At 71.8% G+C, this 56614-nt stretch carries 51 protein-coding genes and 3 pseudogenes (2 of these 54 running past the window's edge); 42 read left to right on the top strand and 12 right to left on the bottom strand.

Annotation, left to right across the window (positions count from 1 at the left end; translation table 11 throughout):
* The 3 genes from ACIQAK_RS15900 to ACIQAK_RS15890 all read left to right on the top strand — a co-directional run.
* Positions 1-409, top strand: partial view of a site-2 protease family protein gene (locus ACIQAK_RS15900; protein ID WP_366389758.1) — the 3' end only. It extends 842 nt beyond the left edge of the window; only the last 409 of its 1251 coding nucleotides appear in the window; its start codon lies off the left edge, out of view; it ends in the stop codon at positions 407-409.
* 64 nt (positions 410-473) lie between these two features.
* Positions 474-1385: a tRNA (adenine-N1)-methyltransferase gene (locus ACIQAK_RS15895; protein WP_366389759.1), complete on the top strand. Its 912-nt coding sequence runs from the start codon at positions 474-476 to the stop codon at positions 1383-1385.
* A gap of 216 nt (positions 1386-1601) precedes the next feature.
* Positions 1602-2171 carry a hypothetical protein gene (locus tag ACIQAK_RS15890; protein ID WP_366389893.1) on the top strand — a complete coding sequence of 190 codons (570 nt, stop codon included), beginning with the start codon at positions 1602-1604 and terminating at the stop codon, positions 2169-2171.
* 9 nt (positions 2172-2180) lie between these two features.
* On the opposite strand, the gene ACIQAK_RS15885 is transcribed toward ACIQAK_RS15890, so the two are convergent.
* Entirely contained in the window at positions 2181-2492 is a 312-nt protein-coding gene (locus ACIQAK_RS15885) for a ferredoxin (RefSeq protein WP_366389760.1), read from the bottom strand.
* A gap of 241 nt (positions 2493-2733) precedes the next feature.
* On the opposite strand from ACIQAK_RS15885, the gene arc reads away from it, so the two are divergent.
* The 6 genes and pseudogenes from arc (at position 2734) to prcA (ending at position 8616) form a co-directional block, all read left to right on the top strand.
* Positions 2734-4500, top strand: a complete 1767-nt coding sequence (gene arc, locus ACIQAK_RS15880) for a proteasome ATPase (protein ID WP_366389761.1) — start codon at positions 2734-2736, stop codon at positions 4498-4500.
* 234 nt (positions 4501-4734) lie between these two features.
* Positions 4735-6246, top strand: coding sequence for a depupylase/deamidase Dop (gene dop / locus ACIQAK_RS15875; RefSeq protein ID WP_366389762.1), 1512 nt, complete (start codon positions 4735-4737; stop codon positions 6244-6246).
* Positions 6247-6375: 129 nt separating this feature from the next.
* Positions 6376-6594, top strand: a complete 219-nt coding sequence (locus ACIQAK_RS15870) for a ubiquitin-like protein Pup (protein ID WP_366389763.1) — start codon at positions 6376-6378, stop codon at positions 6592-6594.
* Between the two features lie 152 nt (positions 6595-6746).
* Positions 6747-6933, top strand: a pseudogene (locus tag ACIQAK_RS15865) (endonuclease domain-containing protein); the annotation flags it as partial.
* Positions 6885-7730: a proteasome subunit beta gene (prcB, locus tag ACIQAK_RS15860; RefSeq protein WP_366389764.1), complete on the top strand. Its 846-nt coding sequence runs from the start codon at positions 6885-6887 to the stop codon at positions 7728-7730. The pseudogene ACIQAK_RS15865 and the gene prcB, both read left to right, overlap by 49 nt.
* Before the next feature lie 58 nt (positions 7731-7788).
* Positions 7789-8616, top strand: a complete 828-nt coding sequence (gene prcA / locus ACIQAK_RS15855; RefSeq protein WP_366389765.1) for a proteasome subunit alpha — start codon at positions 7789-7791, stop codon at positions 8614-8616.
* A 46-nt stretch (positions 8617-8662) separates the two neighbouring features.
* Here the strand turns inward: prcA and ACIQAK_RS15850 are convergent, their stop codons facing one another.
* Positions 8663-9697: a LacI family DNA-binding transcriptional regulator gene (locus ACIQAK_RS15850; protein WP_366389766.1), complete on the bottom strand. Its 1035-nt coding sequence runs from the start codon at positions 9695-9697 to the stop codon at positions 8663-8665.
* A gap of 132 nt (positions 9698-9829) precedes the next feature.
* Between ACIQAK_RS15850 and ACIQAK_RS15845 the strand changes: the two genes are divergently transcribed.
* From ACIQAK_RS15845 to ACIQAK_RS15795, 11 genes are all read left to right on the top strand, one after another.
* Positions 9830-11101 (top strand): MFS transporter, encoded by a 1272-nt coding sequence (locus tag ACIQAK_RS15845; protein WP_366389767.1) that lies wholly within the window; start codon positions 9830-9832, stop codon positions 11099-11101.
* Between the two features lie 9 nt (positions 11102-11110).
* On the top strand, positions 11111-12472 hold the full coding sequence (gene pafA / locus ACIQAK_RS15840) for a Pup--protein ligase (protein WP_366389768.1): 1362 nt from the start codon (positions 11111-11113) through the stop codon (positions 12470-12472).
* A 132-nt stretch (positions 12473-12604) separates the two neighbouring features.
* Positions 12605-13546, top strand: coding sequence for an FKBP-type peptidyl-prolyl cis-trans isomerase (locus tag ACIQAK_RS15835; protein WP_366389769.1), 942 nt, complete (start codon positions 12605-12607; stop codon positions 13544-13546).
* Positions 13547-13589: 43 nt separating this feature from the next.
* Positions 13590-13961, top strand: coding sequence for an FKBP-type peptidyl-prolyl cis-trans isomerase (locus ACIQAK_RS15830; protein ID WP_366389770.1), 372 nt, complete (start codon positions 13590-13592; stop codon positions 13959-13961).
* Positions 13962-14151: 190 nt separating this feature from the next.
* Positions 14152-15105: a WYL domain-containing protein gene (locus ACIQAK_RS15825; RefSeq protein ID WP_366389771.1), complete on the top strand. Its 954-nt coding sequence runs from the start codon at positions 14152-14154 to the stop codon at positions 15103-15105.
* A gap of 12 nt (positions 15106-15117) precedes the next feature.
* On the top strand, positions 15118-16071 hold the full coding sequence (locus ACIQAK_RS15820; RefSeq protein ID WP_366389772.1) for a WYL domain-containing protein: 954 nt from the start codon (positions 15118-15120) through the stop codon (positions 16069-16071).
* A 22-nt stretch (positions 16072-16093) separates the two neighbouring features.
* On the top strand, positions 16094-16432 hold the full coding sequence (locus ACIQAK_RS15815) for a hypothetical protein (RefSeq protein WP_366389773.1): 339 nt from the start codon (positions 16094-16096) through the stop codon (positions 16430-16432).
* 26 nt (positions 16433-16458) lie between these two features.
* Complete coding sequence (locus ACIQAK_RS15810; protein WP_366389774.1) at positions 16459-16656, top strand: hypothetical protein; 198 nt, start codon at positions 16459-16461, stop codon at positions 16654-16656.
* A gap of 217 nt (positions 16657-16873) precedes the next feature.
* Complete coding sequence (gene tatA, locus ACIQAK_RS15805; protein WP_366389775.1) at positions 16874-17170, top strand: Sec-independent protein translocase subunit TatA; 297 nt, start codon at positions 16874-16876, stop codon at positions 17168-17170.
* A 49-nt stretch (positions 17171-17219) separates the two neighbouring features.
* Positions 17220-18185 (top strand): twin-arginine translocase subunit TatC, encoded by a 966-nt coding sequence (gene tatC / locus ACIQAK_RS15800; protein WP_366389776.1) that lies wholly within the window; start codon positions 17220-17222, stop codon positions 18183-18185.
* Between the two features lie 119 nt (positions 18186-18304).
* Positions 18305-21145, top strand: coding sequence for a DEAD/DEAH box helicase (locus ACIQAK_RS15795; RefSeq protein WP_366389777.1), 2841 nt, complete (start codon positions 18305-18307; stop codon positions 21143-21145).
* A gap of 137 nt (positions 21146-21282) precedes the next feature.
* On the opposite strand, the gene ACIQAK_RS15790 is transcribed toward ACIQAK_RS15795, so the two are convergent.
* Together ACIQAK_RS15790 and ACIQAK_RS15785 are read right to left on the bottom strand one after the other, a co-directional pair.
* On the bottom strand, positions 21283-21732 hold the full coding sequence (locus ACIQAK_RS15790; protein WP_366389778.1) for an SPW repeat protein: 450 nt from the start codon (positions 21730-21732) through the stop codon (positions 21283-21285).
* A 185-nt stretch (positions 21733-21917) separates the two neighbouring features.
* A complete protein-coding gene (locus ACIQAK_RS15785; protein WP_366389779.1) occupies positions 21918-22565 on the bottom strand; it encodes a fasciclin domain-containing protein in 648 nt (215 codons plus the stop codon).
* Positions 22566-23225: 660 nt separating this feature from the next.
* Between ACIQAK_RS15785 and ACIQAK_RS15780 the strand changes: the two genes are divergently transcribed.
* The 5 genes and pseudogenes from ACIQAK_RS15780 (at position 23226) to ACIQAK_RS15760 (ending at position 28769) form a co-directional block, all read left to right on the top strand.
* Complete coding sequence (locus ACIQAK_RS15780) at positions 23226-24500, top strand: FAD-dependent oxidoreductase (RefSeq protein ID WP_366389780.1); 1275 nt, start codon at positions 23226-23228, stop codon at positions 24498-24500.
* On the top strand, positions 24494-25219 hold the full coding sequence (locus tag ACIQAK_RS15775; RefSeq protein WP_366389781.1) for a DUF1365 domain-containing protein: 726 nt from the start codon (positions 24494-24496) through the stop codon (positions 25217-25219). Before ACIQAK_RS15780 ends, ACIQAK_RS15775 begins: the two co-directional genes overlap by 7 nt.
* 194 nt (positions 25220-25413) lie before the next feature.
* The gene (locus ACIQAK_RS15770) at positions 25414-26634 is read left to right on the top strand and encodes a cyclopropane-fatty-acyl-phospholipid synthase family protein (RefSeq protein ID WP_366389894.1); all 1221 of its coding nucleotides are present in this window, start codon (positions 25414-25416) and stop codon (positions 26632-26634) included.
* Positions 26631-27969, top strand: a pseudogene (locus ACIQAK_RS15765) (class I SAM-dependent methyltransferase). The gene ACIQAK_RS15770 and the pseudogene ACIQAK_RS15765 overlap by 4 nt, the downstream one beginning before the upstream one ends.
* Positions 27966-28769: pseudogene (locus ACIQAK_RS15760) on the top strand (DUF1295 domain-containing protein). Before ACIQAK_RS15765 ends, ACIQAK_RS15760 begins: the two co-directional pseudogenes overlap by 4 nt.
* A gap of 100 nt (positions 28770-28869) precedes the next feature.
* Here the strand turns inward: ACIQAK_RS15760 and ACIQAK_RS15755 are convergent.
* The 5 genes from ACIQAK_RS15755 to ACIQAK_RS15735 form a co-directional block, all read right to left on the bottom strand.
* A complete protein-coding gene (locus tag ACIQAK_RS15755) occupies positions 28870-30222 on the bottom strand; it encodes a deoxyribodipyrimidine photo-lyase (protein WP_366389782.1) in 1353 nt (450 codons plus the stop codon).
* Between the two features lie 38 nt (positions 30223-30260).
* A complete protein-coding gene (locus ACIQAK_RS15750; RefSeq protein WP_366389783.1) occupies positions 30261-31013 on the bottom strand; it encodes an anti-sigma factor in 753 nt (250 codons plus the stop codon).
* Positions 31010-31618, bottom strand: a complete 609-nt coding sequence (locus ACIQAK_RS15745) for a sigma-70 family RNA polymerase sigma factor (RefSeq protein ID WP_366389784.1) — start codon at positions 31616-31618, stop codon at positions 31010-31012. The genes ACIQAK_RS15750 and ACIQAK_RS15745 overlap by 4 nt, the downstream gene beginning before the upstream one ends.
* Before the next feature lie 186 nt (positions 31619-31804).
* Complete coding sequence (locus ACIQAK_RS15740) at positions 31805-32650, bottom strand: siderophore-interacting protein (protein WP_366389785.1); 846 nt, start codon at positions 32648-32650, stop codon at positions 31805-31807.
* Positions 32651-32775: 125 nt separating this feature from the next.
* Positions 32776-33684, bottom strand: coding sequence for a 5'-3' exonuclease (locus ACIQAK_RS15735; RefSeq protein WP_366389895.1), 909 nt, complete (start codon positions 33682-33684; stop codon positions 32776-32778).
* Between the two features lie 329 nt (positions 33685-34013).
* On the opposite strand from ACIQAK_RS15735, the gene ACIQAK_RS15730 reads away from it, so the two are divergent.
* From ACIQAK_RS15730 to ACIQAK_RS15715, 4 genes are all read left to right on the top strand, one after another.
* Positions 34014-35039, top strand: coding sequence for a glycine betaine/L-proline ABC transporter ATP-binding protein (locus ACIQAK_RS15730; protein WP_401848132.1), 1026 nt, complete (start codon positions 34014-34016; stop codon positions 35037-35039).
* The gene (locus ACIQAK_RS15725) at positions 35032-37656 is read left to right on the top strand and encodes an ABC transporter permease/substrate binding protein (RefSeq protein WP_366389786.1); all 2625 of its coding nucleotides are present in this window, start codon (positions 35032-35034) and stop codon (positions 37654-37656) included. Before ACIQAK_RS15730 ends, ACIQAK_RS15725 begins: the two co-directional genes overlap by 8 nt.
* A gap of 162 nt (positions 37657-37818) precedes the next feature.
* Positions 37819-38364 (top strand): XRE family transcriptional regulator, encoded by a 546-nt coding sequence (locus tag ACIQAK_RS15720; protein ID WP_366389787.1) that lies wholly within the window; start codon positions 37819-37821, stop codon positions 38362-38364.
* 13 nt (positions 38365-38377) lie between these two features.
* Positions 38378-39088 carry a helical backbone metal receptor gene (locus tag ACIQAK_RS15715; RefSeq protein WP_366389788.1) on the top strand — a complete coding sequence of 237 codons (711 nt, stop codon included), beginning with the start codon at positions 38378-38380 and terminating at the stop codon, positions 39086-39088.
* Here the strand turns inward: ACIQAK_RS15715 and ACIQAK_RS15710 are convergent.
* Positions 39027-40310: a TDT family transporter gene (locus ACIQAK_RS15710; RefSeq protein WP_366389789.1), complete on the bottom strand. Its 1284-nt coding sequence runs from the start codon at positions 40308-40310 to the stop codon at positions 39027-39029. The genes ACIQAK_RS15715 and ACIQAK_RS15710 overlap by 62 nt on opposite strands.
* Positions 40311-40380: 70 nt before the next feature.
* On the opposite strand from ACIQAK_RS15710, the gene ACIQAK_RS15705 reads away from it, so the two are divergent.
* Positions 40381-41328, top strand: coding sequence for a LysR family transcriptional regulator (locus tag ACIQAK_RS15705; protein ID WP_366389790.1), 948 nt, complete (start codon positions 40381-40383; stop codon positions 41326-41328).
* 129 nt (positions 41329-41457) lie between these two features.
* Here the strand turns inward: ACIQAK_RS15705 and ACIQAK_RS15700 are convergent, their stop codons facing one another.
* Positions 41458-42660 carry an amino acid deaminase/aldolase gene (locus ACIQAK_RS15700; protein ID WP_366389791.1) on the bottom strand — a complete coding sequence of 401 codons (1203 nt, stop codon included), beginning with the start codon at positions 42658-42660 and terminating at the stop codon, positions 41458-41460.
* A gap of 512 nt (positions 42661-43172) precedes the next feature.
* Between ACIQAK_RS15700 and ACIQAK_RS15695 the strand changes: the two genes are divergently transcribed.
* The 3 genes from ACIQAK_RS15695 (at position 43173) to ACIQAK_RS15685 (ending at position 46040) form a co-directional block, all read left to right on the top strand.
* Positions 43173-44057 carry a hypothetical protein gene (locus ACIQAK_RS15695; RefSeq protein ID WP_366389792.1) on the top strand — a complete coding sequence of 295 codons (885 nt, stop codon included), beginning with the start codon at positions 43173-43175 and terminating at the stop codon, positions 44055-44057.
* The gene (gene mycP, locus ACIQAK_RS15690) at positions 44054-45238 is read left to right on the top strand and encodes a type VII secretion-associated serine protease mycosin (RefSeq protein ID WP_366389793.1); all 1185 of its coding nucleotides are present in this window, start codon (positions 44054-44056) and stop codon (positions 45236-45238) included. Before ACIQAK_RS15695 ends, mycP begins: the two co-directional genes overlap by 4 nt.
* Before the next feature lie 73 nt (positions 45239-45311).
* The gene (locus ACIQAK_RS15685) at positions 45312-46040 is read left to right on the top strand and encodes an SseB family protein (RefSeq protein WP_366389794.1); all 729 of its coding nucleotides are present in this window, start codon (positions 45312-45314) and stop codon (positions 46038-46040) included.
* A 99-nt stretch (positions 46041-46139) separates the two neighbouring features.
* Here the strand turns inward: ACIQAK_RS15685 and ACIQAK_RS15680 are convergent, their stop codons facing one another.
* On the bottom strand, positions 46140-46505 hold the full coding sequence (locus ACIQAK_RS15680) for a DUF1844 domain-containing protein (protein ID WP_366389795.1): 366 nt from the start codon (positions 46503-46505) through the stop codon (positions 46140-46142).
* Between the two features lie 388 nt (positions 46506-46893).
* Between ACIQAK_RS15680 and infC the strand changes: the two genes are divergently transcribed.
* The 9 genes from infC to ACIQAK_RS15635 form a co-directional block, all read left to right on the top strand.
* A complete protein-coding gene (gene infC, locus ACIQAK_RS15675) occupies positions 46894-47553 on the top strand; it encodes a translation initiation factor IF-3 (protein WP_366389896.1) in 660 nt (219 codons plus the stop codon).
* Positions 47554-47674: 121 nt separating this feature from the next.
* The gene (gene rpmI, locus ACIQAK_RS15670; protein WP_003970213.1) at positions 47675-47869 is read left to right on the top strand and encodes a 50S ribosomal protein L35; all 195 of its coding nucleotides are present in this window, start codon (positions 47675-47677) and stop codon (positions 47867-47869) included.
* Positions 47870-47977: 108 nt separating this feature from the next.
* The gene (gene rplT, locus ACIQAK_RS15665) at positions 47978-48361 is read left to right on the top strand and encodes a 50S ribosomal protein L20 (protein ID WP_030114092.1); all 384 of its coding nucleotides are present in this window, start codon (positions 47978-47980) and stop codon (positions 48359-48361) included.
* Positions 48362-48475: 114 nt separating this feature from the next.
* Positions 48476-49321, top strand: coding sequence for an RNA methyltransferase (locus ACIQAK_RS15660; protein WP_366389796.1), 846 nt, complete (start codon positions 48476-48478; stop codon positions 49319-49321).
* Positions 49322-49494: 173 nt separating this feature from the next.
* Positions 49495-50610 (top strand): ATP-binding protein, encoded by a 1116-nt coding sequence (locus tag ACIQAK_RS15655; RefSeq protein ID WP_366389797.1) that lies wholly within the window; start codon positions 49495-49497, stop codon positions 50608-50610.
* A 168-nt stretch (positions 50611-50778) separates the two neighbouring features.
* A complete protein-coding gene (gene pheS, locus ACIQAK_RS15650) occupies positions 50779-51918 on the top strand; it encodes a phenylalanine--tRNA ligase subunit alpha (protein ID WP_366389798.1) in 1140 nt (379 codons plus the stop codon).
* Positions 51918-54431 carry a phenylalanine--tRNA ligase subunit beta gene (pheT, locus tag ACIQAK_RS15645; protein ID WP_366389799.1) on the top strand — a complete coding sequence of 838 codons (2514 nt, stop codon included), beginning with the start codon at positions 51918-51920 and terminating at the stop codon, positions 54429-54431. The genes pheS and pheT overlap by 1 nt, the downstream gene beginning before the upstream one ends.
* Positions 54432-54850: 419 nt before the next feature.
* The gene (locus ACIQAK_RS15640; protein WP_366389800.1) at positions 54851-56200 is read left to right on the top strand and encodes a transcriptional regulator; all 1350 of its coding nucleotides are present in this window, start codon (positions 54851-54853) and stop codon (positions 56198-56200) included.
* A gap of 86 nt (positions 56201-56286) precedes the next feature.
* Positions 56287-56614, top strand: the 5' portion of a protein-coding gene (locus tag ACIQAK_RS15635) for an NUDIX domain-containing protein (protein WP_366389801.1). It continues 203 nt past the right edge of the window; the window shows 328 of its 531 coding nt (coding positions 1-328); it begins with the start codon at positions 56287-56289; the stop codon falls past the right edge of the window.

Here is a 56614-nt window from a genome sequence, read left to right as displayed (position 1 = left end):
TGAGCACCTGCCCGACCTGCGGGCCCGCACCCTGACCCGGCGCGCCGTCCCCGTCGAGTCCGCGACCCCCCTCTCCGAGGCCCTGCGCCGCGCCAACGAGGCAGGGGCCCGCGCGCTGGTCGTCGTCGACGGGCAGGGCAACCCCAAGGGCGTCGTCCGCGAGGCCGCCATCGTCGGTGTCCCGGAACACCGCCGCCCCTGGGTCGCCGTCAGCGGCCTCGCCCAGGACCTCACCGAGGGCATGAAGGTCCCCGCCGAACTCGCCGGAGAAGCCCTCCTGGACCGGCTCAAGGCCACCCCGGCCACCGAGTACCTGGTCGTCGAGGAGACCGGCGAGATCTACGGAGTCCTCTCCACCGCCGACGTGGAGCGCGCCTTCGTCAAGGCCATGGCCCGCCCCAGCACCTGAGGGCCCCTTCTCCCGCCCAGGACCGGGCGGTCGGCGGCCGGGGAAACACCGGTACGCTGGTCACATGTCTGAACCGACCGGTGCCGCCCGCCGACGTGGGCCCTTCAAGGTCGGGGACCAGGTCCAGCTCACCGACCCCAAGGGACGCCACTACACCTTCACGCTCGAAGCCGGAAAGAACTTCCACACCCACAAGGGTTCTTTCCCGCACGACGAGCTGATCGGTGCTCCCGAGGGCAGTGTTGTCCGAACCACGGGAAACGTCGCCTACCTCGCGCTGCGCCCCCTGCTCCCCGACTACGTCCTGTCCATGCCCCGCGGCGCCGCCGTGGTCTACCCCAAGGACGCGGGGCAGATCCTGGCCTTCGCCGACATCTTCCCCGGCGCCCGCGTCGTGGAAGCAGGGGTCGGGTCCGGCTCGCTCTCCACCTTCCTGCTGCGGGCCATCGGTGAGCAGGGCATGCTGCACTCCTACGAGCGCCGCGAGGACTTCGCCGAGATCGCCCAGCAGAATGTCGAGCGCTACTTCGGTTCACCGCACCCCGCCTGGCAGCTGACCGTCGGGGACCTCCAGGACAACCTCTCCGACACCGACGTCGACCGCGTCGTGCTGGACATGCTCGCCCCCTGGGAGTGCCTGGAGGCGGTCTCCAAGGCCCTGGTGCCCGGCGGCATCCTCTGCGCCTACGTCGCCACCACCACCCAGCTCTCGCGCACCGTGGAGTCCATCCGAGAGATCGGCTGCTTCGCCGAACCGCAGCCCTGGGAGTCGATGATCCGCAACTGGCACGTCGAAGGACTGGCCGTGCGCCCCGACCACCGGATGATCGGCCACACCGGCTTCCTGGTCACCGCCCGGCGCCTCGCGGACGGCGTCGAGCCGCCGCTGCGCCGCCGCCGCCCCTCCAAGGGCGCCTACGGCGAGGACTACGACGGACCGGGCAGCCAGAGCGGCTCCGCCGCCTCCCGCGGCTGATCCGCCCAACGTACCGGCGCCGCAGCGGAGTTCCCCGACCGACCGGGGAACCCCGCTGCGGCGCCTCCTCGTTGCCGCCGGACGCGCCCCGGCGGTGAAACCGCCGCACACCCCGCCGTTCCCCCGGCCGTGTGAGGTGTGGCACGATGCTGGCCACCCCCAGGGGTGCCCCCGCCCTCTTCCCGGGCTTCCAGGAACCACATGGAGACACACCGCGTGCAGACCTCCGCGCTCCCGGACCTCGCGCACACCGCCACCAAGCCGGTGCACTGGCTCGCCACCGCGGCGGCCATGGCCGGCGTGGTGGCGCTCGCCGGGCTGCTTCAGCCCCGTACGGCCACCGCCACGGCCCCCGAGGAGCGGGCCCGGACCCAGCAGAACGCGCCCGCCCCGGACCCGGCCGGGGTGGAGTTTCCCCTGGAGTGCGGCGGGGCCGGGACCAAGGTGGCCGAGCACGCCCCCGGCGACCTCGACGGCGACGGGCGGCCGGAAACCGTCGCCGTGGTGCACTGCGACGCGGGCTCGGGGACGCCGCCGAGCGGCATCTACGTCCTGACCCGGGGAAGCGGGGCCGCACCCCGGATCGTGGCGACCCTGGTGGACCCCGCCGACGGGAAGACGGTCGAGGACTTCGCCGTACGCGAGGCAACCGTCTCGGCGAACCTGCTCGGCTACTCCTCGACCGAGGTGCCCCGCTGCTGCCCCGACCAGGAGGAACAGGCCTCCTGGCGGTGGCAGGGCAACGCCTTCGTCCGCGCCTCAGGAGACCTCGCCCGCGCCGTGTGACCGCACCGGTCAGGCCGCGTCCGGCCCGTACACCTCGACGCTGTCCTTGACGCGCCGTACGTGGATGCAGTCCCCGGGGCACTCCTTGGCCGAATCGACCACGTCCTGGAGCAGCGGAAGCGGCACCAGAGTGGTGGCGCCCGGGTCCTGCAGGAGTTCGTCGTCGCCGCTCTTCACGTAGGCGAGACCGTCGATGTCGAGCTCGAAGACCTCCGGCGCGTACTGCACGCAGATGCCGTCGCCCGTACAGAGGTCCTGGTCGATCCAGACCTCCAGGTCCTGCGTGCCACTGTCGCCCGGTGCGTCCTGCTGCACGGTCATGTGTCCTGCCGTTCCCTGCGTATCCGAACCCATTGGAGCCAGCCCTGACGGGTGTTGAACGCTTCGACGATACAACCGGCGGCTTTCCGGTGCCGAAGGGTGGGTATTCCCTTGACGTGAGGGAGAGCGCAAGGGTGAAGATCGGACACACCCCGCAGTCTTTGTGATCTAGGGGTTTCAATCACCACCCACCCAGGTAGGGTCAGGAAGCGTCCAGCTCCCCATGGAGGAGGTGAGGACCGTGGCAGCCCACGACGACGACATCAACCGCGGCATCCGGCCCGCGCGGGGGTCAGAAGACCCAGCCGGCCAGGTTGCCTATCTCGAGCAGGAAATCGCCGTCCTGCGACGTAAGCTCGCCGACTCTCCGCGGCATACGAGGATTCTCGAAGAGCGGATCGTCGAGTTGCAGACGAATCTGGCAGGCGTGTCCGCACAGAACGAGCGGCTCGCCAACACGCTCCGTGAGGCGCGTGACCAGATCGTGGCCCTCAAGGAGGAGGTCGACCGGCTCGCGCAGCCGCCGGCCGGCTTCGGTGTCTTCCTGCAAGCCAACGAGGACGGCACCTGCGACATCTTCACCGGGGGCCGCAAGCTCCGGGTGAACGTCTCTCCGAGCGTCGAGATCGAGGACCTCCGGCGCGGCCAGGAGGTCATGCTCAACGAAGCGCTCAACGTGGTCGAGGCCATGGAGTTCGAGCGGGCCGGGGACATCGTCACCCTCAAGGAGATCCTCGAGGACGGCGAGCGCGCCCTGGTGGTCGGGCACACCGACGAGGAGAGGGTGGTACGGCTCGCCGAGCCGCTGCTGGACATCACCATCCGCTCCGGTGACGCCCTGCTGCTGGACTCCAGGTCCGGATACGTCTACGAGGTGGTCCCCAAGAGCGAGGTCGAGGAGCTCGTCCTCGAAGAGGTTCCGGACATCGACTACGACAAGATCGGCGGCCTGGGCGACCAGATCGAGCTGATCCGCGACGCGGTCGAGCTGCCCTACCTCCACCCCGACCTCTTCAAGGAACACGAACTGCGACCGCCGAAGGGCATCCTGCTCTACGGCCCGCCCGGCTGCGGCAAGACGCTCATCGCCAAGGCCGTCGCCAATTCGCTCGCCAAGAAGGTCGCCGAGGTGACCGGGCAGCCCGCGGGGAAGAGCTACTTCCTCAATATCAAGGGCCCCGAGCTCCTCAACAAGTACGTCGGCGAGACCGAGCGGCACATCCGCCTGGTCTTCCAGCGTGCCCGGGAGAAGGCGAGCGAGGGCACCCCCGTCATCGTCTTCTTCGACGAGATGGAATCCCTCTTCCGCACCCGTGGCAGCGGCGTCAGCTCGGACGTGGAGAACACCATCGTCCCGCAGCTGCTCGCCGAGATCGACGGTGTGGAGGGTCTGGAGAACGTCATCGTCATCGGCGCCTCCAACCGCGAGGACATGATCGACCCCGCCATCCTGCGACCCGGCCGACTCGACGTGAAGATCAAGATCGAGCGTCCGGACGCCGAGGCCGCGAAGGACATCTTCGCGAAGTACCTGACCCCGTCGCTCCCGCTGCACGCGGACGATCTGGCCGAGCACACCGGCTCCCGGCCGGCCGCCGCCCACGCCATGATCCAGTCCGTCGTGGAGCGGATGTACACGGAGTCCGAGGAGAACCGCTTCCTCGAGGTCACGTACGCCAACGGCGACAAGGAAGTCCTGTACTTCAAGGACTTCAACTCCGGCGCGATGATTCAGAACATCGTCGACCGGGCAAAGAAAATGGCCATCAAGGCATTCCTCGAACACCAGCAGAAGGGTCTGCGCGTCTCCCATCTCCTCCAGGCCTGCGTGGATGAGTTCAAGGAGAACGAGGACCTGCCCAACACGACGAACCCGGACGACTGGGCCAGGATTTCCGGTAAGAAGGGTGAGCGGATCGTCTTCATCCGCACACTCGTCACCGGAAAGCAAGGCGCTGACACCGGGCGCTCCATCGACACCGTGGCCAATACGGGTCAGTACCTGTAATACGCCGACCGGCTGCGGATGCCCGGAGGGGCCTCCGCAGCCGGTCGTTTTCCCCCGTTTCGGCCACACCGGAACAATGTCGTAATTGATCTCCCCACCGGCGCAGAGGCGCTCTAGGCTCTGCGGTACCGCCGAGTCGCGCAGTGCGGTGACGGGCACCGCATACGCACCGGACAAGCAGCGGTACTTGAGCGTCGCTCCCGGACGGGACCGACGCCGGGCAAGGAGGGCCGCATGACCGTACGGCGAGTAATGGGCATCGAGACGGAGTACGGGATCTCCGTCCCCGGTCACCCCAACGCCAATGCCATGCTCACCTCGTCCCAGATCGTCAACGCCTACGCGGCGGCGATGCACCGGGCGCGACGCGCCCGCTGGGACTTCGAGGAGGAGAATCCGCTGCGTGACGCGCGAGGCTTCGACCTCGCCCGCGAGACCGCCGACTCCAGTCAGCTCACCGACGAGGACATCGGCCTGGCCAATGTGATCCTCACCAACGGTGCCCGGCTCTACGTCGACCACGCGCACCCCGAATACAGCTCACCGGAGATCACCAACCCGCTCGACGCGGTGCTCTGGGACAAGGCCGGCGAACGGATCATGGCGGAGGCCGCCGAGCGGGCGGCCGCCATTCCCGGCGCCCAGCCGATCCATCTCTACAAGAACAACACCGACAACAAGGGCGCCTCCTACGGCACGCACGAGAACTACCTGATGCAGCGGGAGACCCCGTTCTCGGACATCGTGCGCCATCTGACGCCGTTCTTCGTCTCCCGCCAGGTCGTCACCGGCGCGGGGCGGGTCGGCATCGGTCAGGACGGCCATGAGCACGGCTTCCAGATCAGCCAGCGCGCCGACTACTTCGAGGTCGAGGTCGGCCTGGAGACGACGCTCAAGCGCCCCATCATCAACACCCGGGACGAGCCCCACTCCGACGCGGAGAAGTACCGCCGGCTCCATGTGATCATCGGCGACGCCAACCTCTCGGAGATCTCGACCTACCTGAAGCTCGGCACCACGTCCCTGGTGCTGGCCATGATCGAGGACGCCTTCATCAACGTCGACCTCGCCGTCGACCAGCCCGTGCGCACGCTGCACCAGGTCTCGCACGACCCGGACCTCGGGCAGCTGATCACGCTCCGCAGCGGTCGGACACTCACCGCTGTCCAGCTCCAGATGGAATACTTCGAGCTGGCCCGAAAATACGTGGACGAGCGGTACGGCGCCGACGCCGACGAGCAGACGAAGGACATCCTGACCCGCTGGGAGGACACGCTCAACCGGCTGGAGACCGATCCGATGAGCCTGGCGGGGGAGCTGGACTGGATCGCCAAGCGTGAGCTAATGGAGGGCTACCGCCGCCGGGACTCGCTGGACTGGGACGCCCCCCGCCTGCACCTGGTCGACCTCCAGTACGCGGACGTGCGGCCCGACAAGGGGCTCTACAACCGTCTGGCGGCCCGCGGGCGGATGAAGCGGCTGCTGGATGAGGACGACGTCACCAGGGCCCGTACGAAGCCTCCGGAGGACACCCGGGCCTACTTCCGCGGCCGCTGTCTGGAGCAGTACGCCGACGACGTGGCGGCCGCCTCCTGGGATTCGGTCATCTTCGACCTGCCGGACCGCGACTCGCTCCAGCGGGTCCCCACCCTGGAGCCGTTGCGGGGCACCAAGGAGCATGTGAAGGACCTGCTCGACCGCTGTCGTACGGCGCAGGAGCTGGTCCAGGTGCTGTCGGGTGGCTGAAAGGTGTCCGGGCTGGGAATCAATCACCTGAGGCCCGGACGTTGAACCAACTACCGGGCCGATGTCGGACCTCGTGGGTAGGGTCTGATCAAGAGCTTCGATGGTTTCGAACCGAGCGGGGTGAGCTACATGGCGACCAAGGACACCGGCGGCGGACAGCAGAAGGCGACGCGTTCCTCCGAGGAGGTCGAGGAGCGGGCGCAGGACGCGCAGGCGTCCGAGGACCTCGCGGAGCGCCAGGAGAAGCTGAGCGACGATGTCGACTCGGTGCTGGACGAGATCGACGACGTCCTCGAAGAGAACGCCGAGGATTTCGTGCGGTCATTCGTCCAAAAGGGCGGGCAGTAATTCACGAGTGTGAACGCCGGTGATGTTTCCGGCGTCTGCGGTGCCCGGGGGAGATGGGGTGACGGCGACCGCCACGGCGTGCGCCGTCACCCCGCTCGCCGACCGGCGGAGCCCCTCCGGTCCGCGAGCGCGGGATCGGCGCAGATCCCTCCGCCGAACATGTGGATCACCCGCCCGGGACGGGTAGGGTCCGTGGCGTACGTTGCTTCAACTGCAATCCGGCCATCGGCAAGTTGGGGGATGATCCTGACTCTCTTGCGCAGGGCCATCGCATATCTGGAGGGAAACGCGTGGAAGCCAACACTCGTAGCACCGGGCGTCTACCAGCTGCCTTCCTGACGCCGGGTTCGTCCTCGTTCATGGACTTCCTGTCCGACCAGTCGCCCGAGATGCTCCCGGGCAACCGGAGCCTGCCGCCGCTGCAGGGGGCCATCGAGGCACCGCACGGCACGACCATCGTCGCGGCGTCCTTCCCCGGTGGCGTGGTCCTGGCCGGTGACCGGCGAGCCACCATGGGCAACATGATCGCGCAGCGCGACATCGAGAAGGTCTTCCCGGCCGACGAGTACTCGGCGGTGGGCATCGCCGGCACCGCGGGACTGGCCGTGGAGATGGTCAAGCTCTTCCAGTTGGAGCTGGAGCACTTCGAGAAGGTCGAGGGCGCCCAGCTCTCCCTGGAGGGCAAGGCCAACCGGCTCTCCACCATGATCCGCTCCAACCTGGCCATGGCCATGCAGGGCCTCGCCGTGGTGCCCCTCTTCGCCGGGTACGACGTCGACCGCGACAAGGGCCGCATCTTCTCCTACGACGTCACCGGCGGCCGCTCCGAGGAGAACGGCTACGCCGCCACCGGCTCCGGGTCGATCTTCGCCCGGGGCTCCATGAAGAAGCTCTACCGCCAGGACCTGACGGAGGAGCAGGCCCTCACCCTGGTCGTGCAGGCGCTGTACGACGCCGCTGACGACGACTCGGCGACCGGCGGCCCGGACGTGGCCCGCCGGATCTACCCGATCGTCACCGTCATCACCGAAGAAGGCTTCCGGAGGCTGGGCGACCAGGAGTCCGCCGACATCGCGCGCTCCGTCCTGGAACGCCGCCTAGAGCAGCCCGACGGCCCGCGCGCCGCGCTGCTCTGACCCGGACTCCGAGCCTTCCGAGATGCACTCGTCACTGACAGAAAGGGACGGATAGCCGGTGTCGACGCCGTTCTATGTCTCACCCCAGCAGGCCATGGCCGACCGGGCGGAGTACGCCCGCAAGGGCATCGCCCGTGGTCGCAGCCTCGTTGTGCTGCAATATGCCGACGGCATCGTGTTCGTCGGCGAGAACCCGTCCCGTGCGCTGCACAAGTTCAGCGAGATCTATGACCGGATCGGCTTCGCGGCCGCCGGCAAGTACAACGAGTACGAGAACCTCCGCATCGGCGGTGTGCGCTACGCCGACCTGCGCGGATACACCTACGACCGGGACGACGTGACGGCCCGTGGGCTGGCCAACGTCTATGCCCAGACGCTCGGCACCATCTTCTCCAGCGCCGCCGAGAAGCCGTACGAGGTGGAGCTGGTCGTCGCCGAGGTCGGCACCGCCCCCGAGGGTGACCAGATCTACCGGCTGCCGCACGACGGTTCGATCGTGGACGAGCACGGCTCGGTCGCGGTCGGCGGCAACGCCGAGCAGATCAGCAGCTTCCTGGACCAGCGCCACCGCGACGGCATGACACTCGCCGAGGCGCTCAAGCTGGCCGTCCAGGCGCTCTCCAGGGAGCCGGGCGGCGGGGAGCGCGAGATCCCCGCCGAGCGTCTCGAAGTCGCGGTGCTGGACCGTACGCGGCCCCAGCAGCGCAAGTTTAAGCGGATCGTGGGCCGTCAGCTGGCCCGGCTGCTCGACGCCGAGGCGGCGAGCGCCACCCCGACGGACGCCCCGTCCGACACCGAGGAGACCGACACCCCGGGGACCGCCACCCCGGAGAACCGCACCCCCGGGACCGGCACCGGGGACTCGCCCGACTCAACCGAGGAGTAGGCGGCGGACCGCACAGATGCCCCCTGGCCCGGCCCGGGGGCATCTGTCATGCCCCGGATGCGGGCGCTGGCGCCGTGGAGCCGCGTACGACCAGCCGTACCGGCAGGCTGCCCGGCTCGGCGGGGCGGCCCTCCAGCACGGCGAGCAGCGCCGCCATGCCCCGCTCCCCGACCTGCTCGGCGGGCAGCCGCACGGTGGTGAGCTCCGGTTCGACGGCGGTGGCCAGGGCGAGGTCGTCGAAGCCGGTGACCGAGAGGTCGTCCGGCACCCGCAGCCCGAGCCTGCGGGCCGCCTTGCAGGCGCCGGCCGCCAGGATGTCGTCGTCGCAGACGATCGCGGTGGGCCGCTCCCCGGCGACGGCCAGCGCCTGCTCGGCGGCCTCCCGCCCGGACCGGACGTCGAGCGGGGCCCGTACCGTACGCACCGTGGCGCCCGGCACCTCGCCCATCGCCTCCCGCAGCGCCTGCGCGCGGACCGCGAACGTCCAGGTGTCCACGGCGGACGCCAGATGCACGAACCGGCGGTGGCCGAGACCCAGCAGATGGTCCGTCACCTGACGCATGCCGTCGGCGATGTCCAGGTTCACGTGGGCCGCCGCGTCCGTCCCGGCCGGGTCGCTGTCCAGCATCACCAGCGGCAGCTCCGCCCCGTGCAGGGCGCTCAGCGCGTCCGAGGCCATGGAGGATGCGATCACCCCGTCCAGGGCGGCACGGGCCGAGGCGAAGGGGTCCCGGGCCGGTCCGGTGCCGTCCGGCGAGGGGTAGAGCACCACGCCGAAGTCGTGCTCGGCGGCGACGGCGGCGGCCCCGGTGTAGACCCGGGCGAAGAACTCGTTGGTCAGGGCGGGGACCACGAGCAGCGCGGTCCTGGTGCGGCCGAGGCGCAGATTGCGGGCGGCCAGATTGGGCCGGTAGCCGAGCTCCGCGGCTCGGTCCCGGACCCGCTGGGCCGTGGCCTCGGACACCCGGCCCGGCCACTTCCCGCCCAGCACGAGGGAGACCGTCGCCTGCGAGACGCCCGCCGCACGGGCCACGTCCCGGCTGGTGGGCCGAGGCGGGGCGGGCTGGTGCGACTCGGTCACTCGGGCCTCCGTGCGGAATGGTTCCGTGACACCGCGAGGTGGACCCGCGGACTGCGCACATGGTACGTATGAACCTCGAAGTTATACGTAAAACCTCGGGTGGCGGCAGTCGCCCGGCGGAAAGGGGCGGACATGGCCGCGGGATATCTGGACATCCTCCGGGCGCGGCACGCCGCCCGGCTGCTGGCGGGCACCCTGGTGGGGCGGCTGCCCAACGGCACCGCCCACATCGCGATCGTGCTGTTCACCCGGGCCGAGGGCGGCAGCTACACGCTGGCCGGCGCGCTGGCCGCCGCGTACGGGCTGGCCACCGCCGTCGGGCAGCCACTGCTCGGACGGGCGGTGGACCTGTACGGACAACCGCGCGTCCAGCTCCCCGCCGCCGTGCTCTCCGCGCTCGGCATGGCCCTGCTGGCGACAGCCGGCCTCGGCTCGCTCCCGCTGGCCTACGCGGCCGTCATCGTCGCCGGGGTCGCCACACCGCCCCTGGAGGGCGGCCTGCGGGCCCTGTGGCCCAGCGTGCTGAAGCGCGAGGACCAGGTGCACCGCACCTACGCCATGGACGCCGTGGCGCAGGAGATCATGTTCACCGTCGGGCCGCTCCTGGTGACGCTCCTCGTCTCGCTCTGGTCCCCGGCCGCCGCACTGCTCGTCATCAACGCCATCGGGGTACTCGGCGCCCTCTCCGTCGTCCTCTCCGAGCCCTCGCGCACCTGGCGCTCCGCACCCCGTGAGGCGCACTGGCTCGGTGCCCTGCGCTCGCCCGGACTCCTCGCCCTGCTCGGGGCGTTCTTCTTCGTCGGACTCGCGCTCGGCTCCATCACCGTGGCCGGCGTCGCCTACGCGGACGACCACGGCCGGGAGTCGGTGTACGGCTGGCTGATGGCCGCGCTCGGCCTCGGCGCCCTGATCGGGGGCCTGGGCTACGGGGCGCGGCAGTGGGCCGGTGCGCCCGAGCGCCGGCTGCGCGTCATCGTCGGCCTCCTGGCCCTCGGCTACCTGCCGTTGGCGCTCACCCCTTCGGTCCCCGTCATGGCCGCCCTCGCCGCCCTGGCCGGCGTCTTCCTCGCCCCGGCCATCGCGTGCTCCTTCATCGTGGTGGACCGGCACGCCCCACGCGGCACGGTGACCGAGGCGTTCTCGTGGCTGGTCACCACCTTCGGTGTCGGCGCGGCCGCCGGAACGGCCCTCGCGGGACCGGCCGTCGAGCTCGGCTCCACCGCCTGGAGCTTCGGCGTGGCGGGGGTCGGCGGGGTGCTCGCCCTGGTGGTCCTGCTGGCCACCGGAAAGGTCCTCGGGGACGTCCCAGCAGCTCCCGTACATGACCCCGCCGTCGTGACGGGATCGGAAAATGATCGAAACGGTGCTGTCGAACCCGGTTTCAGCACCGGCCGTGAGGCGTAATGTTCAGTCATGGACCGCCGCATTTTCGGGCTGGAGAACGAGTACGGCGTCACGTGCACGTTCAGGGGACAGCGCCGACTGTCACCTGACGAAGTGGCGCGCTACCTCTTCCGCCGTGTTGTGTCATGGGGCCGCAGCAGCAATGTCTTCCTGCGGAACGGCGCCCGCCTCTACCTCGACGTGGGATCGCATCCGGAATATGCAACCCCCGAGTGCGACAACGTGACCGAGCTGGTCACGCATGACAAAGCGGGCGAGCGCATTCTCGAAGGCCTGCTCGTCGACGCCGAACGCCGCCTGCACGAGGAGGGAATCGCGGGCGACGTCTATCTCTTCAAGAACAACACCGACTCGGCGGGAAACTCCTACGGGTGCCACGAGAACTACCTCGTCGCCCGGCACGGGGAATTCTCCCGGCTCGCGGACATCCTCATCCCCTTCCTCGTCACCCGTCAGCTCATCTGCGGCGCGGGCAAGGTGCTCCAGACGCCGCGCGGAGCCGTCTACTGCGTCAGCCAGCGCGCCGAGCACATCTGGGAGGGCGTCAGCTCCGCGACCACCCGCTCCCGGCCGATCATCAACACCCGCGACGAACCCCACGCCGACGCGGAGCGGTACCGCCGCCTCCACGTCATCGTCGGTGACTCGAACATGTCCGAGACGACCATGCTGCTCAAGGTCGGCGCCACCGACCTGGTGCTCCGCATGATCGAGGCGGGTACGGTGATGCGCGACCTGACCCTGGAGAACCCGATCCGGGCCATCCGCGAGGTCAGCCACGACCTCACCGGCCGGCGCAAGGTGCGCCTGGCCAGCGGCCGCGAGGCCTCGGCCATCGAGGTCCAGCGGGAGTACTACGAGAAGGCTCTGGACTTCGTCGAGCGCCGGGGCATCCGCACCGGCACCGTCGACCAGGTCCTGGAGCTCTGGGGCCGCACGCTCGACGCCGTCGAGGCCGAGGACCTCGACCGGATCGACACCGAGATCGACTGGGTCATGAAGTACAAGCTCATCGAGCGGTACCGGGCCAAGCACAACATGACCATGTCGAACCCACGGGTCGCCCAGATAGACCTCGCCTACCACGACATCCACCGTCGCCGCGGACTCTTCTACCTCCTGGAGAGGAAGGGCCAGACCGCCCGCATCTGCAACGACCTGAAGATCTTCGAGGGCAAGTCGGTGCCCCCGCAGACCACCAGGGCGAGGCTGCGCGGCGACTTCATCCGCCGCGCCCAGGAGCAGCGGCGGGACTTCACCGTCGACTGGGTCCACCTCAAGCTCAACGACCAGGCGCAGCGCACGGTGCTCTGCAAGGACCCGTTCCGCTCCGTCGACGAGCGCGTGGAGAAGCTGATCGCGGGCATGTGACCGGCGCCGAGGAGCACCCCTCGGCCGGCGGTAGCGTGACAGGGCCCCGTACGTTCCTCGTACGGGGCCCTGTCCACGGCCTAGAGTGGTTCACCATCCACACCACAGTGCCCCCTGAGATCTGAGGAACCAGTGCGCCGAATTGCCGGCCTTCTCGTCGCCCCCCTCCTGCTGCTGTCGGCAGTGGCCTGCGGCAGCGACGACAAGGCCTCCGACTCCGCCTCGTCCAAGAACGGCGTGCCCGCCATCACCGCGGGTGCCAAGTTCGGCGAGAAGCCCACCCTCTCCAAGGGGAAGGGGGACCCGCCCAAAGAGCTGAAGACCGACGTCATCAGCGAGGGTGACGGTGCGAAGCTCAAGAACGGCGACGCGATCCAGGTCAACTATCTCGGTCAGTCGTGGGACTCCGACAAGCCGTTCGACAACAGCTTCGACCGCAAGCAGCCCTTCGACCTGACGCTCGGTGCCGGCATGGTCATCCAGGGCTGGGACAAGGGCCTGGTCGGCCAGAAGGTCGGCAGCCGCGTCCAGCTGGTCATCCCGCCGGAGCTCGGCTACGGCGAGCAGGGCCAAGGAAAGGACATCAAGCCGAACGCCACGCTCGTGTTCGTCGTCGACATCCTGAAGGCCACCCAGATCCCTGCCTCCGCCAAGGGCACCGAGGTCGCCCAGGACAACACCGACCTGCCCAAGGTCGGGGTCAAGACCGACGGCAAGGCCCCGACGGTCACCATCCCCAAGGGTGACCCGCCGAAGAAGCTGGTCTCCAACTACGTCCTGGAGTCCGACGGCGAGGTCGTCAAGGAGTCCGACAGCGTCGTCGTGAACTACGTCGGCATGATCTGGAAGGGCGGCAAGGAGTTCGACAACACCTACTCCACCGGCAAGACCCAGACCTTCCCGCTGTCGCAGGTCACCCTCAAGGGACTCAAGACCGGTCTGATCGACAAGAAGGTCGGCAGCCGGGTGCTCCTCGTCATCCCGCCGGACCAGGCCTTCGGTGACCAGCAGCAGCAGGCCATCCCGAAGAACTCCACGCTGGTCTTCGCCGTGGACATCCTCGCCAAGGTGTAAGACTGTCCCGGTTGCCCAGTTCATCATTTTGAGGAGCAGTTCAGTGAGCATCGAGAAGCCCGAGATCGACTTCCCGGGTGGCGAGCCGCCGGCCGACCTGGAGATCAAGGACATCTGGGAGGGCGACGGCCCCGTCGCCAAGGCCGGCGACCAGGTCAAGGTCCACTACGTGGGCGTGGCCTTCTCCACCGGCGAGGAGTTCGACGCCTCCTGGAACCGCGGTACGCCGCTGGCCTTCAACCTCGGTGCCGGCCAGGTCATCGCCGGCTGGGACCAGGGCGTGCAGGGCATGAAGGTCGGCGGTCGCCGCCAGCTGACCGTCCCCGCGCACCTCGCGTACGGCGACCGCGGCGCCGGCAGCGCGATCGCCCCGGGCGAGACGCTGATCTTCGTCTGCGACCTGATCTCGGTCTGATCCGTTCCGGTCACGTGAACCGCGCGATCTGATCCGTTCCGGTCGGTCGCGTTCCGTTCCGGTCAGGTGAGTGAGGGCCCCCACCGCTCGGTGGGGGCCCTCACCGCTGTCCGGTCCACGGGCCCGCTTTGGTCCCCTCACCCCGGGGCGGTACGGTCGACGGTCGTAGAGCACAAGAGAAAGGGCGTCGATGGCGATTGCCAAGGCCGAGCGGTTGATGAACCTCGCGCTGTGCCTGCTGGGGACCCGGCGCCCGCTCAGCAAGCGCGAGCTCCGCAGCTCCATCGAGGCCTACCTCGAAGCGGGCTCCGACGACTCCTTCAACCGGATGTTCGAGCGGGACAAGGACGACCTGCGCGAGCTCGGCCTCGTCATCGAGACCGTCGAGAACCTCGACGGCGACACCGGATACCTGGCCCGCCGCGACAGCAACCGGCTGCCCCCCATCACCCTGGACGCCGAGGAGGCCGCCGCCCTCGGCCTCGCCGCCAAGGTATGGCAGCAGGCCCGGCTCGCCGGGGCCGCCAGCGGCGCCCTGCAGAAGCTGCGCGCGGCGGGCATGCCCGAGGCCGAGGACGCCTACGAGGTGCACAGCGCCCTCGAACCGCGCATCCCCGTGCACGAGGCCGCGTTCGAACCCCTCATGCTCGCCTGCCGCGACCGCCGCCCGGTGACCTTCGACTACCGCAAGGCCAACTCCGCCGCCCCCGTACAGCGCCAGGTCGAGCCCTGGACCCTGGAATGCTGGCGCGGCCATTGGTACCTCGCGGGCTGGGACCGGGGCCGCGGCGCCGAACGCGTCTTCCGGCTCTCCCGCATCACCGGCAAGGTCCGCTCCCGCTCCGGAGCCTTCACCGCCGAGGTGCCCGACGTCGTGACGGTCCGCGAGACCGTCGAGAGCTGGGCCGGTGAGATCGCCACCCGGACCGCCCGGATCAGGCTCCGCGCCGGATCCGGCTACCCGCTGCGATCGCGGGCGATATCCGTCCATGAGCGCGGCGACGGCTGGGACGAGCTGGAGATCCCGTACGGACACGGGCTCGACGCCTGGCTCGTCGAGTTCGGGCCGGACGTCGTCGTGGAGGAACCCGCGGACCTGCGGGCCGATGTGGTGGACCGGCTGCGCGCCGTGGCCAAGGACTAGGGGACCGCGACTGTGGCCACGAACGCGATCGACCAGACCCGCCGGATGCTCTCCCTGGTGACGTACCTGCGCGAGCGCCCCGGCGCCCACGTCCAGGACGTGGCGCGGGCCTTCGGGATCACCGAGGACGAGCTGATCTCGGACCTCGACGTGCTGCCCATGTGCGGGACCAGCTTCCGCGGCGGCGACCTCCTCGACATCGACACCGACGGCGACCGGATCTGGTGGCACAACCCGGACGACGTCGCCGAGCCGCTGCGGCTCGCCGCCGACGAGGCCACCGCCCTGCTGGTGGCCGCCCGCGCCGTGGCGACCCTGCCCGGACTGCGGGAGAGCGACCGGCTCGCCCTGGTCCGCGCGACCGCCAAGCTGGAGACGGCCGCGGGGGAGTCCGGCGCGGCGAGCTCCCGGCTCTCGGTGACCTTCGAGGCGGAGGGCGGCGTCTTCGCCGACGTCGACCGGGCCATCTCCGAGCGCCGCCGCCTCTGGCTGCGCTACTACTCGCCGGCCCGCGACGAGCTCACCGAGCGCGAGGTCGACCCGATCCGGCTCTTCGCCGTCGGCCACACCTACATGGAGGGCTGGTGCCGGTTCTCCGAGGCCCGCCGGACCTTCCGGCTGGACCGGGTCGCCGAGATCCGCCTCCTGGACGCCCCCGCCGCACCGCCGGAGCTGGAGCTGCGGGACCTCTCCGAAGGACTGGTCCACCCCGCTGTGGAGGACCCCGAGGTCGTTATCGAGGTCGGTACCGGCGGCCGCTGGGTCGCCGAGTACTACCCGCACGACTCCGCCGAGGAACTGCCCGACGGCGGACTGCGGATCACGCTGCGCACCCCCGACCCGGCCTCGCTGCGCCGCCTCGCCCTGCGCCTAGGCGGCGAGGGCCGCATCGTCGACCCGCCGGAGCTCGCCGAGAGCGCCCGGGCGGCGGCCCGCGAGGCGCTCGCCGCCTACGACACGGTCTGAGCGGGCCGGGAGCGGAGAGAAGATGAACCCGACGTACCTCGTGCCGGGCACCGCCACCGGCCCGGCCGTCCGCACCGGGCCGCCCGACGGCACCGGACCGGCGGCCGTCCGCACCGGACCGCCCCCGGTGCCGGTACCCGCCGCCGTACGGTTCCGGGCCGGTTGCCCCGACTGCCGCGGGCGCTTCGAGCTCGCGGCGGGGGCGCTGCGCCTGGCGATCGGCGCCAGCAGCCGTACCACCTTCTACACCTTCACCTGCCCGCAGTGCTCCGCCCCGGTCCGCAAGCCCGCCGGGGAGCGCATCATCGAACTGCTCACCGGCGGCGGCGTACGCACCCTGCGCCTGCACGCCACCCCGTAGCGCCCCGTAGGAAGAGGTCCCGCCGCATGTTCTGGCCCATGCTCGCCATCGCCCTGGGATTCCTGGGAGTCGCCGTGCTCGGCGTCCTCGCCATCAAGGTCTTCGTCGAGGTGCAGCGCCTCGGACGTCAGGTCACTACCACCACCGAGCGCATCGGCCAGGCGTCGGAAGACCTCGAACGGGCCGCCACGCGCCTCGCGGCCACCGGTGACAGCCTGCGCTGACGGGCCGGTGGCCTGATGTTCCCCAGCGCCGGGAGGTACGCTGCAAGGGTCGGCCCAGGCAGACAGGTGCGGGCCGCAAGCCGCAGTACGCACGGGCATTGCCTCGCGTTCACCCCCGCGGGTTACGATCGCTGCCAAGCGCGACGATCGGACGTATGCCCGGTCGAACGGGTAGCGAGCCCGCCCTCCAGCCGCCCCAGTGAGAAGGAAGTCGCACATGATCGGCAATCTGAAGCCCCTCGAGATCGTTCTGATCATCGCTGTCATCCTGCTGCTCTTCGGTGCCAAGAAGCTTCCCGACATGGCGCGTTCGCTCGGCAAGTCGGCCCGCATCCTCAAGAGCGAGGCCAAGGCGATGAAGAAGGACGACGCGGCGGCCGCCACGCCCACGACGGAGACCGTCGCGGACCCGACCCCTCCGCAGGCCGCCACCGCACGCACGATCCAGGCCGCTCCGGGCGACATCACCAGCTCCCGCCCGGTCAACGAGGCCAAGCCCACCACCCAGAGCTGACCGCTGACGCGCTCCGCCGACAGCCGCCGCACGAGACGAGGGAAGTGGGTTGCTCAAGTCCGCCCGCAAGCAGGAGAAGGACGAAGAGGGGCGGATGCCTCTCCTCGATCACCTGCGTGAGCTGCGTAACCGGCTGCTGAAGGCCGTGCTGGCGATCGTCGTGGTGATGATCGTGGCGGCGTTCTACCAGAAGGAGATCTACGAGTTCCTCCTGGCCCCCATCCAGGACTCGGTCGGCTGCCGGAACGGCGTGGTCTCCACCGTCGACGGCAGGTCCTGCGCGCTGCTGAAGACGGACACCCTGATCGGTCCGTTCACCAACGCGCTGAAGGTCGCGCTGATGTCCGGTGTGCTGCTGGCCACCCCGGTCTGGCTGTACCAGGTGTGGGCCTTCGTCGCCCCGGGCCTGCACAAGGGCGAGAAGCGCTACGCCTACGCCTTCGCTGTCGTCGGCGCTCCGCTCTTCCTGGCCGGCGCCTACCTGGCCTACGCGATCCTGCCGCAGACCGCCGAGATCATGCTCGGGTTCAGCCCCGACGACGTGCAGAACCAGATCGGGCTGGACAGTTATCTGGACCTGCTCGTCCGCATGGTGATCGTCTTCGGCCTCGCCTTCGAACTGCCCCTGTTGCTGATCGCCCTGAACATGACAGGCGTCGTCACCGGGAAGCGGATGCTCGGCTGGTGGCGCGGAATGATCGTCGGCCTCACCGCCTTCGCGGCTCTCGCCACCCCCGGCGGCGAGCCCATCTCCATGCTGCTGCTCGCCGGTCCGCTCGCGGTGCTCTACTTCGTCGCCGTCGGCTTCTCCCTGGTGAACGACAAGCGCCGCAACCGCAACAACCCGGACGCCGAGCTCAGCGACGACGAGGCCTCGCACCTCGACCTGACCCCCGAGCCGGTCGGCCTGATCGAGCCCGTGGCCGCACCGCGTCGAGCCCTGCCGGGGCAGGCCTCCGGTGAGCTGGACGGTTCGCAATCGCACCGGCTCAACAGGTACGACGACGTCACCTGACCCTGTCGGGGCGTGCCGGGTGCCGTAAGGGTGCTCACCGGGGGCGGATCAGGCCGGCGGTCACGGCCGTTCAAAGATCGCGCTCAGTGTCAGAGGTGACGGGTAGGCTCGTATGCAAGATGACAGAGGACCTCTCACCAGCTGAGCGATACCAGGCATCCCGCGCCCGTGCGGCGGAGATGGCGACCGCCCTCGGGCCCTTCCGGGAGATGTACGAGTTCGGACTGGACCCGTTCCAGATCGAGGCCTGCCAGGCCCTTGAGGCGGGCAAGGGCGTGCTCGTCGCGGCCCCGACGGGGTCGGGCAAGACGATCGTCGGCGAGTTCGCCGTGCATCTGGCCCTGGAGCAGGGCCGCAAGTGCTTCTACACCACACCGATCAAGGCGTTGTCCAACCAGAAGTTCGCCGACCTGGTCAAGCGGTACGGCGCGGACAAGGTCGGCCTGCTGACCGGCGACAACAGCGTCAACTCCGAGGCGCCGGTGGTCGTGATGACCACCGAGGTCCTGCGGAACATGCTGTACGCGGGATCCCAGTCGCTCTCCGGGCTCGGCTATGTGGTCATGGACGAGGTGCACTACCTCTCCGACCGGTTCCGGGGCGCGGTGTGGGAGGAAGTGATCATCCACCTCCCGGAGTCGGTGACCCTGGTATCCCTGTCGGCCACCGTCTCCAACGCCGAGGAGTTCGGCGACTGGTTGGACACCGTGCGCGGCGACACCGAGGTGATCGTCTCCGAGCACCGGCCGGTGCCGCTCTGGCAGCACGTCATGGCCGGGCGCAAGATGTACGACCTCTTCGAGGAGGCGACCGACCACGGGGGGCGCGGCGCCGGACGCCGCGAGGTCAACCCGGATCTGGTCCGTCTCGCCCGGCAGGAGAACCAGCAGGGGTACAACCCGCGTGACCGCCGCCGCGGCAAGATGGTGCGCGAGGCCGACCGCGAGCGCGAGCGGCGCCAGCGCAGCCGGATCTGGACGCCCGGGCGGCCCGAGGTCATCGAGCGGCTGGACAACGAGGGTCTGCTGCCGGCCATCACCTTCATCTTCAGCCGGGCCGGCTGCGAAGCGGCCGTACAGCAGTGTCTGTACGCCGGGCTCCGGCTCAACGACGACGACAAGCGCCGGCTGGTCCGGGAGATCGTCGAGGAGCGGACCGCGTCCATCCCCGGCGAGGATCTGCACGTGCTGGGCTACTACGAGTGGCTGGAAGGCCTGGAGCGAGGCATCGCCGCGCACCACGCGGGCATGCTGCCGACCTTCAAGGAGGTCGTCGAGGAGCTGTTCGTACGGGGCCTGGTCAAAGCGGTCTTCGCCACCGAGACCCTGGCGCTCGGCATCAACATGCCCGCGCGCTCCGTGGTGCTGGAGAAGCTCGTCAAGTGGAACGGCGAGCAGCACGCCGACATCACCCCCGGCGAGTACACCCAGCTCACCGGCCGGGCCGGCCGCCGCGGTATCGACGTCGAGGGCCACGCGGTGGTCCTGTGGCAGCGCGGCATGGACCCGACGGCGCTGGCCGGCCTCGCGGGGACGCGTACGTATCCGCTGCGCTCCAGCTTCCGCCCCTCGTACAACATGGCGGTCAACCTGGTGCAGCAGTTCGGGCGGCACAGGTCGCGGGAGCTGCTGGAGACCTCGTTCGCCCAGTTCCAGGCGGACAAGTCCGTCGTAGGGATCTCCCGGCAGGTGCAGCGCAACGAGGAGGGCCTGGAGGGCTACAAGGAGGGCATGACGTGCCACCTCGGTGACTTCGAGGAGTACGCGCGGCTGCGCCGCGATCTCAAGGACCGGGAGACGGAGCTCGCCAAGCAGGGCGCGGCGCAGCGGCGGGCGGCGGCGGCCTCCTCGCTGGAGAAGCTGAAGCCGGGCGATGTCATCCATGTGCCGACGGGGAAGTTCGCGGGGCTCGCCCTGGTGCTCGACCCCGGTCTGCCCGCCGGGCGGGCCAACGGTCACCGGGGGTTCGACCATCACGACGGGCCGCGTCCGCTGGTGCTCACCGCCGAGCGGCAGGTCAAGCGGCTGGCCTCGATGGACTTCCCGGTGCCGGTGGAGGCGCTGGAGCGGATGCGCGTCCCGAAGTCGTTCAACCCGCGCTCGCCGCAGTCCCGGCGCGATCTGGCCTCCGCGCTGCGGACGAAGGCCGGGCACATCGTGCCCGACCGGCACCGCAAGGGGCGGGCGCCGGCCGCCGACGACCGCGAGATCAGCCGGCTGCGCACCGAGTTGCGCGCCCACCCCTGTCACGGGTGCGACGAGCGCGAGGACCACGCGCGGTGGGCCGAGCGCTACCACCGGCTGCAGCGGGACACGCGGCAGCTGGAGAGCCGGATCGAGGGGCGGACGAACACGATCGCCCGGACCTTCGACCGGATCGTCGCGCTCCTGACCGAGCTGGACTACCTCCGGGGCAACGAGGTCACGGCGAACGGGCGGCGGCTGGCCCGGCTCTACGGGGAGCTGGACCTGCTCGCCAGTGAATGTCTGCGGGAGGGTGTGTGGGAGGGGCTCAACCCCGCTGAACTCGCGGCGTGCGTCTCCGCGTTGGTGTACGAGGCGCGGCAGTCCGACGACGCGGTCGCGCCCAAGCTGCCGTCCGGGCCGGCCAAGGCCGCCATGGGCGAGATGGTGCGGATCTGGGGGCGGCTGGACGCGCTGGAGGAGGACTTCAAGATCAACCAGACGGAGGGGGTCGGGCAGCGCGAGCCCGACCTCGGCTTCGCCTGGGCGGTCTACATGTGGGCCTCCGGACGCACGCTGGACAAGGTGCTGCGCGAGGCGGAGATGCCGGCGGGGGACTTCGTGCGGTGGTGCAAGCAGGTGATCGACGTGCTGGGGCAGGTGGCCGCGGCGGCTCCTCGGGAGGGGAGTGCGGGAACGAGTTCTGTGGCTCGGAACGCGCGGAAGGCGGTTGACGGGGTGTTGCGGGGGGTTGTGGCGTACAGCTCTGTCGGCTGACGCCGGTGGGGCGGGGTGCGGATGGGGCGGGTGGGGCGCCTGCGGCAGGCTCGTTCCCCTACCGCCCCTTCCCGGAACCAGGGCTCCGCCCCGTACCCCGCTCATCGAGCGCCGGAGGGACTGTAGGCAGGCGCCGGTCAGGTATCGCGGCGCTTCATCGCCGCTCCTGCGCAGACCATGCCCAGCAGCACCGTCAGTCCGCCGACGATGATGTTGTTCAGCACGATTCCGGCGTCCGGGCTGCTCCCGACCACCCAGGTCGACACGATGATCCACGCACCGATGGCGCACATCGCCCAGCTCAGGCCGTACATGCGCTCAGGCATCGCGGTGAAGCCCAGGGCCAGTACCGCGATGGCGATACCCATCACGAGGTTGTGCGTCGCCAGGGCGGATTGGTTGGCCGTGAAGTGGAGCACCCAGGGGGAGACGGCACAGTAGAGGCCGACGAGGAACACCGGTGCGTCCACCAGCGCCACATCGCGGCCGCCCATCATCCGGTCGTACCGTGCGCGCATTTCCGGGGCGTCGGGGTGACCCGACAGGTCACCCCTGATGTCACCCCTGGCGTCTGAGACGTTGCTCATGAGATTTCGTCTCCTTCGGTCCTGCGGGCCCTGACGCCGTACGGAGTGTGCGCCAGGCACCCTTATGTCTATTCTGCTCTATCCGCCCCTTATGTGTACCCTCAGGGTTCAGCTGGCGCGGCAAAGGGCGGTGTGCCGCCGTCGATCGCGGCACACCGCCCTCCAAACCCCTCAGGCCCCGACGACTACTTCGGGGGCATCAGGACCGAGTCGACGATGTACACCGTCGCGTTGGCGGTCGGGACGTTGCCGCAGACGACCTTCGAGGAGTCGTTCACGGTGTACTCCGTGCCCGAGCCGGCCGTGGTCAGCTTGCTCTTCTCCAGGGTGTCGAAGGAGCCCTTCTCCAGCTGCTGAGGCGTGAGCTTCTGGCCCACCACGTGGTAGGTGAGGACCTTGGTGAGCTCCGCCTTGTTGGCGAGCAGCGCGTCCAGGTCGGCCTTCGGGATCTTGGCGAAGGCGTCGTTGGACGGCGCGAACACCGTGATGTTCTGGGCGTTGTTCAGCGTGTCGACCAGGCCGGCCTGCTTCACGGCGGCCACCAGCGTCGACAGCTCCGGGTTGTTCGAGGCAGCCGTCGCGACCGGGTCCTTCGCCATGCCGTCGAACGAGCCCGCGCCTTCCTGCGGTACCGAAGCACACCCCGGGCCGAACGGCTTGTCCATGTTCATGGAGTCGTCGGCCGAGGCGCTCGTCGACGCGGCCGCGCTGGGGGTGGAGCCCGCCGCCGAGTCCTTGGAGGAGTCGTCCGAGGAGCAGGCCGTCAGGGCCAGCGGCAGCACGGCTGCGGCGGCAACGGCGACGGCGGTGCGGCGGAAGTGGAGGGTGTTCATGGTGTTTCTCCTGGATCGAAGGTGTGAGCGGAGGAAATGAGCGGTGCTCAGGGGTGGGGGAGAGGGGGAGGGGGCGGTGGTGCGGGGGCGGTTTCCGGCGTTCCGCGGTCCGTCTCCCAGCCGCGGGAGACGGACCCGGTGTCGGAGCCGGCCGTCCGACCGGGAGCCGCCTCGCTCCCGCGGCCGGCCCGGCGCCCCCGACCGGCGGCGGCGCACCGCACGGACGGCTCCCCGGCCGTCCGGGCGGCGCGGCCGCCTCCGACCGCACCGCAGACCGGATCCGCCGACGCGGCGGACCGCCGGCCCGCCTCGCCCACCGCGGTGACCGGCGCCGGCCGGTGCACGTGGGGCGCGGAGAGCGAGGGGGCGGCGCACCGGGCGCGAGGCCCGGTGGCCCGGCCGCCGGGCGCGGCGAACACGGCACGCGCCGGGCGGGACCGTCGGGACCCGAAGGCCCCGTCCGTCCGCGAAGTGGTCCGATCTGCTGTCACACAAGAGATTCGGTGCGGGGTGCCTGGCGGATTGGTCCGCCGGGATCATTCACTCGATCGAGGTAGTTCTGATCATCGACCAATCCTTCCGGTCAGCTGCGACAAATGGAGTGCCGAGGATCGTCTCCGTACTGCTTCGAACGGTGCAGAGGAACCGGAGGGAGCCGGGATGGCGAAGGAGCGGCGGCGGACAGCCGTGGTGGGCAGCGGAGTGGCGGGACTGACCGCCGCTCACGTTCTGCGCAAGGCACACGACGTCACGCTGTACGAGGCGGACGACCGTGTCGGCGGCCACGCCCACACGCACGAGCTGGGCGCGTCCGACGGCCGGGTGCACCGCGTCGACTCGGGCTTCATCGTGCACAACCGACGGACCTACCCCCACCTGCTGCGGCTCTTGGACGAACTGGGCGTCGCCACCCAGGAGTCGGAGATGTCCATGTCCGTACGGTGTGAGGGGTGCGGCCTGGAGTACGCCGGCGCACGCGGCCCCGCCGGACTCCTCGCCCAGCCGCGCTCGGCCCTGCGGGGCCCGTATCTGCGGATGCTGGCCGAGGTGCCGCGCTTCCACCGCGCCGCCCGCGCGCTGCTGGAGCTGCCGGAGAGCGCGGCGACCGGCATGACCCTGGGGGAGTTCGCCCGGCGTGGCCGCTTCTCCCCGTACTTCCACGCCCACTTCCTCACCCCCGTGGTCTCCGCCGTCTGGTCCTGCGACCCGGTCACCGCCCTGCGCTACCCGGCGCGCTACCTCTTCGCGTTCCTGGCCCACCACGGCATGCTCGCCGTCGGCGGCTCCCCGGTCTGGCGGACCGTCACCGGCGGCTCCGGCGCGTACGTCGAGCGCGTCGTCAAGCAGCTCACCGCCGTCCACACCGCGACCCCGGTCCGGGCCGTCACCCGCCACGCGGACGGCGTCGAGCTCACCACCGAGGACGGCACGACCACGCCGTACGACGCCGTCGTCATCGCCACCCACCCCGACCAGGCACTCCGGCTGCTGGCCGACCCGACCGACGCCGAACGCGCCACGCTGGGTGCCTTCACGTACTCCCGCAACCCCACGCTCCTGCACACCGACACCACGCTGCTGCCCCGCAGCCGGGGCGCCAGGGCCTCCTGGAACTATCTGATGCCCTCCTGCGCCGCCGACGCCGACCGGGTCACCGTCAGCTACGACATGAACCGGCTCCAGCGGCTGGACGCCCCCGAGAGCTTCGTCGTCACCCTGAACGGCTCCGACCGCGTCGACCCCGCTTCTGTACGCGCCCGCATGGTCTACGAACACCCCGTCTACACCCCGGAATCCGTCTCCGCCCAGGCCCGCCTGCCCGCCCTCTCCGGGCCCGTCACCGCCTATGCCGGGGCCTACCACGGCTGGGGATTCCACGAGGACGGCTGCCGTTCGGGGGTCGACGCCGCCCGGGCCCTGGGGGTGGAGTGGTGAGCTCCCTCTACCCGTGCGCCATCACGCACGTACGGACCCGGCCCAGCAGGTACGCGCTGCGGCACCGGACCTATCTGTGGCTCATCGACCCGGACGACCCACCCCGGCTGCCCCGCGCCCTGCGGCCGCTGGCCCGGTTCGACGCCCGGGACCACTTCGGCGGCACCGCACCCACCATCCGGGCCGCGCTGACACGCTTCCTGAGCGCCCATGGGGTGGACCTCGCCGACGGCACCGTCACCATGCTCACGCAGGCCCGGGTCCTCGGCCACGTCTTCAACCCGCTCACCGTCTACTGGTGCCGCCGCGCCGACGGCTCCCCGCTCTGTGTCGTGGCCGAGGTGCACAACACGTACGGCGAACGGCACGGCTATCTGCTCCACCCGGACGGCGAGCACCAGGCCACGACGGGCAAGGAGTTCTACGTCTCGCCGTTCTTCCCCGTCGACGGCGGGTACCGGATGCGGCTGCCCGAACCAGGGGAACGGCTCGACCTGAGCGTCCATCTGGAGCGCGCGGGCGGCCGCCCGTTCACCGCGACCGTACGGGGCACCCGCCGCCGGGCCACCCCCCGGGCACTGGCCCGCCTCGCCCTGCGCCACCCCTTCTCCACCCTCGCCGTCTCCCTCGCCATCCGGCTGCACGGCATCCGGCTCTACCTGCGCGGCCTCCCCGTGCAGCCCCGTCCCCAGCACCGCCCACAGGAAGGCATGCAGTGACCGCGCCCACCCACCAGCTGCCGGCAGACCGGACCCCCGACCCGGGCGAGCAGGCCCCTGATCCGGCGGCGCGGGCCGCCGAAGCCGCTGTGCGGAGCCCGGGCACGGCCGGGTCCCTCCCCGCGCCGAGGCGCAACGCCTCCGGGCGGGCCGGGCGGCCGGCTCCCGCAGCCGACCCGGAGCGCTGGCCCGACATCGTCTCCCGGCCCCGCGCCTCCCGCGCCCGTACGGCACTGGCCGCCCGCATCGTCCGCCACGCGCTCGCCGAACTCCCCCTGCGCGCCCGGCTCGCGGGCGTGCAGGACATCGGCCTCGGCGGGCCGCTCATGGACATCCGCGACCCCGACGCCTTCTTCCGGCGGATCGGCGCGAGCGGGCTGATCGGCTTCGGCGAGTCCTACATGGCCGGTGAATGGGACGCCCCCGACCTGGTCGCCGTCCTCACCGTCCTCGCCGACAACGCCGCCGAACTCGTCCCCGCCCCCCTGCAACGGCTGCGCTCCCTCTGGGCGCTGCGCAAGCCCGAGGCGCAGCTCAACACCCCCCAGGGCTCCCGGGACAACATCAGCCACCACTACGACCTCTCCAACGAGCTCTTCGCCCTCTTCCTGGACGAGACGCTCTCCTACTCCTCCGCCGTCTTCCGGGGCTTCCCCGCCGAGCGGGCCCTGCTGCCCGCCGCGCAGCACCGCAAGATCGACCGGCTGCTGGACGCCGCCGGGGTGGAGGAAGGCACCCGGCTCCTGGAGATCGGCACCGGCTGGGGCGAGCTCGCCGTCCGCGCGGCGGCCCGCGGCGCCCGGGTCACCACCGTCACCCTCTCCGCCGAACAGCGCGAGCTGGCCCGTACGCGCATCCGCGAAGCAGGGTTCGAGGACCGGGTCGAGGTCCGGCTCTGCGACTACCGGCAGGTCACCGGCGACTACGACGCCATCGTCAGCGTCGAGATGGTCGAGGCGGTCGGCGAGGAGTTCTGGCCGGTCTACTTCCAGGCCCTGGACCGGCTGCTCGCCCCCGGCGGCCGGGTCGCCCTCCAGGCCATCACCATGCCGGACGACCGACTGCGCGCCAGCCGCTCCACGTACACCTGGATCCACAAGTACATCTTCCCCGGCGGGCTGCTGCCCTCCACCGAGGCGATCGAGCGGGTCACCACCGAGCACACCCGGCTGCGGACCGTCTGGCGCACCGGCTTCGGCGCCCACTACGCCGAGACCCTGCGCCTGTGGCGCGAACGGTTCACCGAACGCGAAGCCGAGGTCGACGCCCTCGGCTTCGACGCCGTCTTCCGCCGCATGTGGACCTTCTACCTGGCCTCCTCCGAAGCGGGCTTCCGCTCCGGCTACCTCGATGTGCAGCAACTGCTGCTGACCCGTGAGCCGAGCGGCGAAACGACCCCTGAGGAGACCGCGTGACCAGCACCGCCACCAGGCCCCCCGCCCGGCGCACCCCCACCGGCGCCGCCCAGCGGCTGGAACCCCTGGCCGAGCGGCTGCTCGGCGGCGGGCTGCCGGTCCGGGTCCGGATGTGGGACGGCAGCGAGGCCGGGCCCGAGGACGCTCCCACGGTCCATGTACGGTCCCGGCGGGCGCTGCGCCGACTGCTCTGGGAGCCGGGCGAACTGGGCCTGGCCGAGGCGTACATCACCGGTGAGATCGACCTCGACGAGGACCTCGGCGACGGACTGCGTGCCATGCGCCGCGCGGTGAGCGAACGCGGCCTCACCCCGCCCGCACCCTCGCTCGCCGACCGCCTGAGCGCGGCGGGCACCGCCCTGCGCCTCGGTGCCGTGGGCCCCCGCCCACCGGTCCCCGCGGCCCGGGCCGGACTGCGCGGGGCGCTGCACAGCAAGGCCCGGGACCGGGCGGCGATCAGCCACCACTACGACCTCTCCAACGCCTTCTACGCCCTGCTGCTCGACGAGACGATGGCGTACTCCTGCGGCTACTGGACCGGTGACGCCCCCGACTACGGGCCAAGCCGACGCGCAGCGCGACAAGCTGGAGCTGATCTGCCGCAAGCTCGGGCTGCGGCCCGGCGCACGACTGCTGGACATCGGCTGCGGCTGGGGCTCGCTGACCCTGCACGCGGCCCAGCACCACGGAGTCCGGGTCACCGCCGTCACGCTCGCCGCCGAACAGGCCGCCTACGTACGGGAACAGGTCGGCGAACGCGGTCTGGAGGAGCTGGTCGAGGTCCTCAACATCGACTACCGCGACATCGCGGAGCGGCCCGAGACCCGGGGCACGTACGACGCCGTCTCGACCATCGAGATGGGCGAGCACGTCGGGGACGCCGAATATTCCGCCTTCACCCGCATCCTGCACGACTCCCTGCGGGCGCGGGGCCGGGCGCTGGTCCAGCAGATGTCGCGCGGCGCCACCACCCCGGGCGGCGGGGCCTTCATCGAGTCGTACATCGCCCCGGACATGCACATGCGACCGGTGGGGGAGACCGTCGGACTGCTGGAGGGCTCCGGGCTCGAAGTGCGGGACGTCGAAGCGCTGCGCGAGCACTACGTCCTGACGGTGGACGCCTGGCGGCGGACGCTGGAGGAGCGCTGGACGGAGTTCACGGCCCTGGTGGGGGAGGAGACCGCGCGGGTCTGGCGGCTCCACCTCGTCGGCGGCGCCCTCGCGTTCGAGGAGCGGCGGATGGGCGTCGACCAGATCCTGTGCGTACGCCCCGACCGGGCCGGTGTCGCCGGGATGGAGCCGGCCCGTCGGGACTGGTACGGGACGGGCCGGTGAGCGGCTTCGCCTGGGCCGCGTTCGCGAACGGGCTCGCGGGCGCGGCGGGCGCCGCCCTCGCCGTCATGCTGGTCACCTTCGCCATCGCCCTGAAGAAGGGCGTCCACCGCATCGTCGACGTCGCCTGGGGCGTCGGCTTCGCCGCCGTCGCCCTCGTCTCGTACGGCCTCTCGGCGGGGGAGGGTGAAGCCCTACGGCGCCTGGTGGTGACCGCCCTGACCGTGGTCTGGGGTCTGCGGCTCGCCGTCCACATCGGGTGGCGCGGACGCGGCTACGGGGAGGACCCGCGCTACGAGAAGATGCTCGCCAAGGCTCCCGGCCACCCGCAGCTCTACGCCCTGCGCAAGGTCTACCTGCTCCAGGGGGCGCTGGTGTGGCTGGTCTCGCTGCCGGTGCAGGCCGCGCAGTACCTGACCGGGCCTCTGGCGTGATGGGCGTGGGCAGGGGCGGTCCTGTGGGCGGCCGGGCTCGCCTTCGAGGCGATCGGGGACCACCAGCCCGCCCGGTTCACGGCCGACCCCGCCAACAAGGGGAAGATCATGGACCGGGGGCTGTGGTCATGGACCCGGCACCCGAACTACTTCGGTGACTTCCTCGTCTGGTGGGGGCTTTTCCTCTTTGTCTGCCAGGCGCCCGCCGCTGCCGCCGCGACCGTCGTGGCCCCCTTGGTGATGACCTTCCTGCTGACCAAGGGGGGCGGCGCGGCCCTGCTGGAGCGGCACATGGCGGGCCGCCCGGGGTACGCCGACTATGTGGCCCGGACGAGCGGATTCTTCCCCCGGCCTCCTCGACGCGGGTGAGAACGGCCGGGGCCCGTACCCGCACGCATGCACGAGTACGGGCCCCGGGCGATCCTGGTCGGCCCGGGCCGCGCGCCTTGGGCTGGGCTCCCGCCCGCCCTCAGTCCAGTCCGCGCGCCTTCTCGAACCGCGCCCGTGCCTCACCCAGGTCCACCACCGGCTCCGGGTAGTCCAGCCCCTTCACCTTCCACGGCTCGTGGATCGCGGATCCCGCCACCTCGGCCAGCTCCGGCACCCACCGCCGTACGTAGGCGCCCCGCGGGTCGAAGCGCTTGCCCTGGATCACCGGGTTGAGCACCCGGTTGGGCCGGGTGTCCGTGCCGGTGCCCGCGATCCACTGCCAGTTGAGCTGGTTGTTGACGATGTCCCCGTCGACCAGCAGCTCCAGGAAGTGCCGGGCACCCACCCGCCAGTCCACGTACAGCGTCTTGGTGAGGAAGCTCGCGGTGAGCAGCCGGCCCCGGTTGTGCATCCACCCCTCGTGCGCCAGCTGCCGCATCGCCGCGTCCACCACGGGATAACCGGTCCGCCCGGTCTTCCAGGCGGTGATCTCGTCCTCGTCCGACCGCCAGCGGTCCTGACGCGGCCGGTAGTCGGACCAGGAGGCGTCGTGGCGGGCGGCCAGGACCTGGTGGTGGAAGTCGCGCCAGGCCAGCTGCCGGACGAACGCCTCGCCGCCCGGTCCGCCCTTCTCCCGGGCCCGGTTGGCCAGTTCGGCGGCGGAGAGCGTACCGAAGTGGAGGTGCGGCGAGAGCCGGGAGGTGGCGTCCCCGGCGAGATCGTCGTGGCCGTCCGCGTAGTGGGCCATCTCGCCCTTCAGCCAGGACATCGCCAGCTTGCGGCCCGCCTGCTCACCCCCGTCGGCCAGGGCGGGCGATACGCCCTTGACGTCTGTCCGTGCGGGGAGGGGATCGGAGGCGAGCTCGCCGTCCGGCAGCCGGACCGTGCGGGGCGCGGTCAGTGTGCCCCGCACCCCCGCCGCCTCCCAACGACGGAAGTACGGGGTGAACACCGCGAAGTGGTCCCGGCCCGTCGGGACCACCCGGCCCGGAGCGAGCGCGGTGACCACCGCGTCATGGATGCGCAGCTCGCAGCCGCTGTCCGCCAGGGCGGTACGCAGCTGCTCCTCGCGCCGTGCCGCGTACCCGCTCACGTCGGCGGCCATGTGCACCGCCTGTGCCCCGGTCTCCTCGACCAGCCGGCGCACCTCCTCGGCCGCCGTGCCCGTACGGACGATCAGGCGGCCGCCCCGTCGGCGCAGTCCGGCGTCCAGGTCCGCCAGGCAGTCGGCGAGGAACGCGAGCCGGTTGGGGGCGGCGAACCCGGCCCGGTGGACGCCGTCGTCCTGGACGAAGAGCGGGACGACCCGGTCCGCGTCCCGCAGAGCGGAACGCAGCACCGGGTTGTCGTGCAGACGCAGATCGGAGGTGAACAGCACCACCGCGACGTTCATGGAACGTGTGCTCCTTGCAGGATGGGGTACTCGAGCGGTCAGGCGGTCGGGAAGTCCATCAGGGCCACGGGCGACGAGGTCGGCTGGGCCGACCCGCCCGCCGGTTCGACCGTGATGCCCATGCCCGTCGCCCGGTCCACGGGCCCGTCCAGCAGCACCGCGTCGTCGCTCGCCGAGGGGTCCATCAGGCCGGCCGAGCGCATGGTGCCCTCGTCGTTGAACCAGAGCTGGTACACCTTGCCGCTCGGCGGCCGCTCCAGCCCCGAGGCGAGGAGCACGGCCCGGTTCTCCCGCTCCGAGACGACGACGGTGCCGCGTGCCCCGCTCTTCCACTCGCGCGACGAGGTCTTGGCGTCCGGTGCGGAGAGCACCTGGGCCAGCTGTTCGTTCTGCCGCTGGGCCTGGTTCGCCTCCTGCCGGGCGTCCCGCGCCTCCTGGTTCTGCCACACCGCGACCCCGCCGAGGGCGGCCGCCGCCGCGAGGCAGGCGGCGAGCGCGAACGCCGACCACCGGCCGGTGCGGCCACCGCCGCCCGTACGCACGGGTCTGCCATGCGAAGGCGCCTCCTGGCGTACGGTCGTGATCTCCCTCAGCACCCTCTCGCGCAGCTCGCGCGGCGGGGTCTCGGCGACGGCGAGACCGAGCCGGGCGGCCGTGGCCGACAGCTCCCGCACCTCCTGGGTGCAGGCCTCGCAGTCGCCCAGATGCCGCTCGAACTCGCGGCGCTCGTCCTCCGGCAGCGCATGCAGGGCATAGGCCCCGGTCAGCGTGTGCAGTTCGGCCGTGCTCATGCGCTCACCCCCAGGCAGTCGCGCAGCCGGATGAGGCCGTCGCGCAGTCGTGTCTTGATGGTGCCCAGCGGCACGGTGAGGAGTTCCGCCACCTCACGGTAGGTCAGGCCCCGGTAGTAGGCCAGGGTCACGGACTGCCGCTGGAGTTCGGACAGGGTCCGCAGACAGCGGCGCACCTGCTCTCTCTCCAGCCGCGTCTCGACCTGTTCGGAGACCTCGTCGAAGGCGCGCGTACGGTCCAGGAGCGCCGCCTTGTGCTCCCGTGCCGCCGACGCCTCGACCGAGCGGACCCGGTCGACGGCCCGGTGATGGGCGAGGGTCAGCACCCAGTTCATCGCACTGCCCCGGGAGGCCTGGAAGCGGGGCGCGGTACGCCACACCTCGACCAGTACCTCCTGGGCGACCTCCTCCGACTGGGCCGGGTCGCGCAGGACGCTCCGTACGAGGCCGAGCACCGGCCCGGAGACCGCGTCGTACACCCGGGCGAACGCCCCCTGGTCCCCCCGCGCGACCCGGACCAGGAGTTCCTGGAGGTCAGGCTCCGGCGAGGACACCCCGCTGAGCTGTACGGCTTCGTTCACGCGGGTTTCCTCCCGGGGCGTCATCGGTTCCGGGATTGATTCGGAGCCGATGGCCGTGCGGATTGGTCCAACGCCCGCGATCTTTCCAGATGCGGGCCCCGCTCGACCGCGCGACGCAACGGGGCGGCGCGACCCGTGATTCCGCCGCCCGCTCGGCCCACGATCCCGCAGGCTGTGCACCGCAGGTGGTACGGGCGCGGCTTCGCTGTGCTAGGCCGCCGCCCCCTCCTGCTCGCGCTCCACCTGCTCGTTCCACTCACGCTTGACCGCACGCCACGCGTCGTCGTTCTGGCCGAGGCGCCAGTAGCCCGAGATCGACAGCTGCTGGAGCGGGATCCGACGCTCCACACGCAGGTAGCGGCGGATCTCCTTCACGAAGCCCGCCTCGCCGTGCACGAACGCCTGCACCTCGCCCTCGGGGAAGTCCAGCCCCTTCACGGCCGCGGTCAGCAGCTCACCGACCGGCCGCTCACCTCGGTGCAGCCAGGTCACGGCCACCCCGTCGGGCGTCACGATCTTCTGCTCCTCGGAGGCGTCCGGCACCTCGACGAAGGCGTGCACCAGGGCGCCCGCCGGCATCTGCTCCAGCGACGCGGCGATCGCCGGCAGGGCGCTCTCGTCGCCGGCCAGGAGGTGCCACCCGGCCGAGGCCTGCGGCCCGTAACCGCCACCGGGGCCGAGGAAGGTGACCTGCTCGCCCACCCGGGCCCGCTGCGCCCAGGGGCCCGCGAGGCCCTCGTCACCGTGGACCACGAAGTCGACGGCCATCTCGCGGGCGACCGGGTCCCAGGAACGCACCGTGTACGTACGCGTGGTGGGCCACAGCTCGCGCGGGTGGCTCTCGCGGATGGCGGCGATGTCGAACGGGTGCGCGTAGTCCGCGCCCTCGGGCGCGAAACACAGCTTGATGTAGTGGTCGGTGAAGCCGGAGAGGGAGAAGTCGGCGAGCCCCTCGCCGCCGAGGACCACGCGCACCATGTGCGGGGTGATCTGCTCGGTGCGCACGACCTGCGCCCCCTGGGTCCTGGGTCCTTGCCGGGCGGGTCGCTCTGCCACGAGGTACTCCCTGGGTTCGACGTACGGGCACGCTCGCCGGTGGGCGGGTGCGTGCCGCGTTCGTATCGGCGCACGGGGCCGGACACCTCCGGCCGCCATGACTTAGGTATGCCTAAGTTAACACCTCAGGCCCGGAGCGTGGTGAGGAGTCGCTGAAGCGCCCCGCCCAACCCCCACCGGTCGGCAAGCGCTTCCAGCGCGGCCGGGTCGCGCGGCTCGTGCGGCAGCGCCGGGTCGAAGTCGGGCAGCGGCACGTCCTGCGCCACCCGCACGACCTTCGGCGCGACCGCCACGTAGTCCCGCGCCTCGTCCAGCCGCTTGCGCTGCGAGGGAGTCAGCTTCGCGGCCGGGTCGTCCACCGCGGCCATGATCCCGGCCAGGTCCCCGTAGGCGTCCAGCAGCTTCGCCGCCGTCTTCTCGCCGATGCCGGGCACGCCCGGGAGGCCGTCGCTCGGGTCGCCGCGGAGCAGGGCGAGGTCCACATAGCCCGCGCCGTCCACCCCGTACTTCTCGCGGAGCCACGCCTCGTCGGTCATCTGGAGCGTGCCGACACCCTTGAGCGGATAGAGCACCCGCACCCGCCGGGCGTCGTCGACCAGCTGATAGAGGTCGCGGTCGCCGGTCACGATGTCCACGGGCCCGGTCGCCCGGGCGGTGAGCGTGCCGATCACGTCGTCCGCCTCGTACGCCGTGACGCCGACCCGGGCGATCCCGAGCGCGGCCAGCACGTCCTCGATGACCGGGACCTGCGGGGACAGGGTGTCGGGGATCTCCTCCTCGTCGGTCTGCCCCGAGGGCGTCTCGACGGCCACCCGGTGCGCCTTGTACGTCGGGATCAGGTCCACGCGCCACTGCGGGCGCCAGTCGTTGTCCCAGCAGGCGACCAGATCGTCCGGCCGGTGGTCCTGCACCAGGCGGGCGATGAAGTCGAGGAGTCCGCGCGCGGCGTTGACCGGGGTCCCGTCCGGCGCGCGCACCGAGTCGGGGACGCCGAAATAGGCGCGGAAATAGAGGGAGGCGGTGTCGAGGAGCATCAGGCGTCGCGTCACGGAACCGATGATGCCGCACGCCACTGACAGTGGCCGTCGATGGCTCCCGGTGGCCGTCGATGGGCCCCCGTCGTGAACTGGACCACTGTCCTGTTTGGCCATGGTAAGTACGGGCAGGGGCGCCACCGGAGCGAACCACGTCGCATTTTCAACTGGTGCATGTGCCTGCGGACCGAATCCGCACCGTTCCACGGTCTGCCGACGGGGGTGGCAGACCGTTTTTTCAGTTCGACCCGTGAGGTGTATGTGTCCAGGCTGCAAGCCGAGAACTTGTACACCGCGGCCAACTCCGGGCCGACGGGACGACCGCAGCGGTGATCGACGCCTCCTTCACGGTGGAGCCGGGCCAGATCTTCGTCGTCATGGGACTGTCCGGATCGGGCAAGTCCACGCTGCTGCGGATGCTCAACGGGCTGCTCGAACCCACCGCCGGACGCGTGCTCTTCGACGGTCAGGACCTGACCGCCCTGAGCCCCCGCGAGCTGCGCCATGTGCGCTCCGCCAAGATCAGCATGGTGTTCCAGCACTTCGCGCTCTTCCCCCACCGGAGTGTCCTGGACAACGCCGCCTACGGCCTAGAGGTCCAGGGTGTACCCCGTGCCGAGCGGATCAGGCGTGCCACCGAGGCCCTGGAGCTCACCGGCCTGGCCGGCTGGGAGAACTCCTGGCCCGACGAGCTCTCCGGCGGTATGCAGCAGCGCGTCGGCCTCGCCCGCGCGCTGGCCACCGACGCCGACCTGCTCCTGATGGACGAGTCCTTCAGCGCGCTCGACCCGCTGATCCGGCGCGACATGCAGGACCAGCTCCTGGAGCTCCAGAAGCGGCTGAAGAAGACCATCGTCTTCATCACCCACGACCTCAACGAGGCCATGCGCCTCGGCGACCGGATCGCCGTGATGCGCGACGGGGAGATCGTCCAGCTCGGCACCGCCGAGGACATCCTCGTCACCCCGGCCAGCGACTACGTCGCCTCCTTCACCCAGGACGTCGACCGCTCCCGGGTGCTCACCGCCGGCGCCATCATGGCCGAACCGCACACCGTCATGGGCGCCACCACCGACGACGGCCGGGAGCTGCGCACCCCGCAGGACGTCCTCGCGGCGGCCCCCGCCACGGTCCCGGAGTCCACGCCCATCATCGAGCTGTTCACCCCCTGCTCGCGGAGCGGGAACCCGGTGGCCGTGACCGACGCCAAGGGCAAGCTCGTCGGCGTCGTCCCCGGCGCCCGGCTGCTCGCCGTGCTCGGCGATCCGATGACCCCCACCCGGACGCCTCTTGAGGCCCTGCCCGACAACGATGCCAAGAAGGACGACGCCGCGAAGAAGGTGGCCGGTGTCTAGGCTCCCTCTCGGTGAATGGGTCGACTCCGCCGTCGACTGGTTGCAGGCCCACCTCGCCTGGCTGTTCGAAGCGATCAGCTCCCTCGTCAGCGGCATGTTCGACGGCATGGCCGCCGTCCTCTCCGCCCCCCACCCGCTCCTCTTCGCGGGCATCGTCGCGGTCATCGCCTGGTGGCTGCGCGGTCTGCCGGCCGGTCTGCCGGCCTTCGTCGGATTCGCCCTGATCGACGCCGTCGAGCTGTGGGACGAGGCGATGGACACCCTCACCCTGGTGCTCGTCGCCACCCTCGTCACCCTGGTCATCGCCGTACCGCTGGGCATCTGGGCCTCCCGGTCCAGGACCGTCAGCGCGATCACCCGGCCGGTCCTCGACTTCATGCAGACCATGCCCGCCATGGTCTACCTGATCCCGGGCGTCATCTTCTTCGGCGTCGGCGTGGTCCCCGGCATCATCGCCACCATCATCTTCGCGCTGCCCCCGGGCGTCCGGATGACCGAACTCGGCATCCGCCAGGTCGACGGCGAACTCGTCGAGGCGGCCGAGGCCTTCGGCACCACCTCGCGCAACACGCTGCTCCGCGTCCAGCTGCCGCTCGCACTGCCCACGATCATGGCCGGTATCAACCAGGTCATCATGCTGGGCCTGTCCATGGTCGTCATCGCGGGCATGGTCGGCGGCGGCGGCCTCGGCGGCTCGGTCTACCGCGCCATCGGCAACGTCGACGTCGGCCTCGGCTTCGAGGCGGGCATCTCCATCGTCATCCTCGCCATGTACCTGGACCGGATGACCGGCGCGCTCGGCACCGAGGTCTCCCCGCTGGGCCGCCGCGCCGCCGCCAAGGCCCAGGCGTCGGCCGAGGGCTGGAAGATCTGGACGTACCGCCCGCAGCCCGTCGTCGCCCTCGCCGTCATCGTCGCCCTCGCGCTCTTCGCGGGCGGCATGGGCGTCTTCGGCGGCTCCGCCAAGGACACCGCGTCCGGTGCGGGCGCGCAGGTCGGCGACGGCAAGAAGATCAGCATCGGCTACATCCCGTGGGACGAGGGCATCGCCTCCACCTTCCTCTGGAAGGAGCTGCTGGAGCAGCGCGGCTACGAGGTCGACGTGAAGCAGTACGAGGCCGGCGCGCTCTACACCGGCCTGGCGGGCGGCCAGATCGACTTCCAGACCGACTCCTGGCTCCCGGTCACCCACGCCGCCTACTGGAAGAAGTACCAGGACCGCCTGGAGGACATGGGCTCCTGGTACGGCCCCACCTCGCTGGAACTGGCCGTCCCGTCGTACCTGAAGGACGTCAGGTCCATGGACGACCTCAAGGGCCGCGCCTCCGACTTCAAGGGCCGGATCGTCGGCATCGAGCCGAGCGCCGGTGAGATGGGCCTGCTCAAGGACAAGCTCCTGCCGGGCTACGGCCTCGACCAGGAGTACCAGCTCGTCGACGGCTCCACGCCGTCCATGCTGGCCGAGCTGAAGCGCGCGTACGCCAAGAAGGAACCGATCGTCGTTCCGCTCTGGTCGCCGCACTGGGCGTACAACCAGTACGACCTCACCAAGCTCAAGGATCCCAAGGGTCTCTGGGGCAAGGGCGACGGCATCCACACCCTGGCGCGCAAGGGCTTCTCCGAGGAGAACCCCACGGTCGCCAAGTGGCTGAAGAGCTTCAAGATGACCGAGGAGCAGCTCACCGGCCTCGAAGCCGAGATCCAGCAGGCCGGCTCGGGCAAGGAGCAGGAAGCCGTCCGCACCTGGCTGAAGGACAACCCAGGCGTCGCCGACACGTGGTCCCCGGCCCCGAAGGACGTCCAGGCGGCCGGTGGCGGCGACGAGCGCGAGCGCCCGGTCGAGATCGCCTGGTTCCCCTGGGAGGAGGACATCGCCGCCACGTACCTGTGGAAGGCGGTCCTGGAGGAGCGCGGCTACAAGATCAACCTCAAGCAGTTCGAGATCGGCCCGATGTACGCGGCGATGTCGCGCGGCCAGATCGACGTGCAGTTCGACGGCTGGCTGCCGTACACGCAGAAGAACTACTGGGACAAGTACCGGGACAAGCTGACGGACATCGGCTCTTGGTACGGGCCGACCTCCGTGGAGGTGGCCGTCCCCGACTACGTCAAGGACGTCAGGACCCTGGACGACCTCAAGGGCAAGGGCTCCGACTTCAAGGGCCGGATCGTCGGCATCGAGCCCGGCACCGCGGTCATGGAGAACCTCAAGGAGAACGTGCTGCCCCAGTACGGCCTGGACAAGGAGTACGAGGTCGTCGACTCCTCGACGCCGGGCATGCTCGCCGAGCTGAAGCGCGCGTACGCCAAGAAGGAGCCCATCGCCGTCCTGCTGTGGACCCCGCACTGGTCGTACAACGAGTACGGGCTCACCAAACTGAAGGACCCGCGGAAGGTGTTCGGTGACGGCGACCGGCTGCACACCATCGCCTTCAAGGAGTTCCCGAAGCAGTACCCGCAGCTGAGGAAGTGGTTCAAGGACTTCGCGCTGAGCGAGAAGCAGCTCGGCGGCCTGGAGAACGAGATCCAGCAGCACGGCGCGGGCCACGAGGAGGAAGCCGTGAAGGCCTGGATGGACGACAACCCGGGCATCGCGGACACCATGGCGCCTCAGTAGGGGCTCCGGAGCAGGAAAAGCGCAGGTGAGGGGTGGGCGCCGCCGACGGGCGGGGCCCACCCCTTCCGGCTGTCCGGGGGCCGTTTACCGGACAGCTTGCGTAACCATGTGCGTAAGGTGCTGGCAGCCGGGAGGATGGCGGAGGCGGGAGGGAGCCGGGACATGGACGACAAGGACACACCGCGCGTGGGCGCCGCGGTCCGCCGTCGGCGCCGCACCCTGGGCCTCACCCTGGCCGCGGTCGCCGAACGCAGCGGTCTCTCCGTGCCCTTCCTCAGCCAGATCGAGAACGAGCGCGCCCGCCCCAGCGCCCGCTCCCTCGACCGGGTCGCCGAGGCTCTGGAGACCACCACGGCACGGCTGCGGGCCGCCGCCGACTCGGCCCGCGCGGTCGCCGTCGTCCGGGGTGAGGAGGGCGACGGCGTACGCCGGGTGGTGCGCGGGCGCCACCAGCTCAGCGCCCTGGAGTTCACCGGCGAGCACGACCTCGGGCGCGAGTTCCAGCACCGCAACGACGAACTGATGTACGTGGTCGAGGGCGCGGCCGAGGTCGAGGCCGAGGGCCAGGCGTACCGGCTGGAGCGCGGCGACACCCTGTTCCTCTCCGGCGGCGTACGGCACCGCTGGCGGGCCACCCTCCCCGGCACCCGGCTCCTGCTCGTCGCGGTCGCGGAACACATCGACGCCACGTACGACTCCCGGCGCTGAGGCGGGAGTGCCGATGCGCGTCGTCTCCCTGGTCCCCTCCCTCACCGAGGCCGTCGCCGCCACCGCCCCCGGGCTGCTCGTCGGGGTCACCGACTGGTGTGCCCACCCGGCCGGCCTCACCGCCGCCCGGATCGGCGGCACCAAGAACCCCGACCTGGCCGCCGTCGCCGCCCTCGCCCCGGACCTCGTGATCGCCAACGAGGAGGAGAACCGCGCCCCCGACCTCACCGCCCTCCGGGCCGCCGGGCTCGACGTCCTGGTCACCGGGATCCGCACCCTGGAGCAGGCCTTCACCGAGCTCGACCGGGTCCTCACCACCGGCTGCGGGCTGAGCCGCCCGGGCTGGCTGGACGAGGCCGAGGCCGCCTGGGCGGCGCTGCCCGCCCCCTCCGCGAGCCCGCGCCCCGCGATCGTGCCGATCTGGCGCAAGCCCTGGATGGTGCTCGGCCGCGACACCTTCGCCGGTGACCTGCTGGGCCGGCTCGGAGTGCGCAACGTGTACGCGGACCACGCCGAGCGCTACCCGCGCATCCCGCTCGACGAGCTGAACGCCGCCGGGGCCGAGCTGGTCGTACTGCCGGACGAGCCCTACCGCTTCACCGCCGACGACGGGCCCGAGGCCTTCCCCGGAGTGCCCGCCGCCCTCGTCGACGGCCGCCTGCTCACCTGGTACGGGCCGTCGCTGGCGCAGGCGGCACGGGAGCTGCCGTCAGCGCTCCGCTGACCACCCCTCGCACGGTCCGCGCCCCGACCACCGCCCAGGCCGCCACCAGGAACACGTACAGCGCCACGGCCAGCCAGGTCAGGGCGTCCAGACCGGTGTGCCCGGCCAGTCCGGCCGCCCCCGTCACACACGTGCCGACGGGGAAGGTGAACGCCCACCACGTCATCGCGAAACCCATACCGTCACGCGTCGCCTTGAGGACCATCGCCCCGGCCAGCGCCAGCCACAGCAGCGCGAACCCCATCACCGGCACCCCGTGGAGCACGGCGAACGCGCCGAACGCCGAGGCGTACGGCCCCGCGACCGCCCCCGGAGCCGCGTCGGCCAGCTGGTTGACGGCGGTCGTCGACTGGCCCAGCGGCCCGAGCACCAGAAAGAGCGTCGGGGTCAGCGCGAGCGGGAGCGGGCCATGGTGGACGAGTCGGGCGAAGACGAGGGGCAGCACCACCAGCGTGGCCAGCAGGGACAGCCCGAACATCGCGTAACAGGCCAGCAGCAGCGCCTGCCGCCCCTGCCCGGCCGCCACGTGGGGCACCAGCAGCGCGCCCTGCGAGGCCGAGACCATCGGGGCGACCAGCGGCAGCAGCCAGACCGGCGACGCGGTCCCGGGCGCCGGACGGTGGCGTACGACCATCAGGTACGGGACCGCGACGGCGGCCACCAGGCCGATGCCCGTCCCCGCGGTGAACAGCACCACGTCCGCGGCGAGAGCGGCCTCGGCGCCCAGCACGTCCCGGCCCACCGTCAGCGTGGCCCCGCCGACGGCGAGCAGCGCCATGGAGAGGCACCCGTAGAAGGGGGCGACGGCAGGGTCCAGCAGGTGGGCGCGGGCCTGGTCGCGGTGGTGGAGCCAGTGACCGGCCCGGGCGGCGAGGACGAGGGCGAGCAGGACGGCCGTCAGCGCCCACACCACCGTGCACGCGCCGCGCAGAACCGGCACGTCCACCGGGAGCGCCACCCCGGCGCTCGCCACGATCGCGGTGCCCATGACACTCGCGTACCAGTTGGGGCCGATGTGCCGCAGGGACGGCAGCCGCCGCACGCCCGGCCGCCCGTACGTCGGACCGTCCGCCCGCACGTCCGCCCGCACGTCCGCCCGCACGTCCGCCCGCACGTCCGTTCGCACGTCCGTCCGCCGGGCCGTCAGCGGGGCCGTCCGGTGGGGGAGGACGGCGACGGCCGAGGGCGGTACGACGGTCCGGGTCCGCGGAAAGATGGCCATGCCACGATTCTTCGCGGTCCGGCCTCCGCCCACCAGGGACCCCGTTCCTATGAGGTCATAAGCTGGCTTTATGCCCAGCGACGAGCACGCACCCGCCATCCCCCTCTCCCACCGGGTCCCCGACCTCGGAGCGCTGGAGCTGCTGCTCGCCGTCGCCCGGCACGGCAGCCTCGGACGGGCCGCCAAGGACGTCGGCATCACCCAGCCCGCCGCCTCCAGCCGCATCCGCTCCATGGAACGGCAGCTGGGCGTCGCCCTGCTCGACCGCTCCCCGCGCGGCTCCCGGCTCACCGACGCGGGCGCGCTCGTCACCGACTGGGCGCGCCGGGTGGTGGAGGCCGCCGAGGCGTTCGACGCCGGGGCGCACGCGCTGCGCGACCGGCGGGACTCCCGGCTGCGGGTCGCGGCCAGCATGACGATCGCCGAGTACCTGCTGCCGGGCTGGCTGATCGCCCTGCGCGCCGAGCGGCCCGACACGGCCGTCTTCCTCCTCGTCGGCAACTCGGCGGACGTCGCGCGGCGGCTGGTCACCGGCGAGGCCGATCTGGGCTTCGTCGAGGGCCTGTCGATACCGGAGGGCCTGGACGGCACCGTCATCGCCCACGACCGCCTCGTCGTCGTGGTCGCCCCCAGCCACCCGTGGGCCCGCCGCCGCACCCCGCTGCTCCCCGACGAGCTGGCCGCCACCCCGCTGATCCTGCGCGAGCGCGGCTCCGGCACCCGGCAGGTCCTGGACGCGGCGCTCGCCGTCCACGGCGGCCTCGCCCAGCCCCTGCTGGAGCTCTCCTCCACGACCGCCGTGAAGGGCGCGGCGGAGAGCGGCGCCGGGCCCTGCGTCCTGAGCGAACTGGCCCTCGGCGAGGAGCTGTCGTCCCGCCGCCTGGTCAAGATCCCGGTCGCGGGCGTACGGCTGCGCCGCCAGCTGCGGGCGGTCTGGCCGGCGGGCCACCGCCCCACCGGACCGGCCCGCGATCTGCTCGCCCGCACCGGCCGGGACGCGGCGGCCTCCGCCCCGTAACCCCTTCGAACGCGCTGCGCACGCCGCTGGGAGTGGCGCCATGAGCTTCGTGACGCCGCCCGGCTGCTACCCGGGCGCGGGGACACCCGGCACCGAGCGCTGGTGGGAGGCACGGCCTGGACCAAGGGGTCAGAGGAAGGTCCGCCCCTCGCCCCGGTACGTCGGCACAGTCGCCGAGATCCGGTCGCCCTCGATCAGTTGCAGCGCGTCGAAGCGCTCGCACAGCTCCCCGGCCTTGGCGTGCCGGAACCAGACCTTGTCGCCGATCAGCAGATCGTCGGCGGGGGAGCCCAGCAACGGCGTCTGGACCTCGCCCGCGCCCTCCTGCGGGTCGTAGCGCAGCCCTTCCGGGAGGTAGGGCACCGGGGAGCGGTCCGCCCCGGCCGCGCCGGAGGCCGGGTAGCCGCCGCCGAGCACCGTCACCACGCCCACCCCGGGCCGGCGCACCACGGGCTGCGCGAACAGGGCCGCCGGGCGGCCGGTGAACGAGGTGTAGTTGTCGAAGAGGCGGGGCACGTACAGCCCCGATCCGGCCGCGATCTCGGTCACCGCGTCCTCGGCCGCCGTGTGCTGCACGCTGCCGGTGCCGCCGCCGTTGACGAACTCCAGGTCCGGGGCGACCGCGCGGACCGCCCGCACCACCTCGGCCCGCCGGGCCGCCAGCTCCTTGCGGGCCGTGGCCTGCATCAGCCGGATCGCCCGGGACCGCAGCGGCCGCCCGGCCAGCGAGTCGCCGACCCCGGCGACATGCCCCTCGTACGCCATCAGCCCCACCAGCCGGAAGCCCGGCCGCCGCGCCACCGAGCGGGCCAGATCGGCGAGTTGGGCGGGGGAGCGCAGCGGTGAACGCAGCGCCCCGATCCGGATGCGACCGCCGAGCAGCCGCAGCGAGGTGTCGAGCTCCAGGCAGACCCGGATCTCCTCCCGCCCGCCGGCCCGGGAGGCGTCGATCAGCTCCAGCTGGGAGTGGTCGTCCACCATCACCGTCACGGCCGCGGCCAGCTTCGGATCGGCGGCCAGCTCGGCGAAGGCGGCGCGGTCGGCGGACGGGTAGGCCAGCAGGACGTCGTCGAACCCGGCCCGGGCCAGCCAGAGCGACTCCGCGAGCGTGAAGGACATGATCCCGTCGAACCCGGGGCGCGCGAGCACCCGCTCCAGCAGGGCCCGGCACCGCACGGACTTGCTCGCGACCCGGATCGGCTTCCCGTCCGCCCGGGCCACCAGATCGTCGGCGTTGGCATCGAAGGCGTCCAGATCGACGATCGCGATCGGGGCGTCGAGATGGGCGGTGGCCCGGTTGTACCGGGTCCGGTCAGCGGCGCGGGCAGTCATGGCCGCAGCTTGCCAGAGAGCCGCTACGGCTGGGTAGGGGACGTTCGGTGCAGATCCACCGAGGCCGGGCGTCCCGTTCCCCGTCGTCCGCCCGCAGCCCGTAGAGTGACCGGCACGCGAGCACCGACGCGCCTGGCGGTGGCGGTGATCCGTGGTCGCTACGGGGACGTGAACCAGGGGGACGGATGAGTACCGAAGCGCAGCGCGCTCCTGTGCCGCCCCGCCCGACGACACCACCGGTCCCGGTACCTCCGCCGACGGCGCAGCCGCCTCGCGGTACGGGCGCCCCACGGCCCCCGCACGCCCCGCCGGCCCCACCCGTACCGCCGCCCCCGAGGGCCCCGCACGCCCCGCCGGCCCCACCCGCACCGCTGCCCCCGAGGGCCCCGCAGCCGCCTCAGGCAGCGCCCGCCCCTGCCGTGCCGCCGAACACGGCAACCCCCACGGCCCGAGGGACCTACCCGCACCCCGGCTCTCCGCCGCCCCTCGCCTTCACCACCCGGCCCAGGCCGGTGGGAGCCGTTGCCCCGAACCCGGCGCCGGGGGCCGTCCCGCCGCCCCCGGGCGCGTACCGCGTACCGGCCCGCTACGGCTACCCCGAAACCCCGGTGGAGACCACCACGCGGCTGCGCCCCATCCCGCCCCGGCGGCGGGGGCGGACCGCGACGGCCGCCGCCTGCGTCGTCCTCGGACTCGGGCTGATCGGCGGCGCGGTCACCGGTGCCTGGCTGACCGGTGACTCGTCCGCCGAACCCGCCCGGGCCCCGTACACCACCGGCCGTACCGTCTGGCACAGCGTCCCCGTCGACACCCTCTTCCCGCGCACGCTCAAGGGCACCGGCGCCGGACCCGGCCGTACGGACCGCACCTGGACCCGGCTCTCCGTCGCCCCGGACGGCGACTGCTCCCGGGGGCTCGACCCGCTGCTGCACACCACCCTCCGATCCGTCGGCTGCGAGCGGATGGTGCGGGCCACGTACACCGACGCCACCCGCTCCGCCGTCACCACCGTCGGCATGGTCGTCACCGAGGCCGACGCCGCGGGGATGCGGGCCCTGAGCACCCGGTTCACCGAACAGAGGCTCGCCGCGCGCACGGACCTGATGCCGCGTACGTACGCCCCCGAGGGCACCGTCGCCGCCGGCTTCGGCGACCGGCAGCGCGCCAGCTGGACCGTCCGCCCGCTCACCGAGATCCCGGTCGTCGTCTTCGCCGTCTCCGGCTTCGCCGACGCGCGCACCGTCGACGAGCCGCAGCCCGCCGACGCCGCGATGCAGACGCCCGCCACCACGGACATCGCCCAGGCCGGGCTGGGCCACGAGGCGAAGGGCATCGCCGACCGGGTGGAGCGAGGGCTGCGCCGAGCCGTCACCGATCTCGTGGAGCCGCCCGCATGACCCGACGCCGACCCCACCGCGCCCTCGCCTCGGTCTGCGCCGCCGCCGTCCTCTCGCTCACCTCCGCGGCCCCCGCCCACGCCGACGCCATCCGCGATCAGCAGTGGGCCCTGACGGCGATGCACACCGAGCGCGCCTGGCAGACCACCCAGGGCCGGGGCGTCACCGTCGCGGTCCTGGACACCGGGGTCGACGGCGCTCACCCCGACCTCACGGGCCAGGTGCTCCCCGGCAAGGACCTCATCGGCTTCGGCGCCACGCGGGGCGACTCCTCCTGGGCCCTGCACGGCACCGCGATGGCCGGGATCATCGCCGGACACGGCAGCGGCCCGGGCCGCGCCGACGGCCTCCTCGGCATCGCGCCCGAGGCCCGGATCCTCCCCGTCCGGGTGATCCTGGAGTCCAAGGACCCGGTCCGCGCCAAGGCCCGCAAGACCCGTGGCACCGCGCTCGCCGACGGCATCCGCTGGGCCGCCGACAACGGCGCCGACGTCATCAACCTCTCCCTGGGCGACGACAGCGAGTCCGCCCACCCGGACCCGGGCGAGGACTCCGCCATCCAGTACGCCCTGTCCAAGGGCATCTCCGTGGTCGCCTCGGCGGGCAACGGCGGCGAGAAGGGGGACCGGATCTCCTACCCGGCCGCCTACCCCGGCGTGATCGCGGTCGCCGCCGTCGACGAGTACGGCACGCACGCCTCCTTCTCCACCCGCCGCTGGTACGCCACCGTCAGCGCGCCCGGCGTCGACATCGTCGTCGCCAACCCGGACGGCCACTACTACATCGAGTGGGGTACGTCGGCGGCCGCCGCCTTCGTCTCCGGCGCCGTCGCCCTGGTCCGCGCGGCCCACCCCGGGCTCGACCCCGCCCAGATCAAGAAGCTCCTCGCGGACACCGCCCGCGACGCCCCCGCCGAGGGCCGCGACGACGCCCGCGGCTACGGCATCGTCGACCCGGCGGAGGCCGTCGAGGCGGGCTCCCGGCTGCGCCCCGGCGACATGAGCGCCCGGGCAGCCACGGCGGGCCACCGCACGAAGTACTTCGGTCCCGGCCCCACCCCGCAGCCCACCGGTGACGACCCGGTCAACTGGGCCGCCCCGCTCGCGGGCGGCCTCGGCGCGGCCCTGCTGGCGGCGGCGGTCGTCCTGTGGCGGGGCCGCGACACCCCCGGCCGCCGCTGACACTCCATCCAGCGCATGGCCCTCCACCCACCCGGCGGCCGGGGCCTCGGCGCCCAGGCACTACCCTCGTCCCGTGGCGCTCAAGAACATCCCGGACTCCGGTTTCTCCGACGACGACGGCTCGGCCTCTCCCGCCCTGACCAGCGCGCTCGACGCCTGGTCACGGGACCGGAGCGCCGTCGGCCCGGTCCTGGCGGCGCTCCGCGACGCCCGGCTCCTGGTCCCCGTCGTCGCCGTCCTCGGCGAGGTGGAGGAGGACGAGAGGGGGCTGCGGCGCGAGAAGACCAGCGACATGGCCGTCCCCACCCTCCAGGCGGGCGACCGGCGCGCGCTGCCCGCCTTCACCTCGACCGACTCGCTGACCCGCTGGGACCCCGAGGCACGACCCGTCGCCGTACCGCTGCACCAGGCCCTCCAGGCCGCCGCGCACGAGAAGGCCGACACCGTGGTGCTGGACCTCGCCGGGCCCGTCGCCTTCGAGCTGAGCGGCCGAACCCTCCTGGCCCTGGCCGAGAACCGCACCAGCACCGACCCGCTCCAGGACCCCGCGGTGATCGAGGCCGTACGGGAGGTCGTCGCCGCCGAACCGGCGGTGCTCCGCGCCCACCTCGGCCCCGGCCGGGCGGACGGCACCCTCGCCCTGGTCCTCGCCCCGGACGCGGCCCCGGCCGAGGCGGCCCGCCGGGTGGCCGAGGCGCTCTCCGGCAGCGAGGCGCTGAGGGCCCGGCTGGTCGGCGGACTGGACCTGGCGCTGCTGCCGGCCGGAGCGACCGCGCCGGGTGAGCCCCTGTTCAGCCGCTGAGCGCGCGTATCCGCGAGAGCCGGCCGCCCCGACAGCACGCGAGAGCCCGCCGCCCCGACGGAGGGGGTGGCGGGCTCTCGTACGTCCGGGCGGGCGCGGCTAGCCGTAGACCGGGCCCGTGTACTTCTCGCCGGGGCCCTGGCCGGGCTCGTCCGGCACCAGCGAGGCCTCGCGGAAGGCGAGCTGGAGGGACTTCAGGCCGTCGCGCAGCGGCGAGGCGTGGAAGGTGCTGATCTCCGTGGTGCTCGCGTCCAGCAGTCCGGCCAGGGCGTGGACCAGCTTGCGGGCCTCGTCGAGGTCCTTGTGCTCCTCGCCCTCCTCGGTGAGGCCGAGCTTCACCGCGGCGGCGCTCATCAGATTGACGGCGACCGTCACGATCACCTCGACGGCGGGGACCTCCGCGATGTCGCGGGCCATGTCGTCGAAGGCGGGGTTCTCACTGCTGGTGGGGGTCGCGTCGCTCATGCCCACACGATAAGGCCAGGCGGGGACGGCCCCGCCCCCGGGAGTCCCGCGGACGCGCGATTAGCGCCCCCGCGACCGGGCTGCTAACCTTGTGTAACGACCGGCCGGACACCTATGTGCTCGGCCCACAAGTGGAGGCTCCGATCTCCCACCTGGCCGTCCTCACCGGACGGCGGGTCACCGGTCAGGCGGCCCCCATCGTTCCGTACGGACGATGGAGCCGCCCGATGCGCCCCGCGGTTGACCGCGACGGTGTTCCGGTAGTTCCAGGAGCCCCGCCTGTGTCCCGTCCGGGGCATTTTTGTGCTTCCGGCTCGGTTGGTCTTGACGTTACAGACGTTACGCGGCTGTCCGCCAGGCGGTCGCGTGGTGCTACCGAGGAGGATCCATCAGCGCCGAGCCCCGCATCAACGACCGGATTCGCGTTCCCGAGGTCCGACTTGTCGGTCCCAGTGGCGAGCAGGTCGGGATTGTTCCGCTTGCCAAGGCCCTGGAACTCGCACAGGAGTATGACCTCGACCTGGTCGAGGTGGCGGCGACAGCCCGTCCGCCCGTGTGCAAGCTCATGGACTACGGGAAGTTCAAGTACGAGTCGGCCATGAAGGCCCGTGAGGCGCGCAAGAACCAGGCGCACACGGTCATCAAGGAGATGAAGCTCCGGCCGAAGATCGACCCGCACGACTATGACACCAAGAAGGGTCACGTCGTCCGGTTCCTCAAGCAGGGCGACAAGGTCAAGATCACGATCATGTTCCGTGGTCGTGAGCAGTCCCGCCCGGAGCTGGGCTTCCGACTGCTCCAGCGTCTCGCTTCGGACGTGGAGGACCTGGGCTTCATCGAGTCCAACCCGAAGCAGGACGGCCGGAACATGATCATGGTTCTGGGCCCGCACAAGAAGAAGACCGAAGCCATGGCCGAAGCCCGTGAGGCCCAGGCCGCCCGCAAGGCGGAGCGTCAGGGCACGACCGACGCCCCGTCCGAGGGTGACACCGCTGAGGCCCCGGCCGCAGCGGCCGAGGCTCCGGCCGACACACCTTCCGAGTCGTGACCTTCGGGGGCTGCCATCCAGGCGCCCCCGGGTCCCCCCGGAACCCCATAGAGATCTGACGCCCCTGCAGTCCGGTGCCCCGCACCGTGAGGGGCGCCACTGACGAGGAGAGAACGGCGCGATGCCGAAGAACAAGACGCACAGCGGTGCCAGCAAGCGCTTCAAGATCACCGGCTCCGGCAAGGTGCTCCGAGAGAGGGCCGGCAAGCGCCACCTGCTCGAGCACAAGTCGTCCAAGAAGACCCGCTCGCTGACCGGCACGGTCGTCGTGGCTCCGGCCGACGCCAAGAAGATCAAGAAGCTTCTCGGCAAGTGAGGCTCGGCCCCCGGACCTGCTCCGGGGGCACGACCTCGATCACACCGGGACCAATTCGTTTCCGGGCCGTGTGAAGACACCCACGGCCCCGCTACAAGGAGTTAACAAGTGGCACGCGTCAAGCGGGCAGTCAACGCCCACAAGAAGCGCCGGGCGATCCTCGAGGCCGCCAGCGGCTACCGCGGTCAGCGCTCGCGCCTGTACCGCAAGGCCAAGGAGCAGGTCACCCACTCCCTGGTCTACAACTACAACGACCGCAAGAAGCGCAAGGGCGACTTCCGTCAGCTGTGGATCCAGCGCATCAACGCCGCTGCCCGCCAGAACGGCATGACGTACAACCGCCTCATCCAGGGTCTGAAGGCCGCCAACATCGAGGTGGACCGCAAGATCCTGGCCGAGCTCGCGGTCAACGACGCAGGCGCGTTCGCCGCTCTCGTCGAGGTCGCTCAGAAGGCCCTCCCGAGCGACGTCAACGCCCCGAAGGCCGCCTGAGCCAGGCGCACCTTCCAGGTACGTGAACCGGACCCGCAGGCGCACGCCGTCTGCGGGTCCGGTGCGTTGCCGCTGACATCCCACCGCCGTCACCAGAGAGGCTCGCCGCCGACCATGGGCACCCCCGAACTGATCTCCCCGCGCTCGCCGCGCGTCGCCGCCGCCCGCCGGCTGGCCCGCCGCAACTTCCGCGGCAAGGAGCGCAGGTTCATCGCCGAGGGCCCCCAGGCCGTGCGCGAGGCGGCCGCCCACCGGGGCGGGGACGGCGAGCCGACCCTCCTCGAACTCTTCGCCACCCCCGAGGCCGCCGACCGGTACGCCGACATCATCGACGCCGCGCACGCCGCCGGGGCCCGGGTCCACCTGGCCGGCGACGACGTCCTCGCCGACGTCTCCCAGACCGTCACCCCGCAGGGCCTGATCGGCGTCTGCCGCTTCCTGGACTCCCCGTTCCAGGAGATCCTGGACGCCGAGCCCACCCTGGTGGCCGTTCTGGCCAACGTCCGCGACCCCGGGAACGCCGGTACGGTACTGCGCTGCGCCGACGCGGCCGGCGCCGACGCCGTGGTGCTGACCGACGCCTCGGTGGACCTGTACAACCCCAAGTCCGTACGGGCGTCGGTCGGTTCGCTCTTCCACCTGCCCGTCGCCGTCGGCGTCCCCGTCGAGCAGGCCGTGCGGGGGCTCCGGGACGCCGGGGTGCGCATCCTCGCCGCCGACGGGGCCGGGGCCGACGACCTGGACGACGAGCTGGACGCCGGCACGATGGGCACCCCGACCGCCTGGGTCTTCGGCAACGAGGCCTGGGGGCTTCCCGAGGAGACCCGCGCGCTCGCCGACGCCGTCGTCCGCGTCCCCATCCACGGCAGGGCGGAGAGCCTCAACCTGGCCACCGCCGCCGCCGTCTGCCTCTACGCCTCCGCCCGCGCCCAGCGCCCGCGCCGCACCCCCGACGCGTGACGCGGCGCCGGTGGGGCGGTTCGTCACCGAACGGTCCCGGCCATTTCCGTACGGTGTCCACCGGCGCACTCCCACCGCGCGCCCCCATAGGGTGTCGCCGGTTCGCCGACGGCTAGTAGGGTGACGAACTCGGGGGCCCACTGCACCGGTTCGAGAGGTGGGGATACGGGAATATGGCTGTCGGTATGAGCTCACCGCAACCGGCGCACACCGCTGCCGGGAGCGCTGACGCCCCCGGCATCGACCCCGACGACCTGCCCGACGGGCTCGTCGTCGCCGACGCGAGCGGCCGCGTCGTCTGCTTCAACGCCGCCGCCGCCCGCATCACCGCCACCCCCCGCGCCCTGGCGATCGGCCGCCCCCTGGAGGTGGCCCTCCCGCTGGAGGACCTCAAGGGCAAGCGCTGGTGGGCGCTGACCGACCCCTACGGCGGCCTCGCCACCCGGGGCGGCCAGCCCGAGCGCAACCTGCTGCTGCCCGGTGGCCGCGAGGTGCTGGTCTCCGCCCGGTACGTGCGCGAGCGGCCGACCGGGCCGGTGCGCCGGGTCGTGGTCTCCCTGCGCGGCACCGAGGCCCGTCGGCGTACCGAGCGCAGCCACGCCGAGCTGATCGCCACCGTCGCCCACGAGCTGCGCTCCCCGCTGACCTCCGTCAAAGGGTTCACCGCCACCCTCCTCGCCAAATGGGAGCGGTTCACCGACGACCAGAAGCGGCTGATGCTGGAGACCGTCGACGCCGACGCGGGCCGGGTCACCCGGCTCATCGCCGAGCTGCTCGACATCTCCCGGATCGACTCCGGCCGCCTGGAGCTGCGCCGCCAGCCCGTCGACATCTCCGCCGCCGTCGCCCGCCACATCCAGGCCCTCATCACGGGCGGCCAGGCCCCCGACCGCTTCCGGGTCCGCGCCCGGGGACCGCTGCCCGACCTGTGGGCCGACCCCGACAAGATCGACCAGGTCCTCGGGAACCTCCTGGAAAACGCGGTGCGCCACGGCGAGGGAACCGTCACCATGGACATCGCCCCCGCGCCCGCGCCGGGTGCGTGCGACGAGATGGGAACGGCTGTCACCGTGAGCGACGAAGGCCCTGGCATCCCCGAGGAGTCGATGGGCCGTGTCTTCACCCGCTTCTGGCGGGGGAGCAAGCGCGGCGGCACCGGCCTCGGCCTCTACATCGTCAAGGGCATCGTCGAGGCGCACGGCGGCACCATCACCGTCGACCGGGGGCCCGGCGGCGGGGCCGAGTTCCGATTTATCCTGCCCGTGAGCGCGCCCGCCTATCTGAAGTAGAGGGGTTTGCGCGGCAATCAGGCAGGGTGGTGGTGGGCGACGGGAGGGCTGAGGCGCCCACGGGCGCCCCGACCGTCCTGCGGCCTTTAGACTCGACCTTTGGCACCCTTGCGTCCTCCAGTCGTCGAGCGGGGTCGCGCCACCAGCCAATCGGAAGCACGGGAAGAGATGTCGGCACCGAACAAGTCGTACGACCCAGTCGAGGTCGAGGCACTGAAACCGGAAGAGATCGAGCGCCTGCGGGACGAGGCGTTCGCCGCCTTCGCCGCCGCCGGCGACCTCGACGCGCTCGCCCAGGCGAAGACCGCGCACACCGGAGGTACCTCGCCCCTGTCGCTCGCCAACCGCGAGATCGGCGCCCTGCCCCCGCAGGCCAAGGCCGAGGCGGGCAAGCGCGTGGGCCAGGCCCGCGGCGCCGTCTCCAAGGCACTGGCCGCACGCCAGGCCGAGCTGGAGGCCGAGCGCGACGCCCGGGTGCTCGTCGAGGAGGCCGTGGACGTCACGCTGCCCTACGACCGCGTCCCGGCCGGCGCCCGCCACCCGCTGACGACCATCATGGAGCGCGTCGCGGACGTCTTCGTGGCCATGGGCTACGAGATCGCCGAGGGCCCCGAGGTCGAGGCGGAGTGGTTCAACTTCGACGCCCTGAACTTCGTGCCCGACCATCCGGCCCGCCAGATGCAGGACACCTTCTTCGTCCAGGGCACCACGCCCGACGGCAAGGTCACCCTGGGCGACGAGTCCGGCGTCGTGCTGCGTACGCACACCTCGCCCGTCCAGGCCCGCTCGCTCCTGGAGCGCAAGCCGCCCGTCTACGTGGTCTGCCCCGGCCGGGTCTACCGCACCGACGAGCTGGATGCCACGCACACCCCGGTCTTCCACCAGATCGAGCTGCTCGCCGTCGATGAGGGCCTCACCATGGCCGACCTCAAGGGCACCCTGGACCACATGGTCCAGGCGCTCTTCGGGCCGGACATGAAGACCCGGCTGCGGCCGAACTTCTTCCCGTTCACCGAGCCGTCCGCCGAGATGGACATGGTCTGCTACGTCTGCCGCGGCGAGTCCGTCGGCAACCCGGACCGCCCCTGCCGCACCTGCGGCAGCGAGGGCTGGATCGAGCTCGGCGGCTGCGGCATGGTCAACCCCAAGGTGCTCACCGCCTGCGGTGTCGACCCCCAGAAGTACAGCGGATTCGCCTTCGGGTTCGGCATCGAACGGATGCTGATGTTCCGCCACAACGTCGAAGACATGCGAGACATGGTCGAGGGCGACGTCCGGTTCACCCGGCCGTTCGGGATGGAGATCTGATGCGCGTCCCGCTTTCCTGGCTGCGGGAGTACGTCGACCTGCCGGCGACGGAGACCGGCCGTGACGTACAGGCCAAACTCGTCTCCGTCGGCCTGGAGGTCGAGACCGTCGAGCAGATCGGCGCGGGCCTCAAGGGCCCCCTGGTCGTCGGCAAGGTCCTGACCATCGAGGAGCTGGAGGGGTTCAAGAAGCCCATCCGCTTCTGCACGGTCGACGTCGGCTCCGCCAACGGCACCGGCGAACCGCAGGAGATCGTCTGCGGCGCCCGTAACTTCTCGGTCGGCGACAAGGTCGTCGTGGTCCTCCCGGGCGCGGTCCTGCCCGGCGACTTCGCGATCGCCGCCCGCAAGACGTACGGCAGGACCTCGCACGGCATGATCTGCTCCACCGACGAGCTCGGCATGGGCGACGACGGAACGCACGGCATCATCGTGCTGCCGCCGGAGCACGAGGCCGGCACCGACGCGATCGAGCTGCTCCAGCTCGTCGACGAGGTCCTCGACATCGCCGTCACCCCGGACCGGGGCTACTGCCTCTCGATGCGCGGTGTCGCCCGCGAGACCGCCATCGCGTACGGGCTGCCGCTGCGTGACCCGGCGCTCCTGGACGTGCCCGCGCCCAACGCGTACGGCTACCCGGTCCAGATCTCCGACCCGGTCCGCTGCGACCGCTTCACCGCGCGCGTCGTCACCGGTCTCCAGCCCGAGGCCCGCTCCCCGATCTGGTTGCAGCGCCGCCTCCAGAAGGCCGGGATGCGGCCGATCTCGCTGGCCGTCGACGTCACCAACTACGTGATGCTGGAGCTCGGCCAGCCGCTGCACGCCTACGACCGCACCCGGGTCGAGGGTCCGATCGGCGTACGCCGCGCCACCCAGGGCGAGAAGCTGACCACGCTGGACGGCACCGTCCGCGTGCTGGACGCCGAGGACCTGGTCATCACCGACAACCGCGGGCCCATCGGCCTCGCGGGCGTCATGGGCGGCGCCAACACCGAGATCGCCGACGTGGACGGCGAGAGTGCCCTCACCACCGAGGTGGTCGTCGAGGCCGCGCACTTCGACGCGATCTCGATCGCCCGCACCGCGCGCCGCCACAAGCTGTCCTCCGAGGCGTCCAAGCGCTTCGAGCGCGGCGTCGACCCGCAGGCCGCCGCCGCTGCCGCGCAGCGCACGGTCGACCTGCTGGTCCTCCTCGCGGGCGGCACCGCCGAGGCCGGGGTCACCGAGATCACCGCGCCCTCCGCCCCGCGCACCATCGCGATGCCCGCCGACCACCCGGACAAGGTGGCCGGTGTGGAGTACGGCCGCGAGATCGTCGTCCGCCGCCTCCAGGAGGTCGGCTGCGACGTCTACGGGCAGGACGAGCTGATCGTCACCGTCCCGTCCTGGCGGCCCGACCTGAACGAGCCGAACGACCTGGCCGAAGAGGTCATCCGTCTGGAGGGCTACGAGAACCTGCCCTCCACCCTGCCGACGCCCCCCTCCGGCCGCGGTCTCACCGACCGCCAGCGGCTGCACCGCCGCATCGGCCGACTGCTGGCCGGAGCGGGTTACGTCGAAGCGCTGAGCTACCCGTTCATCGGGGAAGCGGTCCTGGACCAGCTCGGCCTGGACAAGGACGACGAGCGCCGCCGTACGGTCAAGCTCGTCAACCCGCTCTCCGACGAGGAGCCGGCGCTGCGCACCACGCTGCTGCCGGGCCTGCTCGGGGCGCTGCGGCGCAACGACGCCCGCGGCAGCCACGACCTGGCGCTCTTCGAGACCGGCCTGGTCTTCCGGCCGACGGGTGAGGAGACGCCCGCCGTCCGGCTGCCCGTCGACCGCCGCCCCACCGACGAGGAGATCGCCGGGCTCGACGCGGCCCTGCCGCACCAGCCGCGCCGCGCCGCCGTCGTCCTGGCGGGCGCCCGCGAGCAGGCCGGCTGGTGGGGCAAGGGCACCCCGGCCACCTGGGCGGACGCCGTCGAGGCGGCCCGCTCGATCGCCGCGGAGGCCGGTGTCGAGGTCACCGTCCGCGCCGACCGCCACGCCCCGTGGCACCCGGGCCGCTGCGCCGCGCTGTACGTCACGGTGAACGGCGAGGAGACCCTTTTCGGCCACGCGGGCGAACTCCACCCGCGCGTCACCAAGGCGCTCCACCTGCCCGAGCGGACCTGCGCGGCGGAGGTCGAGCTCGACGTCCTGGAGCAGGCCGTGGACGGAGTGCTCCAGGCGCCCCGGATCTCCACCTTCCCGGTGGCCACCCAGGACGTCGCCCTCGTCGTCGCCGGGGACGTCCCGGCCGCCGACGTGGAGCGGGCGCTGCGCGAGGGTGCTGGTGAACTCCTCGAGTCGCTGCGGCTGTTCGACGTCTTCACCGGCGAGCAGATCGGCGAGGGCAACAAGTCCCTGGCGTACGCGTTGCGCTTCCGCACCGCCGACCGCACGCTGACCGTCGAGGAGGCCTCGGCCGCGCGCGACAGCGCGGTGGCCCTGGCCACCGAGCGCACGGGCGCGGTGCTGCGCGGCGCGTAGTACGCGGGCGCTACGGCGTGGAGAAGGGGCGTATCCGGCCACCGGATACGCCCCTTCTCCTTCTCCCGCGGGGCGGCGGAGGGACCGCACGCGGACCGGACACGGAACCGGGAGGAAGCGCGGTTCCGGCCCCGACCCGCAGCCACCCTCCTTCGTCGTTGGGCAGTGGGTCGTGCGATCCGGCGCCGTCCGCACGGCCACGGAGTGTCGGGCAGGCCGGCGGTGCGGACGGCGCGGGTGCGGGTCGTCAACCGTTACGAGGGGGAGCCGACGACCCGGCCGCCTCTTGCGAGGAGCTCATTCAACCGAACCCCGCCCCGGCGCGGCAGAGTGCACAGCCCGACGGTTCGGGCATTCCGTTCACACCCCGTGTGAAACGTGCTGGACTAGGCTCATTGCGACACGCACCTGGGGGGACGATGGAGCCGAATGTCCTGCTCGAATCCCTGATCGACGAGGCCGGGATGTCCCGGGCGGGGCTCGCCGGTCACGTCAACCGGGCGGGCCGGGCCCGCGGCCTGAGCCTGCGGTACGAACACACGGGGGTCTCCCGCTGGCTGAAGGGGCAGCGCCCGCGCGGCCAGGTGCCGGACCTGATCTGCGAGGTGCTGGGCGGCCGGCTGGGGCGCCCGGTGGCGCTGGACGACATCGGCATGGGCCTCTCCAGCGGCTGCGGCATCGAAACCGCACCGCACAGCGCCTCCCTCTCCGGCTTCGTCGACCGGGCCACCGCGCTCTGGCGCTCGGACGAACAGCAGCGCCCCCACCTGGCCACCGTGCCCGCCGTCACCGGGACCACGGCGGTGATGCCGGTCTGGGAGTGGGAGAACCCGCCGGAGGACACCGACGTCTCCCGCCCGGGCCCCGGCCGGGTCAGCGCGACCGACATAGAGACCCTCCGGTCCGCCCGCGACCACTACGAGCAGATGTACCGCAGGGCGGGCGGCATCGCGACCAGACCCCGCATCGTCCGCTTCCTCAACGCCGAGGCCGCGCCCCTGCTGCGCGGCGGCTACGACGACGAACTCGGCCGCCGGCTGCACCGGGCGACGGCGGCGCTGGTGGCGGTGGCCGGTATCTGCGCGTACGACTCCGACGCCCACGGCCTCGCCCAGCACTACTTCCACCAGGCGCTGCGGCTCGCCAAGTCCAGCGGCGACCGGGCGCTGGGCGGCTATGTGATCGCCCTGCTGGTCACCCAGTCCCTCTTCCTCGGCGACCACCGCCGCTCCATCGCCTTCGCCGAGGCCGCACTGCGCGCCGCCGGGGACTACATCACCCCCGCGCTCGTCGCCGACCTGCACGCCATGCAGGCCAAGGCGTACGCCCATCTCGGCGACGCGGCGAGCGCCCGGGCCCGCATCATCCGGGCCGAGGCCCAGGCGGGCCGGATCCACACCGGGCGGGAGCCGGACGAGACCGGTTACGTCCAGCCGGGGCTGGTCGACGTCCAGGTGGCGGAGGCGCTGCTCAGCCTCGGGGATCTGCCCGCGGCACGGGAGCACGCGGCCTCCGCGGTGCGCGCCCCGGCGCACGACCGGGGGCGTGTGCACCGCCTGGCGATGCTCAGCCATATCGAGCTGCTCCAGGGCGAGCCGGACCGGGCTGCCGGAACCGCCGCCGAGATGGCCGAGCGGGCCCGGGGCATGGAATCCCAGCGGCTGCGCGACCGGCTGCGCCAGGTGCGGCGACAGCTGGCGGAGAGTGGCTGCGCCGATGCCGTGCAGACGGCCGGCCTGATCGACGGGGCGCTCCGCGTGCCTCTGTGAGCTCCGGCGCGCACCCGCCGTTCGTTCCGCTTCGCCGCCGACCCTGCTGGCATGTTGCCACCAACATGTCGAAAGGCGGCAGAAACGTGCAGTGGACGAACTTAGGCGAACAGAATGTGTATCAGAACCGTTGGTTCCGGGTGAACCTGGCGGATGTGGAGCTGCCCGACGGCAGCCATCTCGACCACTTCGTCATCAGGCTGCGACCCGTCGCCGCGGCCACCGTCGTCAACGCGGCCGATGAGGTGCTGCTGCTCTGGCGCCACCGGTTCATCACCGACAGCTGGGGGTGGGAGCTGGCCGCGGGGGTCGTCGAGGACGGCGAGGACATCGTGGCGGCGGCGGCCCGCGAGATGGAGGAGGAGACCGGCTGGCGCCCCGGCCCCCTGCGCCCGCTGCTCACCGTGGAGCCCG

It is taken from the genome of Streptomyces sp. NPDC088706 (assembly GCF_044752765.1).
GTDB lineage: Bacteria > Actinomycetota > Actinomycetes > Streptomycetales > Streptomycetaceae > Streptomyces.
Note: the sequence above shows the minus strand (reverse complement) of the source record. Positions and strands in the feature narration are given on the sequence as shown.

What these genes read in the sequence shown, in the direction of transcription:
- dop (WP_366389762.1), top strand. Translation starts at nt 4,735, where the DNA reads ATGACCGTACGGCGAGTAATGGGCATCGAGACGGAGTACGGGATCTCC.
- ACIQAK_RS15745 (WP_366389784.1), bottom strand. Translation starts at nt 31,618, where the DNA reads ATGACGCCCCGGGAGGAAACCCGCGTGAACGAAGCCGTACAGCTCAGC.
- ACIQAK_RS15640 (WP_366389800.1), top strand. Translation starts at nt 54,851, where the DNA reads ATGGAGCCGAATGTCCTGCTCGAATCCCTGATCGACGAGGCCGGGATG.
- ACIQAK_RS15780 (WP_366389780.1), top strand. Translation starts at nt 23,226, where the DNA reads ATGGCGAAGGAGCGGCGGCGGACAGCCGTGGTGGGCAGCGGAGTGGCG.
- ACIQAK_RS15655 (WP_366389797.1), top strand. Translation starts at nt 49,495, where the DNA reads ATGGCTGTCGGTATGAGCTCACCGCAACCGGCGCACACCGCTGCCGGG.
- ACIQAK_RS15660 (WP_366389796.1), top strand. Translation starts at nt 48,476, where the DNA reads ATGGGCACCCCCGAACTGATCTCCCCGCGCTCGCCGCGCGTCGCCGCC.
- ACIQAK_RS15810 (WP_366389774.1), top strand. Translation starts at nt 16,459, where the DNA reads ATGTTCTGGCCCATGCTCGCCATCGCCCTGGGATTCCTGGGAGTCGCC.
- ACIQAK_RS15785 (WP_366389779.1), bottom strand. Translation starts at nt 22,565, where the DNA reads ATGAACACCCTCCACTTCCGCCGCACCGCCGTCGCCGTTGCCGCCGCA.
- ACIQAK_RS15750 (WP_366389783.1), bottom strand. Translation starts at nt 31,013, where the DNA reads ATGAGCACGGCCGAACTGCACACGCTGACCGGGGCCTATGCCCTGCAT.
- ACIQAK_RS15680 (WP_366389795.1), bottom strand. Translation starts at nt 46,505, where the DNA reads ATGAGCGACGCGACCCCCACCAGCAGTGAGAACCCCGCCTTCGACGAC.
- ACIQAK_RS15795 (WP_366389777.1), top strand. Translation starts at nt 18,305, where the DNA reads ATGACAGAGGACCTCTCACCAGCTGAGCGATACCAGGCATCCCGCGCC.
- pafA (WP_366389768.1), top strand. Translation starts at nt 11,111, where the DNA reads ATGGACCGCCGCATTTTCGGGCTGGAGAACGAGTACGGCGTCACGTGC.
- mycP (WP_366389793.1), top strand. Translation starts at nt 44,054, where the DNA reads ATGACCCGACGCCGACCCCACCGCGCCCTCGCCTCGGTCTGCGCCGCC.
- ACIQAK_RS15790 (WP_366389778.1), bottom strand. Translation starts at nt 21,732, where the DNA reads ATGAGCAACGTCTCAGACGCCAGGGGTGACATCAGGGGTGACCTGTCG.
- ACIQAK_RS15825 (WP_366389771.1), top strand. Translation starts at nt 14,152, where the DNA reads ATGGCGATTGCCAAGGCCGAGCGGTTGATGAACCTCGCGCTGTGCCTG.
- ACIQAK_RS15705 (WP_366389790.1), top strand. Translation starts at nt 40,381, where the DNA reads ATGCCCAGCGACGAGCACGCACCCGCCATCCCCCTCTCCCACCGGGTC.
- ACIQAK_RS15870 (WP_366389763.1), top strand. Translation starts at nt 6,376, where the DNA reads ATGGCGACCAAGGACACCGGCGGCGGACAGCAGAAGGCGACGCGTTCC.
- pheT (WP_366389799.1), top strand. Translation starts at nt 51,918, where the DNA reads ATGCGCGTCCCGCTTTCCTGGCTGCGGGAGTACGTCGACCTGCCGGCG.
- ACIQAK_RS15715 (WP_366389788.1), top strand. Translation starts at nt 38,378, where the DNA reads ATGCGCGTCGTCTCCCTGGTCCCCTCCCTCACCGAGGCCGTCGCCGCC.
- ACIQAK_RS15895 (WP_366389759.1), top strand. Translation starts at nt 474, where the DNA reads ATGTCTGAACCGACCGGTGCCGCCCGCCGACGTGGGCCCTTCAAGGTC.
- tatA (WP_366389775.1), top strand. Translation starts at nt 16,874, where the DNA reads ATGATCGGCAATCTGAAGCCCCTCGAGATCGTTCTGATCATCGCTGTC.
- ACIQAK_RS15720 (WP_366389787.1), top strand. Translation starts at nt 37,819, where the DNA reads ATGGACGACAAGGACACACCGCGCGTGGGCGCCGCGGTCCGCCGTCGG.
- ACIQAK_RS15755 (WP_366389782.1), bottom strand. Translation starts at nt 30,222, where the DNA reads ATGAACGTCGCGGTGGTGCTGTTCACCTCCGATCTGCGTCTGCACGAC.
- ACIQAK_RS15710 (WP_366389789.1), bottom strand. Translation starts at nt 40,310, where the DNA reads ATGGCCATCTTTCCGCGGACCCGGACCGTCGTACCGCCCTCGGCCGTC.
- ACIQAK_RS15845 (WP_366389767.1), top strand. Translation starts at nt 9,830, where the DNA reads ATGGCCGCGGGATATCTGGACATCCTCCGGGCGCGGCACGCCGCCCGG.
- pheS (WP_366389798.1), top strand. Translation starts at nt 50,779, where the DNA reads ATGTCGGCACCGAACAAGTCGTACGACCCAGTCGAGGTCGAGGCACTG.
- ACIQAK_RS15735 (WP_366389895.1), bottom strand. Translation starts at nt 33,684, where the DNA reads ATGCTCCTCGACACCGCCTCCCTCTATTTCCGCGCCTATTTCGGCGTC.
- ACIQAK_RS15815 (WP_366389773.1), top strand. Translation starts at nt 16,094, where the DNA reads ATGAACCCGACGTACCTCGTGCCGGGCACCGCCACCGGCCCGGCCGTC.
- ACIQAK_RS15700 (WP_366389791.1), bottom strand. Translation starts at nt 42,660, where the DNA reads ATGACTGCCCGCGCCGCTGACCGGACCCGGTACAACCGGGCCACCGCC.
- rpmI (WP_003970213.1), top strand. Translation starts at nt 47,675, where the DNA reads ATGCCGAAGAACAAGACGCACAGCGGTGCCAGCAAGCGCTTCAAGATC.
- ACIQAK_RS15885 (WP_366389760.1), bottom strand. Translation starts at nt 2,492, where the DNA reads ATGACCGTGCAGCAGGACGCACCGGGCGACAGTGGCACGCAGGACCTG.